The organism is Herpetosiphonaceae bacterium, assembly GCA_036374795.1.
GTDB lineage: Bacteria > Chloroflexota > Chloroflexia > Chloroflexales > Kallotenuaceae > LB3-1.
Genome location: DASUTC010000184.1, coordinates 1 through 52,821 on the forward strand (window position 1 = coordinate 1; position 52,821 = coordinate 52,821).

At 65.2% G+C, this 52,821-nt stretch carries 56 protein-coding genes and 1 pseudogene; 20 read left to right on the forward strand and 37 right to left on the reverse strand.

Annotation, left to right across the window (positions count from 1 at the left end):
• Positions 1 to 206: hypothetical protein (locus VFZ66_13440; protein ID HEX6290191.1), on the reverse strand; the 206-nt coding region annotated here is incomplete at its 3' end.
• Between the two features lie 408 nt (positions 207 to 614).
• On the opposite strand from VFZ66_13440, the gene VFZ66_13445 reads away from it, so the two are divergent.
• The 4 genes from VFZ66_13445 (at position 615) to VFZ66_13460 (ending at position 4,612) form a co-directional block, all read left to right on the forward strand.
• Positions 615 to 2,261 carry an MBL fold metallo-hydrolase gene (locus VFZ66_13445; protein HEX6290192.1) on the forward strand — a complete coding sequence of 549 codons (1,647 nt, stop codon included), beginning with the start codon at positions 615 to 617 and terminating at the stop codon, positions 2,259 to 2,261.
• 136 nt (positions 2,262 to 2,397) lie between these two features.
• A complete protein-coding gene (locus VFZ66_13450; GenBank protein HEX6290193.1) occupies positions 2,398 to 2,592 on the forward strand; it encodes a hypothetical protein in 195 nt (64 codons plus the stop codon).
• Positions 2,593 to 2,797: 205 nt separating this feature from the next.
• A complete protein-coding gene (locus tag VFZ66_13455) occupies positions 2,798 to 2,935 on the forward strand; it encodes a hypothetical protein (GenBank protein HEX6290194.1) in 138 nt (45 codons plus the stop codon).
• Positions 2,936 to 3,220: 285 nt separating this feature from the next.
• Positions 3,221 to 4,612: a hypothetical protein gene (locus VFZ66_13460; GenBank protein ID HEX6290195.1), complete on the forward strand. Its 1,392-nt coding sequence runs from the start codon at positions 3,221 to 3,223 to the stop codon at positions 4,610 to 4,612.
• An 87-nt stretch (positions 4,613 to 4,699) separates the two neighbouring features.
• Here VFZ66_13460 and VFZ66_13465 read toward each other — a convergent pair whose 3' ends face one another.
• Together VFZ66_13465 and VFZ66_13470 are read right to left on the reverse strand one after the other, a co-directional pair.
• The gene (locus VFZ66_13465; GenBank protein ID HEX6290196.1) at positions 4,700 to 5,221 is read right to left on the reverse strand and encodes a hypothetical protein; all 522 of its coding nucleotides are present in this window, start codon (positions 5,219 to 5,221) and stop codon (positions 4,700 to 4,702) included.
• Between the two features lie 57 nt (positions 5,222 to 5,278).
• On the reverse strand, positions 5,279 to 5,512 hold the full coding sequence (locus tag VFZ66_13470) for a hypothetical protein (GenBank protein ID HEX6290197.1): 234 nt from the start codon (positions 5,510 to 5,512) through the stop codon (positions 5,279 to 5,281).
• Here VFZ66_13470 and VFZ66_13475 point away from each other — a divergent pair.
• Complete coding sequence (locus VFZ66_13475; GenBank protein ID HEX6290198.1) at positions 5,500 to 5,790, forward strand: hypothetical protein; 291 nt, start codon at positions 5,500 to 5,502, stop codon at positions 5,788 to 5,790. The two genes, VFZ66_13470 and VFZ66_13475, sit on opposite strands and share 13 nt — an antisense overlap.
• Before the next feature lie 398 nt (positions 5,791 to 6,188).
• Here the strand turns inward: VFZ66_13475 and VFZ66_13480 are convergent, their stop codons facing one another.
• From VFZ66_13480 to VFZ66_13490, 3 genes are all read right to left on the reverse strand, one after another.
• Complete coding sequence (locus VFZ66_13480) at positions 6,189 to 6,647, reverse strand: type II toxin-antitoxin system VapC family toxin (GenBank protein HEX6290199.1); 459 nt, start codon at positions 6,645 to 6,647, stop codon at positions 6,189 to 6,191.
• Positions 6,628 to 6,846 carry a hypothetical protein gene (locus VFZ66_13485; GenBank protein ID HEX6290200.1) on the reverse strand — a complete coding sequence of 73 codons (219 nt, stop codon included), beginning with the start codon at positions 6,844 to 6,846 and terminating at the stop codon, positions 6,628 to 6,630. The genes VFZ66_13480 and VFZ66_13485 overlap by 20 nt, the downstream gene beginning before the upstream one ends.
• 726 nt (positions 6,847 to 7,572) lie before the next feature.
• Positions 7,573 to 8,001: a ParA family protein gene (locus tag VFZ66_13490; protein HEX6290201.1), complete on the reverse strand. Its 429-nt coding sequence runs from the start codon at positions 7,999 to 8,001 to the stop codon at positions 7,573 to 7,575.
• A 275-nt stretch (positions 8,002 to 8,276) separates the two neighbouring features.
• Here VFZ66_13490 and VFZ66_13495 point away from each other — a divergent pair, with 275 nt between their 5' ends.
• The gene (locus tag VFZ66_13495) at positions 8,277 to 9,038 is read left to right on the forward strand and encodes a DUF72 domain-containing protein (protein HEX6290202.1); all 762 of its coding nucleotides are present in this window, start codon (positions 8,277 to 8,279) and stop codon (positions 9,036 to 9,038) included.
• 602 nt (positions 9,039 to 9,640) lie between these two features.
• Positions 9,641 to 10,438, forward strand: a complete 798-nt coding sequence (locus VFZ66_13500) for an integrase core domain-containing protein (protein HEX6290203.1) — start codon at positions 9,641 to 9,643, stop codon at positions 10,436 to 10,438.
• A 105-nt stretch (positions 10,439 to 10,543) separates the two neighbouring features.
• Here the strand turns inward: VFZ66_13500 and VFZ66_13505 are convergent, their stop codons facing one another.
• A complete protein-coding gene (locus VFZ66_13505; GenBank protein ID HEX6290204.1) occupies positions 10,544 to 10,786 on the reverse strand; it encodes a hypothetical protein in 243 nt (80 codons plus the stop codon).
• A 203-nt stretch (positions 10,787 to 10,989) separates the two neighbouring features.
• Here VFZ66_13505 and VFZ66_13510 point away from each other — a divergent pair, with 203 nt between their 5' ends.
• The gene (locus VFZ66_13510) at positions 10,990 to 11,199 is read left to right on the forward strand and encodes a hypothetical protein (GenBank protein ID HEX6290205.1); all 210 of its coding nucleotides are present in this window, start codon (positions 10,990 to 10,992) and stop codon (positions 11,197 to 11,199) included.
• A 331-nt stretch (positions 11,200 to 11,530) separates the two neighbouring features.
• Entirely contained in the window at positions 11,531 to 14,344 is a 2,814-nt protein-coding gene (fxsT, locus tag VFZ66_13515; GenBank protein ID HEX6290206.1) for an FxSxx-COOH system tetratricopeptide repeat protein, read from the forward strand.
• A gap of 674 nt (positions 14,345 to 15,018) precedes the next feature.
• Here fxsT and VFZ66_13520 read toward each other — a convergent pair.
• Positions 15,019 to 15,781 (reverse strand): annotated as a pseudogene (locus tag VFZ66_13520) (IS5 family transposase).
• 40 nt (positions 15,782 to 15,821) lie between these two features.
• The gene (locus VFZ66_13525) at positions 15,822 to 16,205 is read right to left on the reverse strand and encodes a tetratricopeptide repeat protein (protein HEX6290207.1); all 384 of its coding nucleotides are present in this window, start codon (positions 16,203 to 16,205) and stop codon (positions 15,822 to 15,824) included.
• Positions 16,206 to 16,498: 293 nt separating this feature from the next.
• Between VFZ66_13525 and VFZ66_13530 the strand changes: the two genes are divergently transcribed.
• Entirely contained in the window at positions 16,499 to 16,723 is a 225-nt protein-coding gene (locus VFZ66_13530) for a DUF433 domain-containing protein (protein HEX6290208.1), read from the forward strand.
• Positions 16,720 to 17,061 (forward strand): DUF5615 family PIN-like protein, encoded by a 342-nt coding sequence (locus VFZ66_13535; GenBank protein HEX6290209.1) that lies wholly within the window; start codon positions 16,720 to 16,722, stop codon positions 17,059 to 17,061. The genes VFZ66_13530 and VFZ66_13535 overlap by 4 nt, the downstream gene beginning before the upstream one ends.
• A 764-nt stretch (positions 17,062 to 17,825) precedes the next feature.
• On the opposite strand, the gene VFZ66_13540 is transcribed toward VFZ66_13535, so the two are convergent.
• Together VFZ66_13540 and VFZ66_13545 are read right to left on the reverse strand one after the other, a co-directional pair.
• Positions 17,826 to 18,245: a hypothetical protein gene (locus VFZ66_13540; GenBank protein ID HEX6290210.1), complete on the reverse strand. Its 420-nt coding sequence runs from the start codon at positions 18,243 to 18,245 to the stop codon at positions 17,826 to 17,828.
• Between the two features lie 117 nt (positions 18,246 to 18,362).
• Positions 18,363 to 18,605 (reverse strand): hypothetical protein, encoded by a 243-nt coding sequence (locus tag VFZ66_13545; protein HEX6290211.1) that lies wholly within the window; start codon positions 18,603 to 18,605, stop codon positions 18,363 to 18,365.
• A 765-nt stretch (positions 18,606 to 19,370) separates the two neighbouring features.
• On the opposite strand from VFZ66_13545, the gene VFZ66_13550 reads away from it, so the two are divergent.
• The 3 genes from VFZ66_13550 to VFZ66_13560 all read left to right on the forward strand — a co-directional run bounded on the left by VFZ66_13550 (position 19,371) and on the right by VFZ66_13560 (position 20,668).
• Positions 19,371 to 19,955 carry a hypothetical protein gene (locus VFZ66_13550; protein ID HEX6290212.1) on the forward strand — a complete coding sequence of 195 codons (585 nt, stop codon included), beginning with the start codon at positions 19,371 to 19,373 and terminating at the stop codon, positions 19,953 to 19,955.
• Entirely contained in the window at positions 19,940 to 20,095 is a 156-nt protein-coding gene (locus VFZ66_13555; GenBank protein HEX6290213.1) for a hypothetical protein, read from the forward strand. The genes VFZ66_13550 and VFZ66_13555 overlap by 16 nt, the downstream gene beginning before the upstream one ends.
• A 159-nt stretch (positions 20,096 to 20,254) precedes the next feature.
• A complete protein-coding gene (locus tag VFZ66_13560; protein HEX6290214.1) occupies positions 20,255 to 20,668 on the forward strand; it encodes a hypothetical protein in 414 nt (137 codons plus the stop codon).
• A gap of 544 nt (positions 20,669 to 21,212) precedes the next feature.
• Here the strand turns inward: VFZ66_13560 and VFZ66_13565 are convergent.
• From VFZ66_13565 to VFZ66_13585, 5 genes are all read right to left on the reverse strand, one after another.
• The gene (locus tag VFZ66_13565) at positions 21,213 to 21,611 is read right to left on the reverse strand and encodes a hypothetical protein (GenBank protein ID HEX6290215.1); all 399 of its coding nucleotides are present in this window, start codon (positions 21,609 to 21,611) and stop codon (positions 21,213 to 21,215) included.
• Positions 21,608 to 21,793 carry a hypothetical protein gene (locus VFZ66_13570; GenBank protein ID HEX6290216.1) on the reverse strand — a complete coding sequence of 62 codons (186 nt, stop codon included), beginning with the start codon at positions 21,791 to 21,793 and terminating at the stop codon, positions 21,608 to 21,610. The genes VFZ66_13565 and VFZ66_13570 overlap by 4 nt, the downstream gene beginning before the upstream one ends.
• Before the next feature lie 206 nt (positions 21,794 to 21,999).
• The gene (locus VFZ66_13575; GenBank protein HEX6290217.1) at positions 22,000 to 23,196 is read right to left on the reverse strand and encodes a hypothetical protein; all 1,197 of its coding nucleotides are present in this window, start codon (positions 23,194 to 23,196) and stop codon (positions 22,000 to 22,002) included.
• Positions 23,197 to 23,725: 529 nt separating this feature from the next.
• A complete protein-coding gene (locus VFZ66_13580) occupies positions 23,726 to 24,337 on the reverse strand; it encodes a hypothetical protein (GenBank protein HEX6290218.1) in 612 nt (203 codons plus the stop codon).
• A 138-nt stretch (positions 24,338 to 24,475) separates the two neighbouring features.
• Entirely contained in the window at positions 24,476 to 25,198 is a 723-nt protein-coding gene (locus VFZ66_13585; protein ID HEX6290219.1) for a hypothetical protein, read from the reverse strand.
• A 715-nt stretch (positions 25,199 to 25,913) separates the two neighbouring features.
• Here VFZ66_13585 and VFZ66_13590 point away from each other — a divergent pair.
• Positions 25,914 to 26,876: a tyrosine-type recombinase/integrase gene (locus VFZ66_13590; protein ID HEX6290220.1), complete on the forward strand. Its 963-nt coding sequence runs from the start codon at positions 25,914 to 25,916 to the stop codon at positions 26,874 to 26,876.
• Between the two features lie 84 nt (positions 26,877 to 26,960).
• Here the strand turns inward: VFZ66_13590 and VFZ66_13595 are convergent, their stop codons facing one another.
• The 3 genes from VFZ66_13595 to VFZ66_13605 are packed head-to-tail and all read right to left on the reverse strand — an operon-like array spanning position 26,961 to position 28,428.
• Entirely contained in the window at positions 26,961 to 27,842 is an 882-nt protein-coding gene (locus tag VFZ66_13595) for a hypothetical protein (GenBank protein ID HEX6290221.1), read from the reverse strand.
• A gap of 33 nt (positions 27,843 to 27,875) precedes the next feature.
• Positions 27,876 to 28,115, reverse strand: a complete 240-nt coding sequence (locus VFZ66_13600; GenBank protein HEX6290222.1) for a DUF4926 domain-containing protein — start codon at positions 28,113 to 28,115, stop codon at positions 27,876 to 27,878.
• Positions 28,116 to 28,125: 10 nt separating this feature from the next.
• The gene (locus VFZ66_13605; protein ID HEX6290223.1) at positions 28,126 to 28,428 is read right to left on the reverse strand and encodes a hypothetical protein; all 303 of its coding nucleotides are present in this window, start codon (positions 28,426 to 28,428) and stop codon (positions 28,126 to 28,128) included.
• Between the two features lie 11 nt (positions 28,429 to 28,439).
• On the opposite strand from VFZ66_13605, the gene VFZ66_13610 reads away from it, so the two are divergent.
• The gene (locus VFZ66_13610) at positions 28,440 to 28,586 is read left to right on the forward strand and encodes a hypothetical protein (protein ID HEX6290224.1); all 147 of its coding nucleotides are present in this window, start codon (positions 28,440 to 28,442) and stop codon (positions 28,584 to 28,586) included.
• 388 nt (positions 28,587 to 28,974) lie between these two features.
• Positions 28,975 to 29,157, forward strand: coding sequence for a hypothetical protein (locus VFZ66_13615; GenBank protein HEX6290225.1), 183 nt, complete (start codon positions 28,975 to 28,977; stop codon positions 29,155 to 29,157).
• A 464-nt stretch (positions 29,158 to 29,621) separates the two neighbouring features.
• Here VFZ66_13615 and VFZ66_13620 read toward each other — a convergent pair whose 3' ends face one another.
• Together VFZ66_13620 and VFZ66_13625 are read right to left on the reverse strand one after the other, a co-directional pair.
• Positions 29,622 to 31,319, reverse strand: coding sequence for a family 16 glycosylhydrolase (locus VFZ66_13620; GenBank protein ID HEX6290226.1), 1,698 nt, complete (start codon positions 31,317 to 31,319; stop codon positions 29,622 to 29,624).
• A gap of 652 nt (positions 31,320 to 31,971) precedes the next feature.
• Entirely contained in the window at positions 31,972 to 32,208 is a 237-nt protein-coding gene (locus VFZ66_13625) for a hypothetical protein (protein ID HEX6290227.1), read from the reverse strand.
• 603 nt (positions 32,209 to 32,811) lie between these two features.
• On the opposite strand from VFZ66_13625, the gene VFZ66_13630 reads away from it, so the two are divergent.
• Together VFZ66_13630 and VFZ66_13635 are read left to right on the forward strand one after the other, a co-directional pair.
• On the forward strand, positions 32,812 to 34,419 hold the full coding sequence (locus tag VFZ66_13630) for a hypothetical protein (GenBank protein ID HEX6290228.1): 1,608 nt from the start codon (positions 32,812 to 32,814) through the stop codon (positions 34,417 to 34,419).
• Between the two features lie 1,236 nt (positions 34,420 to 35,655).
• Positions 35,656 to 36,543 (forward strand): NmrA/HSCARG family protein, encoded by an 888-nt coding sequence (locus VFZ66_13635; protein ID HEX6290229.1) that lies wholly within the window; start codon positions 35,656 to 35,658, stop codon positions 36,541 to 36,543.
• Between the two features lie 328 nt (positions 36,544 to 36,871).
• Here the strand turns inward: VFZ66_13635 and VFZ66_13640 are convergent, their stop codons facing one another.
• The 8 genes from VFZ66_13640 to VFZ66_13675 form a co-directional block, all read right to left on the reverse strand.
• Positions 36,872 to 37,024, reverse strand: coding sequence for a hypothetical protein (locus VFZ66_13640; GenBank protein ID HEX6290230.1), 153 nt, complete (start codon positions 37,022 to 37,024; stop codon positions 36,872 to 36,874).
• Positions 37,025 to 37,780: 756 nt separating this feature from the next.
• On the reverse strand, positions 37,781 to 39,211 hold the full coding sequence (locus VFZ66_13645) for an FtsK/SpoIIIE domain-containing protein (GenBank protein ID HEX6290231.1): 1,431 nt from the start codon (positions 39,209 to 39,211) through the stop codon (positions 37,781 to 37,783).
• A gap of 8 nt (positions 39,212 to 39,219) precedes the next feature.
• Positions 39,220 to 39,699 (reverse strand): hypothetical protein, encoded by a 480-nt coding sequence (locus tag VFZ66_13650; GenBank protein HEX6290232.1) that lies wholly within the window; start codon positions 39,697 to 39,699, stop codon positions 39,220 to 39,222.
• A gap of 33 nt (positions 39,700 to 39,732) precedes the next feature.
• A complete protein-coding gene (locus VFZ66_13655) occupies positions 39,733 to 40,026 on the reverse strand; it encodes a hypothetical protein (GenBank protein ID HEX6290233.1) in 294 nt (97 codons plus the stop codon).
• A 153-nt stretch (positions 40,027 to 40,179) separates the two neighbouring features.
• Entirely contained in the window at positions 40,180 to 41,235 is a 1,056-nt protein-coding gene (locus VFZ66_13660; protein ID HEX6290234.1) for a ParM/StbA family protein, read from the reverse strand.
• 170 nt (positions 41,236 to 41,405) lie between these two features.
• Positions 41,406 to 41,876 carry a MerR family transcriptional regulator gene (locus VFZ66_13665; protein HEX6290235.1) on the reverse strand — a complete coding sequence of 157 codons (471 nt, stop codon included), beginning with the start codon at positions 41,874 to 41,876 and terminating at the stop codon, positions 41,406 to 41,408.
• Positions 41,877 to 42,059: 183 nt separating this feature from the next.
• The gene (locus VFZ66_13670) at positions 42,060 to 42,203 is read right to left on the reverse strand and encodes a hypothetical protein (GenBank protein HEX6290236.1); all 144 of its coding nucleotides are present in this window, start codon (positions 42,201 to 42,203) and stop codon (positions 42,060 to 42,062) included.
• A 7-nt stretch (positions 42,204 to 42,210) separates the two neighbouring features.
• A complete protein-coding gene (locus VFZ66_13675; protein HEX6290237.1) occupies positions 42,211 to 42,420 on the reverse strand; it encodes a hypothetical protein in 210 nt (69 codons plus the stop codon).
• Positions 42,421 to 42,891: 471 nt separating this feature from the next.
• On the opposite strand from VFZ66_13675, the gene VFZ66_13680 reads away from it, so the two are divergent.
• The gene (locus VFZ66_13680; protein HEX6290238.1) at positions 42,892 to 43,023 is read left to right on the forward strand and encodes a hypothetical protein; all 132 of its coding nucleotides are present in this window, start codon (positions 42,892 to 42,894) and stop codon (positions 43,021 to 43,023) included.
• A gap of 242 nt (positions 43,024 to 43,265) precedes the next feature.
• On the opposite strand, the gene VFZ66_13685 is transcribed toward VFZ66_13680, so the two are convergent.
• From VFZ66_13685 to VFZ66_13720, 8 genes are all read right to left on the reverse strand, one after another.
• Positions 43,266 to 44,525, reverse strand: coding sequence for a replication-relaxation family protein (locus VFZ66_13685; GenBank protein ID HEX6290239.1), 1,260 nt, complete (start codon positions 44,523 to 44,525; stop codon positions 43,266 to 43,268).
• 749 nt (positions 44,526 to 45,274) lie between these two features.
• Complete coding sequence (locus VFZ66_13690; GenBank protein ID HEX6290240.1) at positions 45,275 to 45,991, reverse strand: hypothetical protein; 717 nt, start codon at positions 45,989 to 45,991, stop codon at positions 45,275 to 45,277.
• The gene (locus VFZ66_13695) at positions 45,991 to 48,093 is read right to left on the reverse strand and encodes a C25 family cysteine peptidase (protein ID HEX6290241.1); all 2,103 of its coding nucleotides are present in this window, start codon (positions 48,091 to 48,093) and stop codon (positions 45,991 to 45,993) included. Before VFZ66_13695 ends, VFZ66_13690 begins: the two co-directional genes overlap by 1 nt.
• Before the next feature lie 10 nt (positions 48,094 to 48,103).
• A complete protein-coding gene (locus VFZ66_13700; protein HEX6290242.1) occupies positions 48,104 to 48,556 on the reverse strand; it encodes a hypothetical protein in 453 nt (150 codons plus the stop codon).
• Complete coding sequence (locus VFZ66_13705; protein HEX6290243.1) at positions 48,556 to 49,053, reverse strand: hypothetical protein; 498 nt, start codon at positions 49,051 to 49,053, stop codon at positions 48,556 to 48,558. Before VFZ66_13705 ends, VFZ66_13700 begins: the two co-directional genes overlap by 1 nt.
• Positions 49,050 to 51,368: a DnaA N-terminal domain-containing protein gene (locus tag VFZ66_13710; GenBank protein ID HEX6290244.1), complete on the reverse strand. Its 2,319-nt coding sequence runs from the start codon at positions 51,366 to 51,368 to the stop codon at positions 49,050 to 49,052. Before VFZ66_13710 ends, VFZ66_13705 begins: the two co-directional genes overlap by 4 nt.
• A gap of 1 nt (position 51,369) precedes the next feature.
• Positions 51,370 to 52,380 (reverse strand): hypothetical protein, encoded by a 1,011-nt coding sequence (locus VFZ66_13715; protein ID HEX6290245.1) that lies wholly within the window; start codon positions 52,378 to 52,380, stop codon positions 51,370 to 51,372.
• The gene (locus VFZ66_13720) at positions 52,377 to 52,700 is read right to left on the reverse strand and encodes a hypothetical protein (protein HEX6290246.1); all 324 of its coding nucleotides are present in this window, start codon (positions 52,698 to 52,700) and stop codon (positions 52,377 to 52,379) included. Before VFZ66_13720 ends, VFZ66_13715 begins: the two co-directional genes overlap by 4 nt.
• Between the last annotated feature and the right edge of the window lie 121 nt (positions 52,701 to 52,821).

Here is a 52,821-nt window from a genome sequence, read left to right on the forward strand (position 1 = left end):
ATCACCGTCAGCACCACTTGGACCGCGCTGTTGAGGATTACCTTCATCGCATAATCGGGTTCGTTCTTGTAGGCCAATGCGATACCAACAAAATTGGGGGCTGCGTTACTTACAATGGGCACAACGACGACACTGGTAAACGTTGTGGAGAGTCGGAGTACCCCAATCGCCGGTTCTAGGGCTGCTACAAACCAATCAGCGACCAACACGGCTCCACCATTAGCGAGTACTAAAACTGTGCACGCTACCCAGGAGGGCCAGGTTGGACCGAGCATTGTAGATCCTTGGTCCGTTTCTTCAGTTATCGAAAATGGTATGCTCGGAATAAACACGATAAGTAAAACAACAGCTTCAACAATACGCACCACATGTGTGTATGGTGCGCCAGGGGTAGTCAATTGGTGCATGAGGGTTGGAAGAGTGAAGGCGCAGATCGTCAAAAGCGTTAACGCTGCGATGACACGAGGTACCGTAGCATGAAACTGTTGTCGTCCATTCCTGATGCCCCCAAAGAAAAACGCTAGGCCTAAGACAAGCAGACTATTTGCGAGCATTGATCCGATCAGCGATGCCTGGTCGAGACGGTCCAGGCGATCGTCGGCGCGGGGGGCCGCGTGCTCTTTCCGGCCTTCGGCGTGGGCCGCGCCCAGGAGATCGTGCTGATCCTCAAAGCCTTTCGCACCAGCGGCCACCTCCCGCCCGTGCCGATCTCTATCGACGGCATGTGCCGCGCCGTGTGCGATACCTACCAGGCCCAGGTCCACGATCTGCACCCCAAGCTGCAAAACCAGCTCCGCAACGCGCGCCGCCCACTCTTTGCCGATCCGTCGCTGCGGGTCTTCGCGGTGCGCCAGGGAGAGCGGGCCGCGCTGCTGGCCGGATATACGGCGGCGATCGTGGTATCATCGTCGGGGATGCTCAGCGGTAGTCCCGCGCCGCTCTACGCTTGCGCGTTCGCGGCGTATGAGCAGGACGCGATCTGTTTCACCGGCTATCAAGATGAGGAGTCGCCCGGCGCGGCGCTGCTGCGGACGAAGCAGGGCGATACCGTCACGCTCAACGGCGAGTCGGTGACGCTGGCATGCCAGGTGCAGCGCTACAACCTCTCAGCGCATGCGGATGCCGAGCAGATCGTGCATCTGATCACCAACGTCCGCCCGCGTCAGGTTGTGCTGGTGCATGGCGATCCGACGGCCCTCGACGCGCTTGCGGCTCGGCTGCGCGGGTCTGCGGTGGCGATCCCGGCCTGTGGTGAGGTGGTGACGGTGCGGACGGAACGGCGCCGCATGGAAACCAGCGCACCGACTCCCCCGGCGGTGGTGCCTCCTGCGCCGCTAGTCGTGGAGCCACCCACGCCTGCCGCGCTCTACGCGGCGGTGCAGGCGACGGGGGCAGCGCCTCGGCCCTGGATGGCGGTGGAGCTTGGGCAGCACTACTACGGCGCGGCCTATACCCCGGCACTGCGCTCGGTCGTCGAGCAAGCGCTGCTGGGCGCAGACGCCTACTTCCGCCCGCAGCGGCTCGGTGCGCAACGCACGTATATTCCCCGCTTGGCCGCTGAGGTAGCCCAGCGGACGGCGCTGGCCGCCACGCTGGCGACGCTTCAGCCGGGGGCGATCGTGCTGGTGCAGGCGGCGAACGGGCAGGGCGAGCCGCACCTGGCGCTCCTGACCGCGCCGGTCGAGACTACGGTCGAGTTGATCGCCGAGGGGTGGAAAGGGACGACGCACCCGCTCGGCGTCGTGCAGATCGTGCCGGGGATCGACCGCCCGGAGCTACTCACGCACGAACCCACTGAGGTCAAAGCCCGGCTGCGGCAGTGGCGCGAGCAGCTTGCAACCGAGCCGATCGATCCCGTTGCCCTCTGGGATGCCAGGCAGCACCAGCCGCAGACATTTGCGGAGTTGGCGGCGTCCTACGCAACGGCGGATGCGCGTCTCGCGCTCGGCCTGGCGTCGCTCAGCTACGGCCAAATGCTCTGGCAGCGCGCAGGAGTGGTATGGACCCCCCGCGATCGGGCGACGGTCTTAGAGAAGAACCCTGGATTCGCGCACCACCTGCGGCTGGTGCATGCGGCAGGTCAGCGGGTGCACGACGCAGCGGGGAACGTGGGGACGCTGACGGGACGCAGCCGGTGGGGCGCGGTCGAAGTCGCCTGGGGCACCGGGACGACCGACTGGCGGACCAGCCGACGGCTGACGCTCGCAGCAACGATGCATGATCAGGGTGGAGTTGCATCGGCGGATGGTGTCGGCTCTTGATCGTGCGTGGTTCACGAGTAGCAAGCGGGCGCGACGAGTTGGCAGGTCGGCACGGGCGCCATAGCGTCGGTGGGACGCGCGGCCTGCCTCCAGAGGCTGCTGACACGATGACTATGCGGATCAGATGGGAGGAGGTATGCCACGACAGCGGCTGACGCTAGCCCCGCTGGATGAACTGCGGCTCCGAGCGATGGGCACGGAAGGCCAGGAACCGCTGCGCAGTGCGGGCGATGGAGCGCTGGTCCGGCTGCCCGATGGCACGCTCGGCGTGGTCGCCACCTTTGGGCAAGTGACGCAGCAGCTGCAGGTGTTGACCAGACCGAGCCATTAAGAACTTGCCATATATCTGTCGATTGAATGGCAGGAACACCCCCTACGTCATGCTCCATGAACCCACGTTTTGGCATGTCATCGGGCGGATCTGCCCCACAACAGAGCTGATTCACGACGAAACATGGATACAAACGCATGAATCAGGAAAAATCACCGGTCATCTCATGGACAGCTATACGTAAACAATCATACGGCTCGGTGTGGTGTTGACGGACCAGGGGACCGTGCTCGTGGATGGCGATCAGGTGGTGCAGGTGCTGGCCTATCCGGTGCTGGCGGCCAAGCTCCTCATCCAGTTGGCCCGAACCGTCACCGCGCTGGACCAGACCGATCACACCTGACGCTGCAACGAGATGCAGCCGACCCAGCCCGTGCCGCACGACTCCAGGGTATCAGCACCGCGCCCCCACGGTTGAAAGCGGCGCATCGTCAGCGCACGCTCGCCCCTGAAGTGTGGTCAAACCCTTCCCTGCGGTAATCGGATCGTTCTGCTCCCGAACGGCCCAGGGTGTAGCCTGGTGCTCGGGATGGCCCCCGCGTCCCCATCGTGCCCCGCATGCGCCCTCCCCCGTTGCTCCCTGACCATCCCTCCGCACCGACCGCACGTCGATGCAAAGGAGGCTGATATGAGAACGTTCTTCCTGTCCCACGCCCGATCCCTGGTGATTTTGCTCCTGCTCCTGCTGCCGACCCTCGCCGCTGGGCAGACTCTACCACCTCCCATCACGATGACGGACCTCGGCACCTTGGGGGGCACCTATGGCGAGGCCACGGCGATTAACCATCAGGGGGATGTCGTCGGCATCAGCAACACCGCAACCGGTGGACCGTATGGGTTCGTGTGGCAGAACGGGCTGATGACCAACCTCGGCAGTTGGACCCTCCCCGCGGCGATCAACAACCAGGGCCAAGTCGTCGGGTGGCGTGACGGTAACGGCTTTCTGTGGCAGAACGGGGTGATGACTGACCTCGGCACCCTGGGAAGCGGCAGCCACGCCAACGCGATCAATAATCAGGGCCAGGTCGTCGGCTGGAACATCATGTCACCGGGCGTCTGGTGGAACCGCCGCGCCTTCGTGTGGCAGAACGGGGTCATGCAGGATCTGGGCAGCCTCACCTCTAGTGGTGGAATCACCTACGCCATGGCGATCAACGACAACGGCCAGGTGGTGGGAACGAGCGATGCACCAGGCGGGTACCACGGCTTCCTCTGGCAGAACGGGGTGATGACCGATCTCGGCGACCTGGGGGGCGGCGGCAGTTCCGCCGTGGCGATCAACAATCAGGGCCAGGTCGTCGGCAACAGCTACGCGGCACCCCTGGAAACCCATGCCTTCGTGTGGCAGAACGGGGTGATGACCGACCTCGGGACACTGGGGGGGGCTGGGAGTGACGCCTCCGCGATCAATGACCACGGTCAAGTCATCGGCACCAGTTACACGGCGAACGGTGACAGACACAGCTTCCTGTGGCAGAACGGGGTGATGACCGACCTGGGTACCTTGGGCGGCAATGAGAGCCATGCCACGGCGATCAACAGGCAGGGCCAAGTGGTGGGCTACAGCGACACGGCAAACGGCGAGCGACATGCCTTCCTCTGGCACAATGGGGTGATGACGGACCTCGGAACCTTGGGCGGCAATTGGAGTTACGCCGTGGCGATCAACGAGCAGCGGCAGATCGTAGGTGGTAGCCTAACCACCAGCGGCGAACGACATGCCGTGCTGTGGACGCTGACACCGCCCACGCCAGCCGCGCAGGTTCACGCGCTCAAGACCGACGTGCAGCAGTTCGTCGCATCCGGGGTGCTCAACCAGGGCCAGGGGAACGCGCTCACGGTCAAGCTCGATGCGGCGCTGCGGAGCCTGGAGCGCGGCCAGCCAAAGGTGGCGGCGAACCAACTGGATGCCTTTGTGCATCACGTGGAAGCATTCCAGCGAAGTGGGGTGCTCTCGGCGGCCCAGGCGCAACCGCTCGTGGCGCAGGCGAACGCCATCATTCGACAGCTCCACCGGTAGGCGCGCCCCCGGTACCAATCGTGCGTCGCCCAACCTGGTATGCTTGGGCGACACACCGTGCATAGCCAGGATTCTCGCAGATCGCCATCAGGCAGCGGCCTCGCGCTCAATCTCCGGCTGCGCCTCGGCGGGGAGCGGCAGCCGGATGGTAGAGCCGCTGGCCCGCGCCCACCAGCGGTCAATCTCCGGCAGGCCGTACCCGTCGTGCAAGATGATCTCGGTATCCCGCTCCGGCGTCCGCGCGTAGCAGATCCGTAGCTTGACGGTGGTGTACGGTGGGTCGGTCGTCGGCATCGTCACGAACCGCTCCGCGCTGCGACGGCCTTTGACCATCACCTTTTGCTCGCGCTGGTGCGGCTGGTCGTTCCAAACGAAGTGAACATACGCATCTTTGTGCGTGCGCAGCAGGGTGTGCAGGTCGTAGGGCCGGACCCGGACGCGCACGTTGCCGCCGTCGATAACGACGACGTGCAACCAACGGCTCGTCTGATAGTGCTTTTCAAAGGCGTTCTTGGTGTACCAGCGCCCGAACTCTAGCGGACTGCGGCGGATCGGCTTCGTTTGCACGGTCGTCGGCGTGCGCTCCTGTGGCTGGTCGCTCTGGTGCATGCTGCTCCTCCAGACGATGGATCGAGCGCAGGACGCGCGCCCGATCGCGCGGTTTCTTTAGACGGCGTGGGTGAGTTCGGGGGCCAGCGCAAGCGGCATGCGCTCGGCGGGCAGCAGCGCAAGCTGCTCGATGGCGGCGCTCGCTCGGTCGCGGCGCTGGCGGTCGAGCGTGCGGCGCTGGTCGATCGCGTCGTCCACGTCGGCCTGGAAGCGATCGACCTCGGCCTGGGCGTGCCGCCACAGCATGAGCGCTTCCGTGTAGGCGGCATCCTCCACAGGTGCCAGCAGCAAGGCCCGGCTCCGATCCTCCGCGTTGGCTCCGAGGTTTTCGCGCCACCTGCGGCCTCGATGATGCGCTGCTCGGCCTGGGCTTTGATCAACTCGTAGTGATCCTGGGCGGCGGCTTCCCGGCGTTCCTGGGCGTCGGGCGCTGCTGTCGTGGGAGCGTCGGGATTGCCCGCCAGGGCCGAGGCCGGGCAGCGACCGTACAGGCGACGGGGCACGCCGTGGGCACCGGGCGCAACGGCGCGCAGGGTCGCGCCAGCGATCGAGACCGTTGCGTCTGGTAGCGGGCGTGCGAGCCTGGGACGGCGGTCGCCTGCCACGCCGGTCCCTGGCGGGTGGGGTGGGATGACGTGCGTGTGAAGCAGATGCACCGCTCTGCCGACGGCTCGGCCCAGGCGCGAGCTATGAGCGCGGGGCAGCGCACGTCCTGCCTAGGATGTGCATCGGCTCATGCCGGTGGTTGGGGTGAACCGGCATGCTGACGCGCTGGCCGCGTCGTGATGCCGGGATCGTTGAGCGATGCGGGCAGTTCGTGGGGTGCTCAGTCAGCCGCTATGCGTCGGTATCCGAGCACCCAGAGTCTTGGTGTCTGGACTCGGCGCAGGTATCAGACGCACGACGCTTGACATGCCCCGGCCCGGTGCTGGTCGCGGCTCCACCGACCTGCCTACCTCGCCCATGCTTACATCGTGGGCGGCACCAGCGGCACGATCGTGATCAGGTGCGCGTAGGGCGCAAAATCCGCCGTGTTGTGCGTGAGCAGGTGGGCGACGCCGCCGGCCTGCATCGTCGCCACGATGTTGGCGTCATGCACGCGCCGCTGCGCGGTGGGCGTGGTTGCCAGCACCTGGATGAGCTGATCGACGACGCTCGCGGTTTCCTCCACCATCCGGCAGCGGGCGCGAATCAAGGCAATGTTGGCGAGGATGTCGGCCAGCACCGGGGCGGCCTGTACGACCCCGGGCCGCGTCGCGACGGCGATGTATTCGCGCAGCACCTGCGGGCTGGTCACGAGCGTGCTACCCGCCGTGTGGAACTGCTGGAGCGTCTGGGTCGCTAACGTGTGCCACAGAGACTGCGGATTGGTGGCGTAGAGCCAGATGTTGGTGTCGATAAACAGCTCACCGGGCGTCGTCGCCATACACCTCCTCGCGGCGGAAGGTGGCATCCGGCGGCCAGGTGGGGAGCGGAATCGGTCGAAGCGCAAGCGGGGTGGTGTCCAGCAGTGCCTCCTCGATCACGATCACCACGCGATGGGGACCGGGCGTAACCGTCGGTGGCACAGCGACCACTAAGGTGCCATCGGGCGTGACGGTGGCGGTTGTCTCAATCGTCTGCATCGCGATCCCCCTAGAGCGCGTGGCGCGCCCTGCTTGGCGGCAGGTCTGGATATCCTCTGATGAGGAGTATGGCAGAATGGTGGGATGGTGTCAAGCGCTGCCGAGGGTGGCCCCGCGCTGCCGACGGCTCGGCCCAGGCGGCAAGCTGATTCGGCACATCCCGAAATATATCTTAGGACGGCTCACCGATGAGGCCAAGACGGGTCTCCAAGAAGGGCGCAGCGTCGGCGACACGTCGGTCAAGGCGACCCAGGTAGTCGAACAACCAGCGATTGAGACGGCGGAGTTTGCCGTTGCGCTATCCACCACTACCCCATCCAAGCGACCCTCGTTCCACCTCCACCACAGGTGATGGGGTGCGACACGAGCAAACGTGATCTTGCTGAACCGCTCCTCTATTCAAAGCCAACCAATCGGATGCATGGGGCGCGCGTACGATTCGTGCAAGAACGTGTACTGGCGCTTGGGTATGCCCTGCCGAACGATGGGGCGGATGGCTGGTTTAGACCAGAGGCCGAGCGTGCGGTAAAAGCATTTCAGCAACAGAATGGCCTGGATGTTGATGGGGTGGTCGGTCCGTTTACCTGGGCCTGCATCAAAGATCCGAAGGCCGCCAGACATCCAACGAACTGAGGATCACGCCTCCACGGTGAACCCGGATATAGCTCTAGGATAGCGGATCTGCGCGTCGAGCTGCTGCCCAATGCGGCGCTGGAAGCGCCGCCGCTAGGCGGCCCTAACCTGTGGACACTTTTCATACGCATCGTGCATGAGCTTAAGGATGTTGGCAAGGAACAGTTCACGGCCAAGTGAAACGGCCTGCATCGTGTCTGCCGCAAGCTCCAGGCTCATGCCTGCCGGAATCAGGTCAAGCTTCGGTGCCATCCTGTTTGGAAGCGGTGGGAGTCCCGGGACGTGGGTGAGCACCTGCCCGATCCGTGGCTCCGCCTGGCGGATCATATCCTCGAACAGGTGCGAGATGTCGAAGCCTCGCTCGATGGGCAGCCCAAACCCCGCCGTGCAGTTCGCCTGGGGATCGAGGTCTACCACGAGGACGCGGCGACCAGCAAGGGCGAGCGCCGTTGATAGATTGATGGCGGTGGTGGTTTTCCCAACGCCACCCTTTTGGCACGCGATAGCAATTGTGTGAGCCACGTCTCGCCCTCCTTTGGTCGGCGTACTGGTGATCAGGGTCCACTCCGCCACGATGGTTGCTCAGTGCAGATTATAGTACAGGATCTGGCGCGCGGAAGACACCCCACCTGGCCGTGCTGCGCGCGAGATGCGCGTCCAGGGAATGGCGCTTCCGCTGCCCTCCGGTGGTTGGCAGGTATTCTGGCAGGTGGTTCCCCGCTGCGGCGGCACGCGTTCAAATGCTTCGACCTGGTCGTATGCTACACTGCACCCATTCCGGCAGGAGGGGATTGGTCGTGCTGGTGGCGACCTTGGGGGGCACACTGACCATGACCGCGTACATCGGGACATCGGGCTGGAGCTATGATCACTGGCACGGGGTGCTCTATCCGCCTGGGGTGCCGCAGCGCGAGCGGCTCGCCTACTATGTACAGCACTACCAAACGGTCGAGGTCAATAGCACCTTCTATCAGTGGCCGGCGGATCATGTCTTCGCGAGCTGGTATCGGCGGGTGCCGCACACCTTCTGCCTGTCGGTGAAAGCGCCGCGTGGGCTGACGCATGGCAGGCGGCTCTACGCGCCCGAAGCCTGGCTGCTCCGCATCAACCGTAGTCTCCGCTTCCTGGGACACAAGCGTGGCGTGTTGCTTGTGCAGACCCCACCCGATCTGGCGTATGATCACGCCCGCCTCGCTTATTTTCTCGAGCAACTGCCGCCTGGCCTCCAGGTAGCACTCGAATTCCGGCACGTGAGCTGGCATCATGAGGCGGTGTTCGACCTGCTTGAGCAATGGGGTGCAGCATATTGTGTGATGAGTGGTGCCGGGCTGCCCTGTATCCTGCGGGCGACGGCATTCTGTGTGTACGTTCGGCTGCATGGGCCGGACCGTGATCGCCTGTACACCGGCTCGTACACGGATGACGATCTGCGCTGGTGGGCGGAACGGCTGCGCGAATGGATGGGGCAAGGTCGTTCCGTGTTTGTGTACTTCAACAATGATGGCTATGGCCATGCCGTTCACAATGCACGCACGCTCCACAACCTGCTCAACGGTTGAGATCACGATCGGTGAGGACAAAGGTGCCTCCCGATGAGGGTAGGACGACCAGGCGCATCGGTATGGGCGCACGCTCCGCGATGGGTAGCTCCTGGAGCAGCCACCCGTTTTCCGGCTGCTGATCATCACGCCGGATCGCGATCTGTTGCTCACGGAGGGACTGCGCGAGGATTTGGCGCAGCTGGAGACGACGCAGCTGCTGTAGGAGATGCAGGATGCCGAGGGATCGGCAATTGGTGCTGGTGAAGTGAGTGATCACGTGCGTGTGAAGGTGTGCGGCCCTTGACTTCTGCTGCTCAGTGGAAGCGCGTCCAGTGAGGGAAGGGTGGGGCATGGGCAAAGATGGTGATGTTCGGGCCGCGTGAGCGATCGTGTAGAGCGCCTCATCTGGCTCAGTGCGCTGGGTAGAACAGGGGTTCCGTTCCGGGGGTAGGCGCAGTTTACGCCCATACGGGCGCATCCTGCCGCGCGTGCCGCACCCAAAGGAGCCACTCGATCACCCAGCGCCACTCACCGCCTGGCAACTCGATTTTAAGGATGCCTCGACCGTTCCTGCTGACCCGGATGGCCAACGCCAGCATGTCGTTGAAATCCTCAACCCCGTGGATAGTGGTACGTCGATCCTGCGCGCGGCCCAGGTGCGCAGCGACTTCGTCGCCGAGACGACGCTCGAAGCGGTCGCGCAGCTCGTGCACGACCATGGCCTCCCCCAGCAGGTCACCGTTGACCGCGATCCGCGCTTTGTCGGTAGCGCTGCCCAGCGCGATTTCCCCTCGGCCTTTCTGCGCTGCTGGCTCTGTCGCGGGGTCCAGGTGGAGGGCTGTCTGCCGCACCACCCCCAGCAGCATGGCTTTGTCGAACGCTATCACCGCACCCTGAAGCAGGAATGTTTACCGGTCGATCAGCCCCAGACGGAAGATCCGGTCCGCACGATCACCAGCCACTTCCAGCGCTTCTATACTGAAGCGCGCCCGCACCAGGGGCTAAGCTGCCAGAATCAGCCCCCACGCAGTGCCTTTCCCACACTGCCGACCTTGCCCGCCGTGCCAGCGGAGATCGACCCGGATCGGTGGCGCACGGCGCTGCATGGTCGCTCCTCCACCCGCCGCGTGAATGCCAACGGCACGGTGTCGGTGGCCGAGACACCCTATTATATCCGCCAGACGCTCCGGGGGCAGGATGTCCGGCTCGAAATCGATGCGGCCGCAGGGGAATTTGTGGTCTATCACCAGCAGCAGGCGATCAAACGGCTGCCGGTCAGAGGTCTCGTGGGCCAGCGTCTGGCCTTTAGCCCGTGGATGGAGCAGTTGGTGCAGGAGGCACGGCGGGATGAACGCCGTCGGTGGCAGGACCGCCGACGCAGACAGGCGGGGACGTCACCAGCAGACACGAGGTGCTGAAGCCGGGCGAGAGCCGATGTGAGAAACCCATACAGGTGTTGGTGCTCATAGGTGCGTGTCTCCCTCGATGGTCGTGGGCGTGGGGGGAGCGCCCAACGGCTGCGATTAGAAGGGCATGGCGTCGTCGTTGCCGGCGAGGAATGCGGCACGGTCCCAGGACTCGCCATAGACCAGGACAAAGTCGAGATCGTCGGTGGCCAGGCGCAGGGCGTTGCTGTAGGTCAAGCCTTCGGCGGCGCAGAGTTCGAGGGCGAGGGAGTGGACTTCGGCGATGGTGATCTCAGCGGCAAGGCTGGTCGGGGGATTGAATGCGGGCGCGTGGGGTGGTACAATCGTGGGAGTCAACATGACGGCGACCTCCGTTGTGTTGGATATGGCTCGTACAGTGGGATCAACACTGTGCGGGCCTTTGTTTTTTGGTACTGGTAGTATAGCAGAAATGAGAGGAGCTGTCAAGTGTTTCCGTGCGTTCTCGCTGAAATTCGTTGACGGTTACTTGTGGTTATATTGATGTAAATAGACATAATCGTACAATGGAAAACGAGTAGATCGTGACGGTAACTATTTACACTCTCCTGCTGTCTCCTCGTCGGTCGGGCGGCGTTTCCCGGCTGTCCTGGGCGGCGGGCGCTGCTCTGGTGGTTGGGCCGGGGCTTCCCGCCAGGGCCGGGGTCGGGCAGCGACCCTACCGGCGACGAGTCACGCCTGCGGGCATCGCCGTCAACGGCGCGCAGCGTCGCGTCAGCGATCACGACCGTTGACGGTGGTAGCAGGTGTGCAAGCCTGGATTGGCGGTCGCCTGCCACGCCGGTCCCTGGCGGGCGTGGTACGACTCGCACCATCTGGTCCCCCCCTGCTGTCAGTTGCGGAGATCTGCCCCTGACCGTACTGACATCCCCTGATGCGGTTTCGGATCCCAAAAGTGTTCAAGTTAAGATATAGTTGAGGGATACTTGCTCGGTCGGTGTCCATTCGACGACCGACCTCCTCAATTCGTGCGAGGAGGTCGGTCGTGATCTCAGCGATCCCCCACGCTGTCCCGCATGTCGGCACCGACTGCGTGTATCACTCGTGCATTCGGGAGAAGGTGCTATGGCAGACCATCGCGAGAACGAGTCCCTGGGATCGTGGATCCGCCGGCGGCGCAAAGCGCTGGATCTGACCCAAGCCGTCCTCGCCCAGCGGGTGGGCTGCGCCGAAGTCACGATCCGCAAACTGGAAGCGGAGGTGACGCGACCCTCGCGGCAAATTGCCGAGCGCCTAGCGACCTGTCTAGAGGTCCCCGCGGACGCGCATGCGCACTTCCTCCAGGTCGCTCGTGGCGAGCGCAGCGTCGATGATTTACCCCCGGCCCGCATGGACAGGACGATAACGCCATCCGCCAGCGCGGACGTGCCGGTTGAACACATTCCGCTCGATGTGGTGCCGCTGCCTGCGCCGCTGCCCTCCGGCTCACGGATGCCCTTGCGCCGCAATCCGCTGTTCGTGGGGCGGGACGGCGCTCTCCGCCAGTTGGCCCGCGCTCTAACCATGAGCGGGACCGCGGCGATTGGTCAGATCGAGATTGCTGCCGCCACTGGCTTAGGCGGCATTGGCAAGACGCAACTGGCCTGTGAGTTTGTCCATCGCTATGGACCGTTCTTTGCGGGCGGCGTGTTCTGGCTCAGCTTCGCCGATCCCGCTGCGGTCCCCGCCGAAGTAGCCGCCTGTGGGGGCGCAGAGGGGATGCAACTCAGCGCAGACTTTGGCACGCTGTCCCTCGATACGCAGGTCCAGCAGGTTCTCACAGCGTGGGCCAGTTCCACTCCGCGCCTCCTCGTCTTCGACAACTGCGAGGACGAGGTGCTGTTGGAGCAGTGGCGGCCCGCCCACGGTGGGTGCCGCGTGCTGCTCACCAGTCGCCGTCATCACTGGGACGCGGCGCTCGGCGTGCAGCCACTCCCCCTCGACGTGCTGCACCGTGCCGAGAGTGTCGCGCTGCTCTGTCAATTCCGCCCCGACCTGTCCGATGCCGACGCCGACCTCAGTGCGATTGCTGACGCGCTGGGCGATCTGCCGCTGGCGCTCCATCTGGCGGGCAGCTTCCTCGCCAAGTATCGCCATGCGCTCACGCCCGCGCAGTATCTCGCGCGCCTCCACGCCCCGACACTCCTCGACGATCGCTCGTTGCAGGCGGCGGGCCTCTCGCCGACGCAGCATGTGCAGCATGTCGCCCGCACCTTTGCGCAGAGCTATGCGCGGCTTGATCCCGCCGATCCCACCGATGCCATCGCCCGGATGCTGCTGGCGCGGGCCGCCTACGTTGCCCCAGGGGAGCCGATACCGCGCTGGTTCCTATTGCACACGCTGACCTCGACGGATGATCCCGATGCGCTACTCCACGTAGAGGACGCGCTGACGCGATTACTTGATCTCGGGTTGCTCGAAACCCACCATACGGATGCTCTCCGGCTCCATCGGCTGCTGGTCGCCTTTGTGCGTGCTGTTGACCACGATACAGCAGCGCGGCGCGCCGTGCAAGCGACCATGCTCCAGGTCGTCGCTGATCGGAACCAGGCAGGCAATCCCTGGTCCTTGATGGCGCTCCAGCAGCACCTCCGCTTCATCGCAGCTGAGCCGCAAGAGGAGGATGTCTTTGCCGCAGGATTATATAGTGCGCTTGGCAGGTATATCGGGCTACGCGGTGCCTATGCCGAAGCACGGCGCTATATCGAGCGTGCGGTCGTGATCCAAGAACAACTCCTGGGCAGGGAGCATCCAGACACGGCACAGAGCCTGAGGAACCTGGGCGAGATCCTCTGGCGGCAAGGAGCGTATGGCGAAGCACGGCGCTGTGCAGAGCAGGCCATAGCGATCCAAGAGCAGGTGTTAGGCAGGGAACATGTAGACACCGCACAGAGCCTGTACACGCTTGGGTGGATACACTGGTATGAAGGAGCGTATAGCGAAGCACGGCGCTGCGCAGAGCAGGCCGTAACGATTCAGGAGCGGGTCCTGGGCAACGAGCATCCAGCGATCGCACAGAGCCTGGCCTGCCTAGGCGTGGTCTTAGAAGCCCAGGGACAGTACGCGGAAGCACAGCACTACCTCAGGCGAGCCTTGGTGATTCAAGAGCGGGTCCTGGGCATGGAACATCCCAACACGGCACAAACGCTGATTAGCATGGGCGGCGTAGCGACTTCGCAAGGGGACTATGGACAGGCAGCGCACTGTTTGAAGCGAGCCTTGGAGATTCATCAGTGCGTGTTAGGCACCGACCATCCAGCCACAGCACTCACCCTGATCTGCTTGGGGAACTTGCAGTACGCACAAGCCCAGTATGCAGATGCCCACAGGTGTTACGAGCAGTCCTTGGCGATTCGCCAGCGGGTGTTGGGGGGCAATCATCCACTCATCGCCGAGAGCCTGACTAAGCTGGGCATGGTACTGGAGGCGAAGGGGCGATATGCGGAAGCTCAAGACTACTATGAGCAGGCATTGGTTTTGTTCCAGCAGGTATTGGGAGTAGACCATCCTTATACCGCCTCAAGTCTCAACAACCTGGGCAGTGTATTCGAGTCCCAAAAGCGATATGCGGAAGCCCAAGCCTACTATGAGCAAGGCTTGGCGATTATGGAGCGGGTGCTGGGACGGAACCATCCTTATACCGCCTCAAGTCTCAACAACCTGGGCAGCGTATTCGAGTCCCAAAAGCGATATGCGGAAGCCCAAGACTACTATGAGCAAGCATTAGCTATCCGGCAGTGCGTGCTGGGAATCGATCATTCGGACACCATGAGAAGTCTGCGCACCTTAGGGACACTATTGCACGCGCAGGGGAATGAGACGCAAGCGCGGTACTATCTTGAGCAGGCGTTGGCAGTCTTTGAGCAGCGACTCGGCTCGCAGCATCCAGACACGGAATAGACTCGTCAGCGCCTCGCCGCACTCGCTGCCGATCCTCCCTCCGCCGAGCGGGGATGGTAAGCCGCAAACCGCAGCGCGGACAACGTGGTGGGCGGTCGGCGTTGCTCCCGGCGTCCTGTAGGATGGGGCATGGTCTCCGTGGTCGGGGCGACAGTGATCTCGCCAGTCCTGGGGCTGGGACCAGGGTGGGCCTCGACCGGCGCAAGCGCCGGGTGCGTGTGAAGGAAAGGCACCGCTCTGCCGATGGCTCCGCCCATGCGCGACGGCTGGCAGCGCGGGGCATGGCACGTCCGGCAAGGAGGTGCTTCGGCTCCTGCGGGTGGTTGGGATGGGCAGGGGCGTGAGGCTGAGGTCACGCAGCGTGACGCCGGGATCGCTGAGAACTGGGTGCCGCTTCTGTTGGTGGAACGAAACTTAACCCTTGCTCCCTAGAGGAAGTAATATCATTTGGCCTTAGCTATGCAGCATTCTCACTTGTCCGCCTTGTGGAGGCGCTAACCACGCCAAGCGAGGAATGCTATATGTACATCGCCAAATGATATAAGGTCGAGCTTTGGTATTGAGAGTCAACTATTGATTCTCGTCTCTGGGTTACTGAGCAACATCATCATATTTTCGTTGATGTTGAAGCCGCCTTATGCGCAACAGATTGTTCACTAGGTTCTGTTGACATTTCAGCGCAACCAGATCAAGACGCTCGTGAACTGGATGAACCCGAGATAGCGGCGAGCGAGCTTGTCGAACCGCGAGAAGACTCGCCGAACATGTTTGAGCTTGCTGAAAAACCATTCGACCAGGTGGCGCTCCCGATACCACCAGCGATCATAGTCCCGTTGCTCTTTGGCGCGCTGGTGCGGGGGGATCACCACCTCGGCTCCGCTTGCCAGCACAATATCGATCACTGCCTGTCCAGCGTAGCCCCGATCCGCCATCACCCGATCAACCGTCAGGCCGTCCAGCAATCTGGCGGCGTATGGGCTATCGTGCCGTTGCCCTGCCGTCAGATGGATGCGCAACGGGTTGCCCAAGCCATCGACCACGACATGAATCTTGGTGCTGAACCCACCGCGACTTCGGCCCAGCGCCTGCTCATCTGCCGTACCGTTTTTGTTCAGCACCCGCAGCACAGGCATGGGCGCGGACAATCGTGCTGTCCACGATCCCATGCTCCATAGCGGGGTCGTCGGCGAAATGGGCCAACATCCGCGCCCACACGCCCTGATCGCACCAGCGCGCAAACCGCTTATAGACCGTATTCCAGTTGCCGTACGCGCCGGGGAGCAAGCGCCATTGCGCGCCACTCCGGTCAATCCAGAGGACCGCTTCGACAAAGCGTCGGCACTCCTGCTCGTCCCGGCCGAGATAGACGTTCGGGTCGCTGCGGAGAAACGCCCGCATTTTTGTCCATTGATCATCGCTCAAGTGGATGGTCGTCATACACTGAGCGTACCAAACCTTGTCCAAATGTCAACAGAACCTAGCTACTTTCTCCAAATAATTCCGTCTTAGCATCCTTATTTCCTAGGTCAGCAGCACGCTGGAAATCGGCTCGTGCCGCTTCAGCCTCTTTTCTTTGCTTGTAAATCATGCCACGGTTGTAGTAGGCGAAGGCATAGTTGGAGTTGAGTTCAATGGCACGAGTGAAGTCTGCGATAGCTAGCTCATATTCGCCTCTCATCCGGTAGGTTGCACCGCGACCAGCGTAGGCGAAGGCATACTCGGGGTCGAGTTCAATAACACGAGTGAAGTCTGCAATGGCTAGCTCATAGCCGCCTCTCATCCGGTAGATTTCTCCTCGCTCGGCAGAGGCAAAAACAAACTCGGGGTCGAGTTCAATAGCACGAGTATGGCATGGGCGCAAGCAGCAACCGGAGTCACCACAGGTTGTCCGCCCTCCGGCAACCTGTGGACCCGACTCATAGGTGCTCGGTGAAACATTATCGTCCTACACTCGGCACCCACACCCGTTCGAGCGCCTGCACCCGCGCCCACGTCAGCGGATCGCCCAGGAGCGCGAATGTGCGCAGCATGTCCTAGCAGCACTGCGACTACGACGTTGGTGTTATGCTTGCCCACGTCGGGCGAGAGGCATAGCATCACGGGACCATGTAGGGTACAATACCGCTGTACCATCGAGGAAGCAGTAGAGGGTGTATGGATCTTCTCTCACGCATCACAATCAATCCCGAGCAGTGCGGCGGGCGTCCCTGCATTCGCGGCATGCGCATCCGGGTTTCCGACGTACTGGCGCTCTTCGCCGCCGAGTTGTCGGCCAATCAAATCCTCGAAGAGATGCCGGACCTCGAACCTGAGGATCTCCAGGCATGTCTGCAATATGCAGCGCAGCAGATCGATCATCCAGTGCTGCGCGCGGCATGATCTTCTGGATTGACGCACAACTATCGCCACAGCTCGCGTCCTGGCTGGCGCAGCGTTTCGGCGTGACGGCATTCGCCGTCCGCGACCTTGGACTGCGCGACGCAACTGACCGCGCAATCTTCGATGCAGCCCGCGCCGCGGGTGCCGTGGTGATTTCCAAGGATCGTGATTTTCCTGAGCTGCTGGCACGCGTCGGTCCGCCGCCCCAAGTCATCTGGGTGACGTGCGGGAACACCTCAAACGCCCGCATGCGACAGATCTTCGAGATCCTCTTTCCGCAGGCGTTGACACTGCTGCAAGGCGGCGATGCCCTGGTGGAGATTGCCGACCTCTCATGAACCGTGAGCATACGCTCATCGACACTCGACGACTCTAGACGCCTGTGGATGAGGTGGCACTAGCCGTCCTGTGGGCCGCTCCACTTAAACACCTCTTCCGCTGACTGAACAGGATTGCTTAGCAATGGACCTTGGCATCTATCTCAACCTATTTAAGGTCAATTTCGAGGACACGCCAGTTGATCTGATGGTGGCACCGCGTGGTAACTTGCCCGCTCTCCGCGAGCTACGTACAACCCTTCAGTCACGATCGTTCCAGGCAGATGTCTATCAAGTAGGCAATCAGGTCTATGGTTATGGTGCGAATCAGAGCATGCTTGAGGAGTCACGTACTGCTCCCTGAAGGAAGCAGCTTGCACCTACACCCGCAGGTGTGGCGCGATTGGCTGCGTGACAGACAGCCCGCCAGGATCAGATCTACCGATCCTGGCCTGGTACTTGGCAGCGATAGTATAGGAAGCGTTCACATCCGCATGCAGGTCGTACCCGCACTGTCGACATCTAAACCACCCGCGGGCACGCCGGTTGGTGCGGGCCTGGTGCCCGCAGCCGGGTACCCGCTGGGTGCAGGTTTGCGAGGTAGGTCGCGGATCGACCGCGACCACCCTACAACCACGTGCTGCTGCTTTGTACGTGAGGAAGTGCCGAAGTTGCGCGTAGGACCAGCCGTGCATCCGCCGTCGTTGTTCGCGTCCGCGTTGCTTGGTGCGCTGGCGAATGTGGGTCAGGTTTTCGACCACGATCGTGCTGCCGTCCGGCGCCGACTACACGATCTGGTTACTCAGGACGTGATCGCAATCACGCCGGAAGCGGGCTTGTTTGTGGCGCATCCGGCGCAGGTATCGCTTGGCGCTTTTCGTGCCGCGTTGTTGCCGTTTGCGGCGCAGGTAGAAGTACCGCCCTTCAACCGCTTTCCAGCGGCGCGTGCCAAGAAACTGGCGATTGGACGTGACCGCGGGTTGTGCCAGCCCAAGATCCACGCCGATCACGGTATCGTTCGGCTGCACAGCGGGTGCAGGAATCGTCACCACGACGTGCAACCACCAGCCACCGTCACGCAGGATCAGATCGGCGCTCTCCGTTTCACAGCCGATGTACGGCCGCGCATAGTCTGGCACGGTCAACGGGATGCGTTGCCGTCCGGCAACCGTCGCCAGATTGACGATCTGTGCTTGCCAGTCCACGTGGTAGGTATGCACGTTGTAGCGCGGCGCACACCCCCACGAGCGCGGTTGCGAGACCGTCCGTGCGGGGTCTTTGGCAAGCTGCAAGGCGCTGGCAACGGCTTCGGTGGCTTCGCCCTAAGGGCACCCGCGCGCTTGAATGTGCAAGTCGCTGACCAGATCGGGATACTGCGCTTTGAGGGGGTAGTACAGCGCGTGGTGCAACGTCACGCCGTTTTTGATGCGTTCCTGCCAGCCATAGGCGGCAACCGCGTTGAACACGTCCGTAAACTGACGGCGCGTTTCCAGCAGGGCGTTCGCCTGTTCGGGTGTTGGCTGCAATGTGATGCGGATCGTGCGGTGCAGAGCATCGCTTACCATATATTCGGAGTTTTTGCAACATTGAAAAGAGAGAGGACGCTTCCTCTGTCGCCTTTAGGCGACAGTCCCCGCGTCCGTTTTTCTATGGGCTTAGAATTCAGCCATAAGAACCGAATCTGCCCCCGATGATCACCTTGCCATCCGCTTGCAGCGCGATGGCGGAGACGCGGTCACCGTCGTTCATGCTCGTCGTAAACGCCGTATCGAGGGTGCCGTCGGCATGGGTGGGGCCACGAATCACAGAACCAGCCGGTCAGGATGACCCCGTTGTTGGGTCGGGTCCGTCCCAGGGAGCGCGGAGGATCGGGTGATGATGTACAGCCGTGGGGGGCGGCGCCGCGAGGCCGAGCGCCAGCAAGCGTGTGATACCCCAGTGATGGGGGTGGATAGCGTGCGAGTCGCGTATAGCAGGAGGGACCGACCCACCTAGTCCTCTTATCTGCCGTCCGCTTGGATGGGTCGATGTGTCGGAAAGGACCAGACAGCACGGCCTGGCCGCTCGTGCTGCGGGGGAGGAGGTTCTCCCTACGGGCGTCATGCCGCCCTCGCACTACCACCAACCGCCTCCTGTTGGCAAGACATGCGCACCACGGGTGACACCGCTCGGCGTGAAGGAGCAGGCTTCAGGCATGTGAGAGGAACCAGGGCAACTGCGGGGGAGAACCCACCGATGCTTGGCCCATGACCCCGGTGGAGTGCGTAAGCTCCATGGTGCCTTGGCTGTGGGAGCGGTGCTCCTCCTCAGCGGAGCTAGAGCAGGCGGTCGTGGACGAAAAGACCAAACCGGCTGATGTCCTCGACCAGGCGTTGACGGATCTCCGGTTGTACCGCGCGCAGTGGAAGCGCATCCTCGCGACGACGCTCTCCTTCCTCGAAGTGCAGGCCGGTGACGAGCGGCTGTACACGATCGGCGTCACGCAGCGCGCGGTCGAAGAGCGCGTGGCCGAGATCGGCCAGGAACTCCGGGCCGTCACCGGCGACGTGGCGATCCGGGTGCTGGGCACGTGGCCGCAGCGAGGGAATGTGGAACGCTACTTCAAGCATCGCTACCGGGCGCACCAGCAGCGGCCGGGCAGCTTGACAGAATATTTCGCGTTCGACGACGCAGCACTGGTCCTGCGGGATCTGCGCCGGATGACGGCCAAGGATCTCCCGCCGCTGGAGCGGGCGATCCTCGCCGATGAACCCAGCGCCATCCAGCAGCCGCTGGCGCTGAAGCCGCGGCCCGTACGCTGGAGCAGCAAGCCTGCGAACAGTCGGCGGCGATCGTGGCCGGGATGGAGCAGGCGCGACAGCGGGGCGTGCATGTCGGGCGGCCAGCGGGTGGGGAGGCGGTGGAAGCGTTCTTAGCAAAGGCGACGAGTCAGCGGGGGCTGGCGGTGCTCAGGGAGCAGCCTGGGCGCTCGATCCGCCAGGTGGCGCAGGCGGCGAAGGTGGCGATCACTACCGTGCGGAAGGTGGTCGCGGTGGTGGAGTATTGGTTTGAGTGATACCGATAATAGTTGTTCTCCCCCATCGCCCCACCCCGTTCGTGCGTTTGGAGCACCACACGGTTCGCCACGCCTGCGTGGACCTCCACTTGACCGTCGCGTGACCTTGCGCTAGGATACCCATGCTCCCACCCCCCTCCGTTGCATCAGGAGGCCACTATGCGTCATGGACGTTCGCGCTGTTTGTTCGTGCTCGTGCTCGGTTTCGCCCTGGCGTTCGGTACGGGACCGTCGGCGCAGGCGGCACGCCCGGCCCCAGCTCCCGGTGGTCCCACCTTCCAACCGCTCGACGTCGGCTGTGAGATCATCGCGTCCGATCCCTATCGGTGGGGTAGTCTGGTGCGCGGGCGCGCCACCGTCACCTGTGCCCAAACGTCCGCGTGGATCGAAGTCACCGTCACGATCAGCGGCGCGTCGGGCGACGCGACCATTACCAATGTCTGTAGCAACACCACGACCTGCACCGCCATCGCCGACATTAGCTATAGCCCAGGGTCCTGGACGACCTACGGGGAGGGATCGGGGCTCAGCTCTTGGAGCGAGACGGACACGTCGAACACGGTGGAACTCTAGTGTCCGGTGAGCACGCCGTTCCGCAGTAGGACGACCGTTCCGCATCCGCCGACAGCACGGCATCGAAGAAGCTCCGATGCCGTGCTGTCGCTCGCTCCGTGGTCCACCGCCTGACGATTCACCACAAGCCTTGCCGGGAGTAGCGCACGGCCAGCGTCTCGTCAGGGAACCCCATGCACTCACCCTGCTCAATCACGGGACGCCTGGACGACCTCACCCATCACCTGCCAAAACTGGAAATGGAACAGCATAGCTGGCGCTCCTCCTCTATCACCCCTGCCGGAACTCGGCGAGACGGAGGGCGGGCCGGAGGGAACCATGCTGTTTCCTCCGGCGGCTTACAGCCTGGGTGCTGGCCTCACCGCGTGTCAAGGGCTGCGCAAGCGCGGGGAACGCCCGCGCCCTTGACGCGCTTGTTGATTCTATTCGCCACGATCTTCTGTGTTGTGGAGCTTGCACACAACAATCCACTACTTACTTTTGCGTATCACCGACCATCACCTCTCGGACGTTATGAGCTTTGCCCACAACATACCACGAGGCGCTAGGATGCTCGTTGCAGCGCCGCAGTGCAGCTCGGGCAGAGGCCAGGCGCACCTTGCAGGATCAGCGGCTCACCGCAGTGGGCGCAGATCCGCCCTAAGCTCGCAGCACGGCTCCGACAGCGGCCACAGTCGTCATATTGGAAGAAAGCTACCCGAAGTGCATCGTTGCCGAGCGCCCGCCCGCAGAGCGTCGTCGCTGCGCTATCCGGCAGTGTCAAATGCACCTTCTTGCCGCTGCCGATCCGCACCGGCTGCACCAGCTTGCGCCAGGCCGGGCGATCCGGCGCGGCTAGCGGCGCGGGCTGTGGGCTTGCCGGTTCTTGTGATGCCTTGATCGGCGTTGTCGGCGTTTCAGCCGCCGCCTGGTCAACGCGGCCTAAGTATTGGGTATGCGTCACGCCGTGCTCGTCGCGCCAGCGGAAATAGCGATAGGGCCGTAGGTCTTGCGTCCCCGACGAACCATGCGCTCCTCGAACCAGCCGCGCCCACTGCGCTTCCAGGCGGCTAGTTCGGTCGTCACCGCACCAAACTCCTGCCAGATCTGCTGGGCGGCGGTGGTGTCGGTATCTTCGAGCAGCACGGCGGCCAGCTTGAGCGCGGCCTGCGCTGCTTGCAGGCGGGCGCGCTGGACAGGATGCCGGAGGGCTGGTTCTCGGCAGGGGTCTGCTCGACGAGGGCCAGCCGTTCTAGGTCAGCGCGGGGCGCTGCGCTGACCTGGTCAAACGGCATTGCCATGACATTATGCTCGCGCATGCGACACCTGCTGTGGTCTACTGACCTACCTTGTTATTTTTTGTTCCCTTCTGCCTGCTGCCCGTACAATCGAACGTAGATTTTCCAGACATCTTCTGCGTAGCCCTGTTCGTGCGGATTATTCTTCTTCGCGACGGCCTTGACCAGAGCTTCGATGCTCGGCATGGGCTTCTTGGCGCGTTCCTGATTGACCCACTCCGTGATGACAGGCATGGAGAGTGCCGTGCCACCGTTGGACTCGACGACCTGCTCAATGCGGGCAGCTAGATTGTTTGGCATGTTCATGACCGCCTTACGTTGCCATGCCGCCCTATGCTCGCCCCAGGTACTTGGTCTTCTGATATACGCTTTGAGGCTACCTTCGCCCAATCCGAGTCGTTCGGCTGTTGGAATCGTGGCGCTTCCCTTGCCGTGTGCTCTTAGCCTAGTGATGGTCGCTTTGAGCGCGACCGCCCGAAACATCATCTTGACATCATCGTTGCTCAAACCGGTATCCGATAGAGCCTGAGCATGGTCCTTGATGAAGTCGTCCGGTTGTTTTGTTGATTTATCGACCAACCTGAGCAGCGTGTTGACCGCCCTGCATCGTTCGTTGGCTGCATCGAGTTCTGCCTTCGTCAATGGGGGGGTTGCCTTGTTCCACAGCTCCTTATATTTTCTGAGATGGTCAGCAGCGTGCTCCATAGTGACCTGGGTGGTTGCTGCCATGCTGGCAGGAACGCCAGCGACCGTGTCTAGATCTGACTCCCGTACCTTGGGCGTATGCCCACCAGCGTTGGTTTCCTTGATACCGATGCACCAAGCGATGCGCGTTACCAATTCATCGACGGCTGATTGTGGTTTTTTGGAGGATTGAGAGTTTGGAGCGTGTGTAGGTTGAGTACTCCTACGTGGGGCAGCTTGAGATCTTCCAGCGGTAGAAGCTTGAGGTTGTCTGGGGGTAGGAGCTTGGGGTCTTCCTACACGAAGTCGCTTTGCCATCCTGTCCCAGTACGCATCAGGCTTCTGCCGCTGCACATACTGGTTCCCATGAATCTGCTGCATCCGTTGGATCGCGGCATGTTGTTGCGGCTGGTGGAGACGCTGAAGCGGCGCGGACTCGATGATGAGCGGTACCTCCGCATGCCTCAGCTCACGCTCCAGCGCATGATCTGCTGGTCCGACCTCCTGGGCACCACTCCGCGTTGGTGTCTGCTGCTGGATCGATGGACTTTGCTGCTCCACACTCATGCTGACCCTCGTGTAGGCGAATCTCCGTCGAAGGGTGCTCCCCGATCCGACGTGCTCCGTACCGCGATACGCAGGGGGATGTTTACCATACGCTACAGCCGGGCGCGCGTCAATAGGGTGATCCTCCCTATCCAGTCCTCTATCATCACGACCAGGCAGATGAAGAGCGATTGAGCCTGCCATGCTGCTGTCACCCGCCGATACCCAGTCACACCAGCGCGTAGCACTGTCGGCCAGCGCCCGCAGCTCGTCGAGCGCGGCGGGCGTGGCGATCGTGCGACCTGTGGGAGCGGTGACGGTGGAGCTCTGCTCGGCCTCGACCGTGACGGCGTACCCTGCCTGCTCAAGCTGCCGGATGGGACGTTCTTCGAGGTCGGCGGGTTATGGAGTGTAGCATGGTCTGCCATAGCGCGCTGGTCGAACGTAACGCTGTTCATCGCCTTGGATGACAATACCATCCTTCGCCGACGCGACCATCATGACCTGGCCGTGCATGCGCGCTGCCCATGCCTGCCCCTCGCTGGGCGCATCAGTCATCATCGGGATCGACGACGGACAGCAGCGTGTACCGTCGTCCCAGGTGTGGTGCTGGCCCAATGGTTTGGAGTTGGCGGAGCGCCTGGGCATGCACTGCGAACACACTGAACCCGTGCTGCGTGACCCCCTGCGTGATCACGACTCCTGTATCGAGGCTGACGGCGACCGCGCGGATCTGCTCCGTGGTCGCATAGCCATAGATCAGCAGGTCCTGCCCGATGCGCGTCGTCGCATAGGATACCGGCTCGGAGCGCATCGGCTGCTCAATATTTGCACTGGTCACGCTCCATCCACCCCGCCGCAGGGTGGTCAGCGCATACCCAAACTCCACCTGGGGTGCCCGACCTCCCTGCTGCAGCGTGTAGTGATAGACGACTAGCATGCCCGCCGACGTGCGCTGCTGCCCCACGACCTGAAACCCAGCAATGGCCCCACGATTGTTCAGCATCGTGCGGACCGCCGTTTCCGGGGTAAGGGCCACGGCTCCGACCCGGAGCTGCATGGCATGCCCATCCTGCATGCTGAGCAGGACGAGGGACACTCCCAGACTGGCGAACAGCACCAGGCTACTCATGACGATCAGGATCGCTCGACGCACCATCACAGTGCCCCTCATCTCCCATCGTTCGGGTGCCGTGGCAGGATCGCACCCCTGGAATCAGCATGCAGGCGCAGGACGAGCTGAGGCGTGCCGCACCCTCAGCTCGTCCCCGAAGCGGCGTGGATTCGGTTACAACACCAGCTAGCCAAAGGGCCGGGCACTGGACCACCCAATATAGGAAACATGGGCATAGGTATTGCCGACCATAGCATTCAGCCCTGGATACCAGGCCGCGTAGTTATCCGTGAGGGGGAGGTTATAGCCGCGCGACTGGGTGATCACGTTATTCACCACACTATCTATGCGCTCCCACGTGACACCACTCGTCGCCGAGATCTTGGCGCGGTTCCGCATGTTGCGGATCTCACACGTCGCAAAGATATCGTAGGCGACTTCGTACGAGATGCGGATCGAATTGACGTTGTTCGGGTCGCTCAGATAGCTGCCGCCTTTCAGCCGACCATAATATAACGAGCAGGTCGCAGCCGGGCGCACAGCATACGCACGGGTCTGCTGCTGCTCCCTGCGCACGCTTGCGGCGAGGTGGGCGACGGCGTCGCGGTCGCGTGCCGGGTTCCTGGTGAGCACCCCATAGTGCTGGATTCGGGCCTGTTGTGCCTCGCCGTACGTCATTTCGCGGGTGAAAATCACCGATCCGGGTGGGCAGGGCCGCTGATTGTGCGGCACGGCGTCCCAGACCATACCCTGCGACTCCACGGTCTTATCCTCGGCCACGACGACCCGTGTTGTCAGGGTGGGTTCTGCGGTGGAGGCGGGGAGGCGGGGCTGCGCCGTAACAGGAACGACGCTCAACGAAAACGTTGTCCCAAGTAGGATCATCACACCGATCAATTGGCGTCGCATCGACGGTCTCCTCGTGCATAGATGATACCTCATACGGGACGGCACCGGGCGCGGGGAACGCCATCGTACGTGGACCATGGGGGGAAACCGACGAGATGCGTGGCGGTATGTTCTGCTACGTGTCTCCCTGTCCTCGTGCGGTCGGGACGGCACATCGCGACCTGCTGAGCAGCGGGAGGAAACGACACCGGGGGGAGCAGAAGTATACACCAAAGGATGACACGCTGGCAACTCCCAGTCGCAGGCATGAACGGGCAAGCGCCGCTGCAAAGCCACGCACACGAGCGCGATCTCCGCTGGTTAGCGCCGGATCGCAGCGTTTGGTTGTGAGACTCCCGGTTTTGGGTTCGCGGCGCAGGAGCGTGCGCGCACGATGTCGCAGGACCGGCATAGGCTGCGGAACGTCGCCCCTGCGCACGGGCTGGCCCGCTCATCGCGATCGCACCGCCTGGCTGAGTCACGAACGACTCGATGAGCGTGGTTCCGCTGTCGGCAGGCGGCTCAAAGCCGAGGGGGAGCACACCATTTCCAGCACGATCCGCAACCGGTCCCCATGGGACACAACGCTGGTATGTGTCTGGGTGGCACCTGCGCATCGACAAACATCGAGCTTAACACCCCCAGTCCTCGCTTGCAGCGATCATCAAAACGACCTAAAATAGCGTATGCAAATGATAATTTTCAAAAGCTATTTCTGCATTATGGACCCATGCCAATGACCGATCGCGTGCTGCCCGATCTCCCGCCCGCCGATCTCGCCGGGACCGGCATCGCCGGTCCCGATCCGCTGGCTCTCTATCTCGCGACCCTTGCGCCGTCGAGTCAGCGCACGGTGATCCGCAGCCTGAAGGCGATTGCCCGGCTTCTGGGCGTGCCCTACCAGGCGGTGCCCTGGCGCGCGCTGCGCTACCCGCATGTGGTCGCCATCCGCGCCCAGCTCCTGGACCGCGATCTTGCTCCGGCGACGATCAACGTCGCGCTAGCCGCTCTGCGCGGGATTGCCCGCGAGGCGTGGAAGCTCCAGCTCCTCAGCGCCGAAGAGCTGGCCCGCATCACCAGTGTGAAAGGCGCGCGGGGCACGCGCCTCCCCGCCGGGCGCTCGGTCAGCCGGGGCGAGCTGGCGGCGCTCCTCGCGGCGTGTGCGGCGGATCAAACCCCCGCTGGGATTCGGGACGGGGCGCTGATTGCGGTGCTGTATGCCGGGGGCTTACGCCGCGCCGAGCTGGCCGGGCTGACGATCGGGGATTGGACGGCGGAGACGGCCGAGCTACGCATCCGGCACGGCAAAGGAAAGAAGCAGCGCCGGATCTATCTCGTCGTCGGCGCTGCCCAGGCGCTGGCGGATTGGATCGGGGTGCGGGGTACGTGGCCGGGACCACTGTTTGTCGCGATTAATAAAGGGGGACGGCTGGGCAGGCAGCAGCTCACGGCGCAGGCGGTCTACAATGTGCTCCAGAAGCGTGCCCAGGCTGCCGGGATCACCGAGCTGTCACCGCACGATTTGCGGCGGACCTTCGTCGGGGATCTGCTGGACGCCGGGGCGGATATCGCCACGGTGCAGCAGCTGGCGGGGCATGCCAACGTGCAGACCACGGCGCGGTATGACCGGCGCGGGGAAGCTGCCAAACGCAAGGCGATCGATCTCCTCCATGTCCCGTACACCCAGCGCCACCGATAGCTCACGACCTAGAATGATCGGTGCCAACTCTACGCCCAGAAAACGTCCTACGGCATCCCTCAGAGGGTTCCTCCGCTCCGACGGCTACCTCGACTGCTGATAGTCCGGTGCGAGGCCAAGCTGCTTGAACGTCTCCTTAATCGTCAGATCGATCACCTCCGGCGCGATGCCGTCGGGCGCGTTAGCCTCGATGACGAGTCGCAGCGAGACGCGCGCCCCTTGATTCTTCAAAGGCACGATCACCCCCGTCGTAATTTTCGAGAGCTGCGCAAGATCAACATTGCTCACATCGATCGTCAAGAGGCGCGGCTTTTCGTGCCGGGTACGCGATGGACGCACCAGCTCCACACCCTGAAGCTGCTCCATCCGACTCGCGTTGAGCCCATCCATGCCGCCTGTCGGCTCGTCCCCATCGATCGCGATCTGGAACAGCCCCTGCTCCATGCCTCGCTTTAGCGCAGCGCTGAGCACCTGCCGCCCCTCGATCGGGCGCGGGGCATCGTGCTGCACAAGCGCGGCCCAGAGATCGTCGCGCCGTCGCCGCGCACTTCCTGAGGGCCAGATCGATGGTTCGACCAGCAACTCAACGGGAATCTCCCCCACCGGGTCCGTCCGTGGAACAAGATGCTCGCGCGCGTAGGCCGCCGTCACGATCCACGATGTGGGCGCAATCTCGATTGTGATCTGCGGATTATGCGTCCCAACGCGCCCATTGGCGCTCTCGACGGGCAGACCTTGCTCGTCGCCAACGGCATAGCCGAGCAAGCCCTCGCGGCAGCCGCGATCGATCGCGTCGATCACCACCTGCTTGTCGGCCAGCATCGGCAGATAGGGGAACTGCACAAAGGCTTCCCAGAGCTTCTGCGTTGACATCGCCTCGGCATGCTTCGGCCAGATCCCAAAATGATTGCTTGCCAGCAGCGATGGCGCAAGCGCATCCAGGTAGCGATCCTTGGCAGTAAGCACCGCTGTGCTGCGCAGCCGTTGGCGTACATGCGCTCAGGCGTGCGGTGCCGCAGCCACACTCCAGGCATGGGCAATCTCACGCGCGCCGATGGGCCGGACCTGATCGGCGCGGAGCGATACGACGGCCAGGGTCTGGCCGTTCAAGGCCACAAATTCGACTTCGTAGCCCGCACCGCCGCCGTGGACCAGCACGACGGTGCCGACATCACCGGCGACCAGATCATAGTCCGGCAGATCTTCGGTCAGCACAACGCTGGAACGTTCGTCCATCATCGTATCCTCCTCACGCGGGATACGCGGTGACAAGCCGCGGGATCGTCTCGCCTGTTTCAATAAACCATACCACACGCACCAGCGGTCCTCGGCCATCCGGGGCTACGAGCGGCCCAGCGACGACGTAGCGTGTGCCAAAGGGCGACGGTTCGACCTGCTGCACCTCATGATCGCGCGCATGTTGGCGCAACGCCGTTGCCAGGATCTCCCACTGCGCCGGCACGAAGCCGAAGCGCATAAAGAAGCGCGCCTTGCTCTGGCCGTCGCGGTGGCTGAGCGACAGCAGGTACGCGGTAATCTTTTGTTGCGGCACGAGCGTCCAGCGTGGAGATGGTGGGATGTACCGGGGTGGTGTGCGCAACGTTCACAACCACGAGCTGGGCCGGGATCTCGGTGCCGCCGATCTCGACGGCAGGCCAGGTGGCCTGGTCTGTGCCCACGACGGTGATGCGGACGCCGGTGGAGGACTGAATGAGCTGCGCTTGGACAGGCTCGGCGGTGATCGTGGGGTTGGGGCTGCTCAGGGTAAGCGTAGCACTGACCAGGACGATGCATGTGATGTGCTGCATGCGTGTGGTATCCTTCATTAACCAACCACAGCGACCGACCGGAGCACGGTCCCGCCGCCGACTCAGCGTCCGGCTGCAACCTTCTCCGCTGGATCGCGTATCTGTGCCGTGACGATTCCCCCAGCTCGACACGGCTCCCATGCACCGACCCTGGAGCCATCCCTGCGGCACGACCATCCGGGCATCCTGCCACCGTCTTGAAAGCGCAGGATGCGGGGAATCCGTCGGTGGTTTGAGAAGCTAAGATTATCGGTATCATTGATTCGCTCGGACGAAGGAGACGCATTGCGATGGATACGACGAGTATTGCCCACTTCTTGCGCGCCATTGCCTGGTTGTTGTTCGCCTTGTTCCTGTTAGGGCTGGCTACGCTCTCCATGGGGTCGCTCCTCGGTGTGATCATTCTGGTGGTTGCGTGTGGCGCGGCCCTCCAAGGCATGGTGGTGGTCTGGTCCACCACAAAGAACTCGTAGCACCACGATCATCGAGCGAGCATCCCTCTTTGGACTCCCTGCTGCGGGCCAGCGGAGCCTCGGACGCCGCGCGTGTCCCGTGCGTTCGGCGCGGAGCGGCCCGCGTACCACGCGGCAGCGGGGCGCGTGGCACGGCTGAGGCGCGTCCCGGTGCTGGCACCATCCTCGCACACCAGCACTACCCTTGAACAGCAGAAAACGCTTGCCACCTGATGCGCCGATGATGGGCCTCCCCCGCTGCCAGCAGGAGGGCGAACCGCCTGCACCCCAAGCGAACGCCAGTGAGCGCCGCCCTGGGCGCTGGGTGACGGCGGCAACGAGCCTGCCCCCGGCAGGCGCAGGAGCCCAAAGTCCGCGCCGTAGGGCGGCCCGTCTGCTCCAGCGCGCCATCCTGGTCACCTCCGTCTCCGCATGCCGGCTCTCGTCACCAAAAAAGGTGACGAGAGCCGGGCATGGTACAACGTTTATGGCGTACCCAGGTACAGATCATCGACATAGGCCGTGCCAGCGGCGTGATCTTGTACCTGAACGATCAAACTGGTGTTGGACCCGGTGTTGAACGCGAACGAGCAGGGCGTCCAGGTGCTGGTTGCGTCACAGGCCGTTGTGCCGATATAGCCCCATGTGCCGTTGTACACCACGATCTGCACCCGGCCCGACCCTTTGAGCCAGAAGCGGGCGACATAGTCCGTGTTGGTCGGAACGTCTGTGACCGCCTGGTACGGGCCGGTGCCGGAGCCATACGGCTGCGTCGTCGACATCACGAAGGCCCAGTTCCCCGTATGGGTCTTGCCCGCGCCGGGTTGACCGATCGACCAGCTGCTCCCGACCGCGTTCCAGTTGGCATTTCCACTTTCGAGGCCGGGGTTGGTGAGCTGATTCCTATCCCTCGGTGGGCCCAGGTAGAGATCATCGAGATAGGCCGTGCCAGCGCCGTGATCTTGCATTTGGATGATCAGGCCGGTGTTGGACCCGGTGTTGAACGCGAACGAGCAGGGCGTCCAGGTGCTGGTTGCGTTACAGTGCGCACCGCCGATATACTCCCACCCGTCGTTGTTCACAGTCATCCTGACATTGCCCGAGCCTTTGAGCCAGAAGCTGGCGACATAGTCCGTGTTGCGAGGGACCACGCCGATCTGCTGGTATGGGCCGGTGCCGGAGCCATACGGCTGCGTCGTCGACATCACGAAGGCGGCGCTGCCCCCGGAGGTGTTGCCCGCGCCGGGTTGACCAATCGACCAGCTGCCCCCAAGCGCGTTCCAGCCAGCCGTTCCGCTTTCGAGGTCAGGGTTGCTCAGATCATTGAGCGAGGGCGGCGTCGGGTTCGGTGGGGTGTAGTACCGCACATAGTCGATAAAGTATTGCATCGGGAACCGGCTGTTCGCATCAGGGGCGCCGGGCCAATGACCACCGATCGCGAGGTTAAGGAGGAGAAAGTGGGGCTGCCGCAGTTCGCTCTGCTCGGCGGTGCTGATATTCAGCGTGTAGTAGTGCAGCCCATCCATGAACCAGCGAATGTGGGTGGCATCCCGCTCAATCGCAAAGGTGTGATACCCATCGGCGAAGATCCCCGCGGGCAACGTGTACGATCCGCCTCTGCTGATATGCGCGGTGTTACAGCCTTCGAGATCGGTGCTCCAATGGGCCGCGGCATGGACTTGGTTATCGCGATTATCGCCGCCCACCAATTCCATGATATCGATTTCCCCATTGTTCGGCCAGCAGCCGTTGTGGGGTCCCATCGTCCAGAAGGCCGGCCAGGCACCCTTACTGTAGGGCAGCTTGGCCCGCATCTCGATGCGCCCGTCGCCGAAGAACCGTTTCCCGTTGGTATGCAGGCTCGCCGACGTGTACGCGTAGCCGGCGTAGGATTCTGGGTGCCCCTCGATCAGCAGCTGGCCTTGCTCGATGCGGGCGTTCTTCGGGCGCTCAGTGTAATATTGTAGTTCCCCATTCTCTGGACGTGGACGAGGAGGCTCGTAGCTCCAGGTGGATAAGTCGATGGTCGGGCCATTGAATTCGTCGCTCCACGCCAACGTCCAGCCAGTTTGGGCGAGGGGGGCACCGGAGGCGGTCTGCATCAAGCTCGCTGCGCCACCGCCCCCGAACACCACGGCCACCAGCAGACACACCTGACGGAGTGCTCGTGCCTGGGTACCCATATCTCCTCCTTCTTGAACCGAGTCGGATGCAGAGGACTGATATCCTGCACCACACAGCGGCTAGCAAGAACGTAACCATCGCAGAATTCTGGTCCAAAACACCGGTTTGAAGGAGCGCATCAGAGGAAACGCAGCTAGGGTGGAACATCCACGCATCTCCGGTTGGCGCGGTCACGGGATGACCGAAAGGTTGAATCCCATGGGTACATCCGCTGGGTCAGGCTGTCATCGCGACGTGTCATCTCACTCCTGATGGGAGGAGTCGTGACCCAACCTCATGCACGGCTGCGGGCCAGCGCAGCCTCAGCCGCCGAACCTGCTTCGTGCGGCTGGCGCGGAGCGGCCCGCGTACCACGCGGCAGCCTGGGCGCGTGGCACGGCTAAGGCGCTTCCCGGTGTCGGCACCATCCTCGCACACCAGCACTACCCCGGAACAGCAGAAAACGCTTGACACCTGATGCGCCGATGCCGGGCCTCCCCCGCTGCCAGCAGGAGGGCGAACCGCCCGAATGCCAAGCGAACGCCAGTGAGCGCCGCCCTGGGCGCTGGACGACGGCGGCAACGAGTGTGAGCATAGCGAACGCGCAGTAGCCCAAAGCCCGCGCAGCAGGTGTGGAGCAGGGGGAGATCTAGACTATGTCACGCGCCGATCCTACCATAGACGATCCGCTGTTGCGGGCAACGGCGACGAGTTGAACCGAGTCGGCCTACCGCCGATCTCCATCGTGGGCGAGGTGGTCACGCCTGCTCCCGCAAATGGAAGGCAGACGCTGGTTGCACCCTGGGCGATCTCCATCTTTTGTGCGCCCGACTGGGCGGTGAGCGTGGCGGTGGGGCTGCTCAGGACAATCTCAATGATGAATAGCAGGATGACATTGATACGATGCATAGCTGTGTTTGAGAAATCATGGGTATCGGTAATCAGGGTCCTCGTCATGCGCAGCCCAAGAGCGGAGTCAGGGGCGTTCACCGACGTAATTCCCGACAGCTAGGAGTGTATGCAGCAAGCACCCCTGCCCACGGGATCTTTGGCCTATTTATCCTCCACGGCCCATCCTCCCCCAGGACTTCCGTACTATATCGCATTTGTTTAAAAGTGTTACTCTATTCCGCAGGGAATCCTCTCCGTCCATCCACCTGCACCGATCTACACACACCGGCGTGCCGTTTCACCATGCCTACCGGCCTCAGCCCGCCTGAGAAGTTGGCCCACCACGCCGCGTGCTGTCGCACCATTCTTGACACCACTCGATCACGCGACCACCTATCGGCTCCATGATCTGACGCGTGCGCCGGTCGTACGTGGGGAGGAGGAGCCATCCAGAACAAACACCTGCGCTGTGCTCGCGCAATCAACGGATTGGCGTGCCGATCGCACATCCATTGTGAGTGTTCCCGTTTGGAACCTTCCGTGGTCGGCGTGGGCCGACGACGAAATCCATGCTCCATGGCCTGGTTCTCGGAGCGTATCACCTATCTTTGGAGGAGTACGATGTTCCATCCACTATCCCCATCCAGGCGTGCCGTTCTGAAGCAGCGGACACGCATCGTGCCGCTCATCCTGCTCATCCTCCTCGGACTGAGCTTCCTCGGTCCACGCCTGCCAGCACGTCCCGCCCAGGCGGCACCGTGGTCACTGACGGCTGCCCAACGCCGGGCCTACCTCCAGTACTATGCGCCCGTCATCCTCAAGCGCGGCGATGAAAATGACGGCAAAGCGGGCCGCGACTGGCTCACCAACTATGACTTCGACCAGGATCACAACTTTGCCACCAATCGCGTCAACTGGCGCAATATCAATCAGTATGTGGCCGCGGCCACGAGCGGCTCCGGCAGCTATAGCCACTGGCGCATTCGCCCCACGCTCTACAGCAGCCTGATCGAGTACATGGATGGGAGCAGCAAGTCGCTGGTCATGCTGTATCATGTCTATAACGCCGCCGATAAAGATGGCAGCCAGATCCACGACTGGGAGCGCGTAGAAATCGCGGTGCGCGGCGTCACCGGCACGCCGGGTAGCAGCGGCGAGGTGGTTAATCATGTGACCGTCACGCATCATCACGATCATATCATCCGCCGCTCCTACGATGCGGGTCTAAATTTTATGTCGAACACGACCGGCAAGCATGTGTTGATCTGGCAAGCCGATGAAAGCGACTCGACGGTGTGTGGCACCTATGGGCATGAACTGCGCTTTGTCAAGAATTCCTATAGCTCCATTGCCGGTCAGTCCTCCTTCGCAAATGCCGAAGTGAATGTCAGCGGCAAAGACGAAGCGAAGAATGTCCACTATGTGTTTGTGCCGGACGGATCATCCGCCGCCGTCAGTAGCTGGAGCGCCAAAGCGCTGAGCTATGCGACCGCTGGGAGTCTCGCCAGCCGCGTCGATAACGAGAACACCGTGGACTGGTATCAGGTGAAGCGCCTGACCTATGAGCTTCAGGATCTGGCCGATATTTTCCCGACCCACTGGCAGCACAGTGCCTGGTCCACCCATTGGCTGTCGAGTGAGTCGGAAGACGTCTTGTTGGAAAGCCCTATTATCAACGAGGCCGGGCAGGCCGAGGTGAGCACGGGGCTGCAACGCTTTTATACCAAATCGCGGGACAACGGGAAGTCCGACTTAACCGATGGACGCGAGGGCATTCCCGAGAAAGATTGGTTCTACGGGGACTACGCGGTTGAACTGGACGAGGACTGTCCGTCTGGATCGAAGGAATTCGACGGCTACTCGGGGCAAGGACTGGACAGCTACGGACGCAGCCGTGGCGCGGCCAGCGGCTACTACACCTCGCATAACGCCTATTGGTGGCAACACGATTTCTTTGCTCACTCAGGACCGCTGGTGGATGCTGAGAACCGGGAGTCCGGGACCTGGCTCGTCGGCGCATGGTACACGGCAGCCAACGGCGGCTTCGATGGGCGGTGGGTCCAACTCTTCGACGATCGACCGGGGTCTGAGGCTACTCTGCCACTCCAGCCGACGGCGACACCACGACCGACGGCCACGCCAGGACCGACGGCCACGCCAGGACCGACGGCGACACCACGACCGACGGCGACACGGGAACCCATCACCTGCCCTCCCGAGTGTCGCTAATCGTTGCTCCGCCACTCTTTGGCTCGGTGCAGACGCGGCTGGAAAGGAAACCGTTACGTGGCTTGCCTGCCGAGCGCATCGTGTGCGACTTACACGATGCGCTCGGTCAACGTTGTCTCACCAAAGGGGCTCTTCGCCAAAGTTCGTGACATTGAACATACGTCAGCGCCACGGGCATTTTTTGAACACCATCAGCCTCGATCAGCGCTCGTGGTGCATCGCTCGATCACACAGATTGGCGAAGAGCCCCCATGATATGAGGAGGTTTGATCATTAAGAACATCAACGAGTTCATCGCATCTCCTTTCGAGAGGACTACGCACACAGAAATAGGTCGTTGCGTACCGACTGCCAGTACTACCGATCGGGCTGGCACGAACACATGAATGAACTGCTGCGGGCCAGCGCAGCCTCAGCCGCCGAACCTGCTTCGTGCGGCTGGCGCGGAGCGGCCCGCGTACCACGCGGAAGCGGGGGCGCGTGGCACGGCTAAGGCGCTTCCCGGTGTCGGCACCATCCTCGCACACCAGCACTACCCCGGAACAGCAGAAACCGCTTGACACGCCGCACCTCCGCCGGGACTCCCCCGCTGGGCGGGTGCGGGCCGCTCTCGGACCGAACCCCAGGCGGCCCCGCCCCCACGGGCGGACAGGCCGCGCAGCCCGGGGCGGTGGGGCCAGCCGGGCACCGGGCCTGCTTCGCAGGGCTGGTAGGCGCGGGACCACCGTCGCAGGGGCACAGCGGGGATGGCACAGGATGCTCCATGCACCCGCAGATCCAAATGTCGGTCGCCTGACAATCACACCGCTCCCGCCATCCCCAGCCCCATGACCGCGGCGAGGGGTGAGCGCCACGCCCAGGCGTGGCAGCGGAGATCGCCCTTCCAGAACCACCTGTGCCACGCCCCTTTGGCGCTGGCACATCTCCGCCGTGCGTACCCCTTGTGGTACCATGGCGGTAGGATCGACGGTGTCAGCACTGCGTTGCGAAACCACCGGATCGGCATGATCGAGCTGGAGCGGCACCGCCATCCTGAGCGATTCGCGTCTCCATGCTGTGGCAGCACGGTCGGCACCTGGCCCGCCAGCAGCGATCCGTTCCGGTCTGCTCGCTGCCGCGCCGGTGCGGGTGATGATCAGCCGCGGGTCGTCACTCGCATCGACCGCCCCGGCGCTGCCCCTGGGATGCCGCGGCACATTGGTCGTGTCCGTTGAACGTGAACGAGGAGCGAACACCATGATCGCTGCTGGACGGAACATGATCGTCGTCACGGGAGCCACCGGTCTTCAAGGCGGTGCCGTGACCCGTCATTTACTCAAGGATGGGTGGCAGGTCCGCGCCGTGACCCGCAACCCGGCGAGCCCGCGGGCGCTGGCGCTGGCGCGGCGTGGCGTTGACGTGGTCCAGGGCGATCTGGGTGAGGCCGCGTCCCTCCGGCCGCTCTTTGCGGGCGCCTACGGGGTCTATAGTGTGCAAAACCCCTTCATCAGTGGACCGGAAGCCGAGGTGCGGCAGGGCAAGACGGTCGCTGAGGTGGCGAAAGCCAGCGGGGTGCAGCATCTCGTCTATGGGTCTGCCGGAATCGCGAGGACGAGCACCGGCATCCCCTCCTGGGAAACCAAACGGCAGATCGAGGAGCACCTGCACGCGCTCGCCCTGCCGCTGACGATCCTGCGTCCGATGGCCTTCATGGAGGTGATGACCGACCAGAAATTCTTCCCGGCCGTTGCGATCTGGCATGTTATGCCCAGGCTGATGGGAGCATCGCGCCCGGTCGGTTGGCTCTGCGTGGACGATCTTGGCGCGATTGCGGCACGCGCCTTTGCCGCCCCGGACCGGTTCGTTGGTCAGGATCTGGCGCTCGTGAGCGACGTGCAATCGCTCGCGCAGTGCCGCGCGCTCTATCGCGACGTGATGGGCACGGCGCCGCCGCACTTCCCGCTGCCGATCTGGCTGTTCCAGCGCTTCGGCTTCGTGGGGCGCGACCTGACCGCTATGTGGCGCTGGCTGCGCACGGCATCCTTTGACCTGGATACCGCACCGACCCTCGCCATCCATCCGGACGCGCTCACGGTGCGTGCGTGGCTGAGGAGGCAGAAGGCGGCGCGATCGGCAGCGCAGTGACATGGGCAGCGTCGCAGTTCCTACCTGTCCGCATCGACCTGCCGGACCTGACGCGCAGGCCGGGTGGTCGGCAGCCACCACGTGCGTGATTGCTGCGGGCCAGCGGAGCCTCGGACGCCGCGCGGGCCGCGTGCGTTCGGCGCGGAGCGGCCCGCGTACCGCCCGGTCGCAGAAGAGCAGCACGCGGGATGCGGAGAGCAGCATATAGTCCCGGTGGGCCAGCATGTTCACGCCGACCTCACGGATGACCGCCTGCGGGTACTCGTGGATCTCGACGCGCTCGAAGCCGCGCGCCGAGCGTCATGCCGTGGTGCGTGTTGCGCCAGAGCTACTCCTCGACGCGCTGGAGCTGGTCGAAGATCGTTCCCCGAATATTCTTCTCCAGGTGCAGCACCTCGAACGACACCGGCTCCATCCCCTGATCGTGGCCCAGGTCGACGACGGCGTTGGGGAACGTCGCCTGCGGATCGTGCCAAAGCACAGGATGCCCGCAAGCGTGGGGTACAATGCGTCCTCGACGCGCACAAGGCACGGCTTCTCGATCGGGTACTCCAGCGGATCGGCGGGTCCCTGGTAGCGGCCAAGCCGGGCTGCCTTGTCGCTATGCGCGGCCACGCTCTGGAGATCGAGCAGATCGGTGCCGGTCATGCGGATCGGCACCGCGTCCGTGCTGCGGAACCTGGGATGATCGAGAAATGGGGGGTCACTCATGTTGCCATTGCCTGCTCGCATGTGTGCCATCCGTATCTCGTAGTGTATTGCAACTCTGCCAGTCTGCGCTCCAGCGCCTGCTCCGCTTCCAGAGCGACGAGCGCAGGATCAGGGTGTTCCATCATCCTGCCGTCAGAGGAGCGTAGCGCAGATGTGGCGTTTCATCAAGGTATCCTGGTCCCGTTCGTGTGCCCCGCTCCTGCACCACACGCTGCTCAGCTTAGCCGTGACTCGTCGCGCGTAGGACGGACTCGGAACGACAGCGCTCATGATCCCAGGTCCTGGCTATCTGTCAAGGATTTATGGGCTGGCTGTTCGGCGTCGCCGTTGTGTGAGCTGTGAGCGAGCCGCTACCCCGCCTGTACCTCCGCCTCACGCACAGCCTCACACCCCTCACACGCGCACAGCGCATCATGAATCGAATCGGAGCTGCAGCGATAACGGTTTACCATCCAGATCTGAAAGCCTGGCAAGAGAACAGCACGTCCGATGGGGACGTGCCGTTGTTCGTGGGTCGGAACATGGCTCACGCGGCTTTCGCAAGGTGCTCCGTCGTTGGGTGTGGCACGATCGGCGGCGCCTCGTCCACCTTCGTGGCTGGGTCCGCAGCTGCCGCCGGTTCCGACAGCAGCGGCTCCACGTCGAGCCGGATCGCCTTGGCTTTCGCCGACCAGTCCCCGCCGCTCTTGCCGTCGAACAGGCGTCGGGCGATCTCCCGGTCGCTCAGGCGCTCCCCGGTGGCCTGGGCCTCGGCCAGCCACGCCGCGACCCGAATATGCGCCTCGGTCCAGCGCAGCGTCGCGGGAGCGGTCGTCGCCGGATCGGCGGTGTCGGCAGCGGGACCATCGCCGGTCGTGTCGTTGGGCCAGCGGCTCACGAGCGCGGCGATCCGGGCAGACCGGATCTGCTGGGTAATCTCCGGCGACCGCCCCAGGATCTCATGGCCGCCATCAATCCGGAGCACCGCGACGCCCTGCATGGCCTGCGGGATCGCCGCTGGCTCGTAGGTCGCCGGATCGTTCTTGATCTGGCGGCGGAGCGCGACGGACGAGAAGGCGCTCGATGTCAGGCGGAAGACTACCCGATTGCTGACGTTCGCCTGGATCTGACTGGTGAGCACCTCGGCGGTCGGATACTGCGTGGCGACGAAGAGCACGATACCGACCGCGCGGCCCATGCGGGCAACCGTCTCGATGGCATCGTGCTGATCGCTCGTGAAGTCCGCGATCTCGTCGGCGATCACCAGCAGCAGGGGCAGGCGCGGCGCGGCCTGCGCGTTGTACTCGTCGATATGGCGGGCATCGGCGGCGCGGAGCAGCGCCGTGCGCCGCTCCATCTCATCCAGGACGCGCTGGCAGCCCGCGCCGATCTGGGTGTTGGCGTAGAGGCGGGCGTGCGCAATCCGATCGCAGAAGCCGTAGTCGAGGCCGCCCTTGGCGTCCAGCACGACGAGCTGCGCGGTGGTCGGCCCCAGCTCGAGCGCGGCGAGCGCAAGATGCTGGAGCGCGTTGCCCTTGCCGCTGCCGGTGGTGCCGAACACCCCCCAGTGTCCGTCCTTGCCGATACGAATGCCGCGCCAGGTGTCGCTATCGAAGAGCAGCGGGATCATGCAGCGATCGGGGCGGGGCGGCGGGATCACGGCGGGCAAGCGCTGGATCGCTCGGACCGTAGCAGCACGCAGATCATTCGTTGCCGGGAGTGGCGGAGCGCCTGGTCGCGGGCTGGCCTGCGACATCACCGGCTGCGCTGCCACCAGCGGCTGGACCCCGGCAGATGGGCGGGACTCCGGTCGTGGGCGCGGCGCTGCCTGTCCGGCGCTGCCGCTCGTTGTCGCCAGCCGGGAGCGGCGGTACTGGCGCAGCTTCGTGAGCAGCATCGAGCTGCCGCCGACCAGAATCGCGATGACCACAATCCAGACGAGCATCACTTGCGCGGGATGGGGCGCTGACACGGGCATAGACACCTCTACTCGACGAGAATATGCTCAGGCATGATCGCTGCCACTAATACTACTGCAAGGCTGACCAGATATGCAACCCCCATCGCCAGCAGCGGCGGGACCACGCCCGCCAGGCTGCCGAAGATCGGGGCGTAGAGCACTGGCAGGAACGCGAAGAGAGTCGCGCCGCTGTCGACGAGCAGCGCGAGGAGATACTGCCAGCTCAGCCGACGCCGACGGTAGGCCCACTCGACCAGCGTGCAGACGAGCTGCACCGCCAGGCCGACGACGAGCGCCAGGGGCGCGATCGTCCAGCGCTGGAGATCCCAGCTGCGATGAAAGGTGGCCTCCCAGCCGCCGTTGAAGGCGACGACGGAGCCGACGAATGAGGTCAGCAGCAGGACCGCGCCGACCGTGCGCTCGATCCAGGGCTGGAACGCCTCAAAGGTTTCACCGCTGAAGACGGCGCTCGCTTTCCGCTGCTGTGGTACGGATGCATGCGACATGAGATGCCCTCCCTGTGCCTCTCACGATAGGTGCTACTCAAAATCCCACGCCTGCGCTGCCGCCGCGACCTGCTGCCTGATCGCCAGGACCTCCTGCGGATCGGGCAGGTCGGTGGGCATCGCGATGGTCGGTCCGAGATCGCCCGTGCCGAGCTTGCCGCTCGTCAGCAAGAAGCCCAGCAGCGCCCACTCGCCCAGCATGCGCGGGACAGGGCTGCCCTTCCCACGCTGTGTTACAGTGGCGAGCACGGCGCGCAGCTCAGCGAAGCGCGGATCGTCCTCGGGAATACTGGCGTAGAGTCGATCAGCTAGTGCGCGTTCTGCCATACATCCTCGCTCATGTCGCATATCTGCGTCATTCAGCCGCCATCGCCGAGAACGCCGGAGTCTGTCCGTCGCGCGAGATGGGCGATTCTGCCGATGCTGGTGCGCGAAACCCATCGATCACCCACCTGTACCGAATAGCGCATATCTGCGCCATTAGGCCGCCAGCTTACTGCGGGCGATGCGCTCGATGCCGTCGACCACGCGGTAGAGCGGGTGGGGCAGCAGCGTGACGCGCGTGATCGATCCTAACTGCTGGCTGATCGGCCCGGCGAGCAGCGCCCCGCCGCCGCCGAAGAGCAGCACCTCGCCCTGCTCGAGGTGGGCCTGCCAGCAGCGTGAGACATGCCGCACGATCTCGGCGGCGGTCGTCTCCACGCCCTCCTGGATCTCGTCCTTGACCGCGATCGGATCGCCCGCCAGGAACACGATCGGCTCGGCGCGCTGCATCGCGTGGAGCACCTGGGTCGCGTCAAGATTCCGCAGCCGGGGATGTCGGGCCTGCACGCGGCGGAGCGCGATCTCGGCGGCGGTCATCGCCCCCAGGGCCACGCCGCCCTCGGTGCCGGGGATCAGATCCAGCCCGCGCCGTCCGGTGTAGTCCGTGGTCCCGCCGCCGATGTCGAGCGCGAAGCGCTGGCGGAGCATGGTGCCGCTGGCCTGGACGCGTCCGTCCGAGGTATAGAGCAACGTGGCGATCGCGCCGATCGGCTGTGGAATGAGCAGCAGCTTGTCGATCGTGATCGTGTACTCGGTGTCGCCCCAGCGCAGCCGGTGCGTGCCGCGCAGCCGCTCCTTGAGCACGGTCTTGACCGTCTCGTTGCCGTCGTCCGCCACCGGCAGCCCTCCGGCGAACATCACCGTGGCCGTCGTCACGCCCGACGGCAGGCTGGCGACGATCGCGTAGAGGTGGAGCAGCAGGTAGGCGTCGGAGCGGACGCGCAGCGCGGCGCTGCCGACGAAGGACAGATCGTTCACGCCCACGCGCTGGGCGTCATGTCCGACAACATAGGACACCGGGGCGATCTGGGCTGGACCATCGCGATAGGTGAGCGGTCGGGGCGCGGACGTATCAGTGAAGCTGTAGCCGGTGTTTCCGGGCAGGCGCACGAGCGATGGAATGAGCGTCCAGCCCGCGCCGCTGCGAAACTTGGTGTTCACATTGCCGATGTCGGCGGTGATGAGCACCGGAGTGCCAGGGTGTGTTGCCATATCTGCCTCGTGATCAAGCGTGTTCGGCGGTGTGCAGGGCCTACCAGGCCAGCACTGCACGATGAAATCAGTGTAGCATGTCCGACGATGACCGTCAATGACAGAACATTACAGACATTGACAGACGTACGTCTGTGGTATGGGGTACTGAGGAAGCGTGCGCGGGGGGATTATGCCTCGCCGGTGAGCCGGGCTAGCTGGGCCTCAAGCCGCGCGATCGTCGCCTGTGCCTCGCGGTAGCCCTGCGCCTCCTGGCGCACGGCATCCAGCTCGGCCTGCAGCTCCTCGACTCGCTGCTGGAGTCGCTCGCGGTCTTCGAGGAGCTTCTGCTGGGCTTCGAGCCTGCCCTGGAGGCGTCCGATCTCAAGGAGCGCCGCGTCGAGCTTCTCCTGGCGATCCTGGAGGTACTGGAAGATCTCGGACGCGGGCATGATGTCCGTCGTCGGCTCGGGTGGTGCCGCATGCACCGAGCGCCCGCGCTCGGCGGACAGCCGATCGATGTCGTCGGCGTTATAAAACGTGTCGCGGCCCGATCGACGGCTGCGCAGCTTGCCCTGGACCACGTAGCGCCGGAGCTGGCGCTCGCCCAGGCCGGTTTTTTGGGTGGCTTCGCTGGTTTTGTACTCGCGCTCGAATGGCATGTCGTCTAGAGTACGTCAGGCATGGTCCGGCGTCAAGCAGGACGATCGTCCATCGGGTGGGGCACGCCCCGGATGCCCCACCAGCTCCATGCTCATGGTTTGGCGAAACGATGCACGTGGTACGGTGCGCCCGGGTGATCCGCGCCGGATCACCTCCGTGGCCCCCGCTCCGCCGGGCCGCGCTCAGACGTGTGGCGGTCCGCGCTGCCGGTACAGCCGCGCGATAGTCTGGCTCACGAGGTCGCGGGTATTGGCACGACTCCGCTGGCTCGCACGGTCACGGCTGCCCAGATGCATGTGTCTGACGGTGGTGTGCTGCTGCGCCATTACGCGGCTACTCCTTCCATGCGCCTGCGGGATCATCCTCCGTGTCGGCGGCACCACGGCCAGAATCGTCGCGTGGTGGGGTCGGCTTCGGATCATGGAATGCCTGATCGGCCTCATGGGTTGGCGGGGCATACTGCCCCGCTGCGAGCCACGGCCAGCGCCAGGCCAGCTCGGCATCCACGGTGGCCGGATTGACCAGCGGCGCGACCTGCTGCATCGTCGCGCGCTGCGTGGCGGCGACCAGCGCAAATGGCCCCGTGTAGTCGGGGTGACGACCACCTCCGGCACGCCCTCGCCCCGCATCTTACCGACCTGGCCTTCCGCGATCGCCACCTGGCACGCGCGCGATCCTCCTCGCCGTCCTGTCTGCGGCTGTCGACATGGTGTCCCTGCCGACATGCTCAACCCGACGACCCGCCCGCGCCGCCCTATGCTGCCGACCTGGTCTGCCCCCCACCCACTCCTGGCCGCGCGGACCCGGGACGCCGCCGCTGCCACCGGGGGCGCGCACGTCCGCTCCCTCGCACGCTTCGGCAGCGCGTGCTGCCCCCGGGAGTGGGATCGCGCGCGTCCCCAGGCATTGCTCCGCCTGGAACACCGTGCGCCGCGATGCATCGCTCGGCAGCAGCACTGCAGATGCAATGCAGCACAATGCAGGTGCAGGGCAGAGGCAAGGCAGGGCAGTGCCATGCAAGGCAGCCGCATGGCCGAGCAGGGCAGCCGCATAGCCGATCGCAGGGCTGGTGCATGGCTCAACCTTGCCAGGGCATGGCCGATCGCAGGGCTGGTGCAGCGCGAATCGTCGGGCGGCGTGGCCTGACCCCGGAGCCGGACGGGCCCATCCGAGCGGCGGATCGAAGACCTGTGTCGGGGGCACAGCCGCGTAGACTCGTCGGGCGTTTTTCCCGCTCTGGGCGCGGCTTTTGCCCCACGCAGTTCCAACCCGTGCGGCAGCCGTGCGCGTCCCCGTGCGGCAGCCGTGCGCGTGGTCCGTGCGCTGGCTCCTTGCGGTCCTCTTGCGCGGGTGCCGTGCGGTCCCGTCCGGCGCGTCCATGCAGATGCTCATGCCGGCGGTCCTGACGCCTCGTGCGGCAGCCCGGGCACCCAGCTCTCGCACAGCCGCGCCCAGTCCTCCAGGCTGTTGACCACGCCGGCCAGCAGGGCCAGCGGCTTCGGTGGCGTGTCCTTGAACGTCAGGTACTGCCCCCAGAGCGTGCCCCACTCCCCGTGTGCCGCCTTCTCAAAGCTGGAGATCACGCCCGCGCCGCCCGGCCAGGCGTCCTGCCACTCCCGCGCGATCTGGGCCGCGCGCTTGCCCGGCGGCACCAGAAAGACCGGCAGCACCGGCCCGCCCAGCGTCCGGGTGTAGTGCCCGGTCTCGGTCAGCTCGCGATAGGTCAGACCCTTCCCTAAGAGGATGCGCAGCGGCTCGGTGCCGCGATCAACTTCCAGCGCAAAGCGGCGCACGATATGCTGCTCGGTGGTCGGCTCGGCGTCATACCAGGGGATCGCCCAGCCGGGCGCGGTTTGCGGGCGCGGGGTCCGATGGAAGCGCAGCACGAGCAGCGCATCGAAGCGCTGGCGCTCGCGGCCATCCCCATGCCGCGCGCTGACATACTCCACCTGGCAGAGGATCGACTCCAGCAGGGGACACCGCCGCGCCGCGTCGATCACCGAGGCGCACCAGCTCGCGACCAGGAGATCATGCGTGATCTGCGCCTGTGACACCGCCGGCGCGCGCCGGTCCCGACATTGCAGGCCCGCAGAGATCTGCGGACTCGCCTCTACGTCCAGCCCTTCCAGCAGCGCTTTGCCTTCCGGCGTCAGGCCATAGATATACGGGCTTTTCGGCGGTGGCTGCCGCCTGCCGTGTCCAGCCGCGCTGGGATAGAGCTGGTTGAGGGTGACGGTGGTGCGCCAGACGCGGTGCTCCTGCACGAGCCGCTGCATGGTCCGGCGCATCGCTTCCGGCGACTGATCGGGGAAGATCAGCCGCGTGATCCAGGCGCTCGACACGAATTCGAGCCGCCCCAGCAGCCGCAGCACGGCGATAGCGCGATTATGCGCCAGCCGTCCGGGCGATACCTGACCGAGGATGGGCCAGGGGCCGCGCGCGTTGCGTGGCGAGACCTGGGTTCTGGCCGGAGGTCTGGACACGCCTAATGCCTCCAGATCGCGCGCGATTGAGCGCTGGTCGCACTGCCAGTCCTGGGCGATCCGGCACCGCTCGGCATAATCAATGGTCTTCCCCTGCTCCAAGAGCGATTGCACATAGGCGCGGCGGGCCACCGGCGTTTTCGGGGTAGGTGGTTGGGCAGCCATCTGTTAGACCTCCTCGGTGGTTGGACCAGCGGTGGGCAGCCGGCAGCGGGTGGCACGGTCAGCAGCATTTAAGATCATGAGCGTCTCCTTGATTGAGCTGGGATGGGGGATGGGGGTTCCACGCGTCGGGGCAGCACGCTCGTCAGAACCGTGGTCAGACAGTCGGGCTGATGCGTCCGCGTCGTGCGCCTGGTGCGCGCCGAGCACCGTGCTTGGTAGGGCGAGGAGCGGCCCGCAGCGCGCACCAATCGCCGGTCCCGCCACATCGAGACAGGGGTGCTCGCCACGCCGCGGAACGCGCCCACGCCCACGGCCCGGCGGCGCGGTGAACGCACCCAGGACGGGCGGCTGGTCACTGGGGCGCGTGCGGGCTGCCCAGGGTGGTTCAGGGTGTTCGACCAGATCCGTCGACGCGGCTGGCGATCCCCATCGGGTGGCACGTTTGGTAGCAGGGATGATCATCGCTTCCTCCAGGGTTCATGGTTGCTCGATGCGGATCGGTGGCCGAGCCGGTCGCTCCAGCGCGGCACGACGCGCAGGTGCGGACGGGTATCATGCTCCCCACGACCGTGGTGAGACGGTCGGGCTGATCCGCCCGTATCCGGCGCTCTCCGTTGGTGCCGAGCACGGTGCTGGGCAGGGCGAGGAGCGGCACGGGGCGCGCTCGGAGCGCCGGTCCCGACCACATCGAGCGGGGGGTCTCGACACGTACCAGATGGCGCCCGTGGCCGTCGCGGCGAGGATCACGCCTACTCCCCCTCCCGCCCCGGTGCCGCCAGCGCGTCCAGAATCGTCTGGAGCACGACCGCCGCGCGCCCGCGATACAGGCGACTGGGCAGGTGCAGCACCGCCCGCACCGCCGCCAGCTTGCGATAGAACGTCCGCTCCGACCGCGCATACCGCCGGGCCGCCGCGTCAATGGTCGGCGCATGGGCGAGCGCCACGAGGAGCGCCAGGAGGTGGGGATCGACGATCGGCGGTGGCGGCGCGGGCAGCCCGACATAGGCGGGCAGGACGTGCGCCGACCGGGTTCGGCCCACGGCCCCAGGATGCCGCAGCCAGAGCGCCAGCTCGGCGGGACTCAGGTCCTCCGACACCACCCCATAGATCGCCGGGCAGCTCGGCGCGAGCCGGTGAAGCCGTCGGTCGGTCGGCTGCGTCAGGAGGAGGGTCGGGATCTGCGCATACCGCGTTGCCAGCTCGGCGAGCACCCGCACCTGCATGCCCGGCACCAGGCCCACCGTATCGACGAGCAGCGGTCCCACGAGCGGCGGCAGCACCGGCACGCCGAGCGGCGGCGGCACGTCCTCGCGATCACCTTGGAGCAGCAGCATGTGGCCGTCGATCCCCGCCGCGTCCAGGCGTGGGATGAGGGAACGCCGCCGCGCTTGCGTCGCCACCACCGCGACGGTCACGCGCGGACGGCGCTCACCCACGCGCGGGCGCTCCTGCACGTGCATCGGCATCAGCGCCTCGCGATCGGCATCCAGGCCACGGAGGACGGCACCCACAGCAGCGTGACGAGCGGATCGCCCAGGATGCCGAAGCTAAAGGCCAGGTCGGCGTGTTCCCCGCGCGCCACCACCGCCCGCAGCCCGGCCAGATGCGCAGATCCCAGCGTGCGCTCGCCATGCGGGGCAAAGAGCTGTGGCAGCAACCCGTCGAGCAGCCGCGCGTGGCCGGTGTTCACCCCTTGCCCGGTTGCGGACAGGCTGGCGATCACCCCGCCGCCCCCATGCAGGAGCAGGCGCTCGTCGGTCGTCATCAACGTGGGATTGGCAAAGTCCCCGCTGAGGCAGGTCAGGCTGAGCAGGATCGGCAGCCGCGCGCCATTCGTCCGCGCGTCCGCGTCGTAGAGGTACCAGAGGTAGGGCGTGGGCGCGCTCGGCGTCGTCTCGGCCCATTGCCAGGCCGAGCCATGCCCGACATAGATCCACAGCGCCGCGCCTGGCTCTGTTCCCGTCGGCAAGGGCGGGCAGGCGCGGTCATAGGGCGACCCGCCATCCAGCGCGCGGAAGAGGCGGCAGCGCAGCTCCGCCACATCCCGATAGAAGCCGTCACCCGTCGGACGATCCGGGGCGTAGGAGAAGCGCTGCGCGTGCATGCCACGCGGGAGGAGCTTCACCGCCCGTTCCGCTGTCGCCACAAAGCTGCCTGCCGGATCGGCGCGACCATCCGCCTCGCGGTCGTTGTCCGTCAGCAGCAGCGCCTGCATCCGCCAGCGGCCGGCGGGCGGCGCGGTGAGATACTGCGCCGTCTTGCGCACGATCGTCTGCGCCTCTCCCAGCGAGCGGGCCGGCAGCCGTCCGATCGGCAGATCCGGCAGCGGATCGGCGAGCGGATCAGTCGTGTCCAGGCGGGTGTAGCAGGTGTCACAGGCGATCTCGCCGCGTACGGGGTCGGCGTCCACGAGGTAAGGCGGGATCAGGGTCGGGTCCGCGTCGCCCGGCTCCACGCGCATGCGGGCGGTTCCGGCGCCAATGAGCAGCACGGCCCGCGGCGCAGGCTGCCACTGCACGAAGGCGGTGCGGATCAGGCTGCGGATCGCCTCGGGATCGCGCGCGCCGTAGCTCCAGGCGTCATACGCCGTCTGGACATCGACCACGCCCACGACCTCGCCGCGCTGCTCGTGGACGGCGATCAGCGGATCGAGCGCCGGTCGGAGCGTATGGTGCGTGACGATGAGATAGGTCGCGCCCGTCTGACCCGGCGCTGGTCCCGCGCCTGGATCGAACCCCGGCCCGCGCTCGACGATTGGCGTGTGCGGTGTGACCGAAAAGGCCGGGCGCACATCCGGCAGCGCCACCCAGTCAAGCAGCACGGTATCGGGCTGGGCGCCTGTCATTGTGACATCAAGCTGAAGGACGCCCGGCAGGACCGTGAACGGGAGCCGCACCGTGCCCAGATGTGCCGCCGCCCCCTGCCACGTCAGCGGATCGAGCGCGCGACCATTGGCGCTAAGGGTGAGCGTGTGCGCCTGCGCCGTCGTGCCCACCACGGCGAGCTGCACGCGCGTCCCGGCTGGGGCGCTCACGGGCAACGCCAGCGCGATGCTGGTCCGATCGCGCTCCGTCCCGCGGACCAGCGCGCGGCCATACCAGCGGTCGCCGTTCAGCGACGGCCAGCGCGTCTGGTAGAGCACGTCCTCCTCCCAGCGCAGCGGATCGCCGGGCGCGCGCTGGGGCGTGCCGCGCAGCCCTGGCGTGTCCTCCAGTGACAGCCAGGACACCGACTCGCGGCTATACCGACTCGGGTTCAGGTGGCCGATGAACTGAAGCACATCACCCACATCCAGGCGGCCATCGCCGCCGTCGCGGAGGTCCAGGGGCACCTCCTGCCCGTGCTGCCACAGGTGGATGCGGTTGGGATCGAGAGTCGCCAGATCCCAGCCTGCCGCTTGAAGCGCCGCCGCGTCGATCTGCTGAAGCCCGGCCTCGGTCACGCGCACGCGGAGCGCGTGCGGATCGGCGACCAGGGGGTTGGCGATGAGCGGCGCGGCGGCAATGCTCGGAGCCGGGACACGGATGGCGCTCAGGAGCAGCAGGATCAGCATGAAGCAGCAACGCATCGTCTTCCCCCTAACCCTGCATCCGCTGCTCGAGCAGCCGCGCGCGATCCGCCAGCCGCAGCGCCAGCTCCTGCGCGTGCTCGCTCACGGCCTCCGCCGCCGCCGCCAGCGCCCGCAGCGCGCCGGGATCGGTGAGCACCGCCACGGGCAGCCTGCCATCGGGACAGCGCGGCACGAGCATCGCCCAGGCGCTCGTGAGAGCATCCAGCGTCGCCGTCAGCCCCTCGGCATTCCCATCCAGCGCGGCGACGGGCGCAAGCGCGGCGTCAAGCTGGGCCAGGGCCAGATCCGCCTGATCGGCGCGCAGCAGCTCGGCGATCAGGCCCAGGAACGGGGGCAGCACGTCGGCCTGCTGCGCAGCGGCGGCCAGCAGTGGGTGATGGTCGGGCATGGCCGCGCGCAGCGCGGCGCGCTCGGCGCTGGTCAGCAGCAGCGGCGGGGTGGTTGGTGTGGTGATGGGCATCAGAGATACCTCCAGAAGACATGACGGGATGGCGGAACGGTCAGCGGCGGAGCGGCGACCACGCGCAGGGCGGCGAGCGCGGCATGGGCCTCGGCGAGGGCAGCATGGGACGCTGGGAGCGGGTGCGCCCGATCCCAGCACGCGGCGGCGCGTGGGCCGGAATCGACCAACTCAGCCAGGCTGCACCACGCGCTGTACATGAGCGTGGCGCCCAGACGGCGGGCAGCCTGCCGCAGGAGCCGACGATCGCGGGCCAGGTGCATGCTCACCACGATCCGGCCCGTCAGCAGCGCCGCGAGCGGCGGCCACACCACCGCGCGCGGCGGCGCGTCCGGGCACGCGGGCCGGATGCGCGTGTGCAGCAGCACGTGACCGTGCCGGTCGAGGAGCGCCACCGCACGGATCGCGCGTCCCGTCGCCTCGGTCGCCAGGATGACCAGGCGGTCGTCCGCGAGCAGCGCGCGGGCCGTGGTCGGGCAGGAGACGGTGCGTGTCATCGCCAGCCGCCGTACGCCAGCCCCTGCTCCAGCACCACCTGCACGCGAATGGGCTGCCGCGTCTGCTGCTGCAAGGTCTGGGCGATCAGCGGCGCGTACGTGGCCGCCACCTTGTCGCGTGCGAAGATGTTCGGCGTGCCGACGATCGCCTCACCCGATGCCAGATCGAGCAGCGCCGTCTCGTGCAGCCAGGTCGCGTAGTCCTGCGCGGGCACGTGCTCCGACAGCCGCTGCTGCACCGTGCTCCAGAGCTGCTGCCACGCCTGCTGCTCGGCGGAGATCGGCGGGGGTGGGGGCGGCGGGGGCGGGGGCGGCGCTTGCGGGTGGGACGCGCGCCGCGCTCGGAGCTGGGGATGCGCGTGCGGCAACTGCCCGGAGCGGATGCCCCAGGTCAGCCAGGCGGCGCGGTTGTGCAGCGCGTCCGCGCGGGCGTCGGCCTCGGCGATCCAGGCGCGGAGGTAGTCCGCAGTCATGCCCGGCGTGAGCAGCGTCACGCTGACCCCGGCCTGCCTGAGCAGCGCGCGGCGGGGATCGTCGGCAGCGCGCGCGGGTACGGCACCCGCCCACGGCAGCGGCGGCTGCGCGCCCCGGGCCCGCCAGGCGAGCGCGCGGCGGAGGGCAGCGGGCGACACGCGCGGCGGGGGCTGCTGCTGCCAGCGTTCCACCACCTGCCAGCACCCCTCCGGCTGGGATGCAAACAGCGCATGGAGCGTCAGGTAGTCGGCGCGGCCAACATCGCGTAGCCCGGCCTCCCGCCCGATCTGGCGGTAGGCGTGCAGGAAGGCATGCCAGTCGCGGCCTGTAGGCGGCTGGGGGAGCAGCGTCGGCGCGAGCGCACGTGCCTGCTGCACGCCCGCCTGGAACGTGTCGTTCGTGATCGCGTCGCCGAAGGTGCGCGGACGATCCGGGAGCGCCATCACCGCTCGGAGCGCCGCGAGCACCACGCCGACGGGGATCTGCTGGCGCTTGAAGCGGCGCTCGGCGGCCTTCTTCTCGCCCGGCGTGTGGGGGTAGCGCGTGTCGCTGCCGGTCAGGATGCGGTGGACCTCGCGCCAGAAGGCCAGATCCTGCCGCGTGCTGGCGAGCTCCTCGGCGCGCAGGTGTCGCGCGACGCACGGCACGTTGCCGCTGTCGCTGGCGGTTTCGTTAACGGAGTCGTTTCCTGAATCCTTCGTTAACGATTCCTCCGTTAACGATCGATCCGGGAGCGACACGTCCCGATCCGGCAGCGACACCAGCGCGGGCGGCTCCTGGGGCCGATCGACGCAGCGTGTCGCTCGTGGATCGTGATCGGCAGCGACAGGCAATTGATCAGCCAGCGACAGGGGGTGCGGTGTCGCCCGCGGATCGGGATCGCCAGCGACAGGTCGCTGATCCGGCAGCGACAGCGTACGGGGTGTCGCTCGTGGATCGGGATCACGAGCGACACGCGGCTGATCCGGCAGCGACAGGGGGTGCGGTGTCGCTCGTGGTTCAGGATCACGAGCGTCCGACGGCGACACACTGGCGACACAACGGCGACAGAGTGGCGACAGATCGGCGACAGGCGCAGCACACGGGACCGCGCGCGCCTCGGTCGCGGGACTCGTCTCCGGCGCGGCGGCAGGCGGAAGTGGCGATCCACCGAGATCACCGCTCCCGGCACCGCCCGTGCCGCCATCTCCATCCTCCGGCTCCTCATTCGGGCGCTCCTCCTGATCCCGCTGCGCCCGCGCGCGCTGCGCCTGCGCGACCCAGGCCCGCACCCGGCGGCGATACACCCGGAGCGCCGCTGTCCCATGGAGCTGCGTAAAGAGCCGCGTCCAGCGCGCATCGTTCAGCAGGCGCGGCACGAGATCCGGCCACGCGCCGTCGGCGTAGAAGCGATACGCGGGCTCCGCGTTCTGCACGATCCCGCCTTGGCTCAGCACCCGCACCGCCGCCTGGGCAATGGCGTGCTCCGGGTGCGTCGGATCGAGCGCAGGCATCAGCGCCGTGAGCACCCGATCGAGCACGCCCCAGTCGAGCACGCGCGGAGGCGGGTCGGCGGCGGGCACGGCATGGGGCGGCACCCACGGCGGGCGCTGGAGCAGCCCCGCCGCCGTCAGCAGGTAGAGCGACCCGACGACCTGCCACGGCTCGGGGAGGCCCAGCCGCGCCTGGAGCACGGTAGCGGAGGGCATCGTCGGCGTCCGGCGCTGTGCCTGCTGGTGCGCCGCCAGATCGGTGAGATAGGCGTAGAGAAAGACCCCGGTCATGCCGACGAGCGGCGTCCAGTCCAGCGTCACGAGCGGGGGGGTGTGGTCGGGCGTCAGGGGTGGTTGGTTGGTCGTCATCTTATGCCTCCTCGCGCGCCTGCGCCAGCCGCAGCTCGGCGGCGATCCGCGGCGGTAGCTCGTTGATCAGGTGGTACACCCGGCTGTCCTCATAGAGATGGCGCGCGACGAACGAGGCCACGATCGCCCGGCGCTCCCAGCCCTGGAGGAACAAGGTCAGCACCTCGGCGTGGAGTGGCGCGCGTACCCGCCAGGACGCGGCGATCTGGTGCAGCCGTCGATGCGCCGCGCGGGCACCGCCCAGCGCGCGGACGAGCCGCCGCGCCGCCGCCTGCTGCTCTGGCTGCGCCCGCGTCGCCCGACGCAGCGGGTAGTGTGTGAGCCAGCCGAGCAGCAGCGCCACATCCGCCGTGCTCCAGAGCGGGACCTGCGCCGCCTCGACGGCGTGAACGACGCGCAGCGCGGCCCGCTGATACGCCTGCGTCGCCCGGTCAGTGGGCGGGAGCGCGGCCGGATAGGTCGCGAGCCGCGCGAGGCGCGCCCGCATGGCCTGCGTCAGCGGGCGATGCAGCACGAGGTGGCAGCCGGCCAGGTACGCCTCGGCGTCCAGGTCGGGAGCCGACGTGCTCGTCAGGCCGACGAGCCACGCGGGATGCAACACACCGCGCGTCATCTGCTCAGCGAGCACGGCGGCGAGCTGCGGCGCGGCCAGCTCAGGAAAGCCCGGCGCGTGGGCGTGGAGATCGAGCAGGATGAGCGTCAGGCGCGGCGGCGCGGCGGCGGCCAGGCGGCGGACGGCCCGATCATAGCCGTCGAGCAGCGTCGGCACCGGGCTGACGGCAACGCCTGCCGCGCGCAACGCGGCGTGCAGCCCGGTCGATCCGATCGCGAGCATGTGTGGGGGGATCGCGGGCAGCTGGTGTGCTGCCACGGTCGCTTGCACCGGGGGGTGGGCGGCGCTGGGGAGTGGGGCGGCCTGCTTGAGTTGGTCGTCGCCATGCTGAGGGGCGCGGGGCATCACGACGGCCTGGGCCGAGCCGACAGGCGGCAGTGGGCGCTGCGCGCTGCTCATGCGGCACCTCCGTCATCCGCCGATGGCGTGGCGCGGGCTGCCCGCCAGGCGGCGAGGCGCTCCCGACCGGCGGGTGTGATCTCCAGCTTCGCGGGCCAGCCCGGCTGGGTGATGGTGATGCGGAGCAGGCCCGCCTGCTCCAGGCCATGCAGGGCGTTGTGGGCGACCGAGGGCGCGGACAGGCCCAGCGCGCGGGCGATGATCCGCTGCGAGGGTGACGCGGCGTGCTGCTGCTGGAAGGTGTCAATCTGATCGAGGACGGCGAGCCGGTCATACCGCCGCTGGACGCGGCGGGGCGCAGGCTCCGGTTCGGTTAACATACTGCTGCCTTTCGGGTAGGCAGCCGGGGACGGCGGATTGTCGGATGCCACAGGGCATGCTACAATCCACCGCGTAGAGCGACCGCTCTACGTCCGGCTGCGCGGCTCTCGTGTCAGTTGG

What these genes read in the sequence shown, in the direction of transcription:
- VFZ66_13480 (HEX6290199.1), bottom strand. Translation starts at nt 6,647, where the DNA reads ATGGCGACGACGCCCGGTGAGCTGTTTATCGACACCAACATCTGGCTC.
- VFZ66_13720 (HEX6290246.1), bottom strand. Translation starts at nt 52,700, where the DNA reads ATGTTAACCGAACCGGAGCCTGCGCCCCGCCGCGTCCAGCGGCGGTAT.
- VFZ66_13630 (HEX6290228.1), top strand. Translation starts at nt 32,812, where the DNA reads ATGTTCCATCCACTATCCCCATCCAGGCGTGCCGTTCTGAAGCAGCGG.
- VFZ66_13645 (HEX6290231.1), bottom strand. Translation starts at nt 39,211, where the DNA reads ATGCCCGTGTCAGCGCCCCATCCCGCGCAAGTGATGCTCGTCTGGATT.
- VFZ66_13485 (HEX6290200.1), bottom strand. Translation starts at nt 6,846, where the DNA reads ATGCAGACGATTGAGACAACCGCCACCGTCACGCCCGATGGCACCTTA.
- VFZ66_13620 (HEX6290226.1), bottom strand. Translation starts at nt 31,319, where the DNA reads ATGGGTACCCAGGCACGAGCACTCCGTCAGGTGTGTCTGCTGGTGGCC.
- VFZ66_13665 (HEX6290235.1), bottom strand. Translation starts at nt 41,876, where the DNA reads ATGCCATTCGAGCGCGAGTACAAAACCAGCGAAGCCACCCAAAAAACC.
- VFZ66_13590 (HEX6290220.1), top strand. Translation starts at nt 25,914, where the DNA reads ATGACCGATCGCGTGCTGCCCGATCTCCCGCCCGCCGATCTCGCCGGG.
- fxsT (HEX6290206.1), top strand. Translation starts at nt 11,531, where the DNA reads ATGGCAGACCATCGCGAGAACGAGTCCCTGGGATCGTGGATCCGCCGG.
- VFZ66_13460 (HEX6290195.1), top strand. Translation starts at nt 3,221, where the DNA reads ATGAGAACGTTCTTCCTGTCCCACGCCCGATCCCTGGTGATTTTGCTC.
- VFZ66_13710 (HEX6290244.1), bottom strand. Translation starts at nt 51,368, where the DNA reads ATGACGACCAACCAACCACCCCTGACGCCCGACCACACCCCCCCGCTC.
- VFZ66_13505 (HEX6290204.1), bottom strand. Translation starts at nt 10,786, where the DNA reads ATGTTGACTCCCACGATTGTACCACCCCACGCGCCCGCATTCAATCCC.
- VFZ66_13450 (HEX6290193.1), top strand. Translation starts at nt 2,398, where the DNA reads ATGCCACGACAGCGGCTGACGCTAGCCCCGCTGGATGAACTGCGGCTC.
- VFZ66_13685 (HEX6290239.1), bottom strand. Translation starts at nt 44,525, where the DNA reads ATGGCTGCCCAACCACCTACCCCGAAAACGCCGGTGGCCCGCCGCGCC.
- VFZ66_13530 (HEX6290208.1), top strand. Translation starts at nt 16,499, where the DNA reads ATGGATCTTCTCTCACGCATCACAATCAATCCCGAGCAGTGCGGCGGG.
- VFZ66_13705 (HEX6290243.1), bottom strand. Translation starts at nt 49,053, where the DNA reads ATGACACGCACCGTCTCCTGCCCGACCACGGCCCGCGCGCTGCTCGCG.
- VFZ66_13635 (HEX6290229.1), top strand. Translation starts at nt 35,656, where the DNA reads ATGATCGCTGCTGGACGGAACATGATCGTCGTCACGGGAGCCACCGGT.
- VFZ66_13625 (HEX6290227.1), bottom strand. Translation starts at nt 32,208, where the DNA reads ATGCATCGTATCAATGTCATCCTGCTATTCATCATTGAGATTGTCCTG.
- VFZ66_13575 (HEX6290217.1), bottom strand. Translation starts at nt 23,196, where the DNA reads ATGAGTGTGGAGCAGCAAAGTCCATCGATCCAGCAGCAGACACCAACG.
- VFZ66_13585 (HEX6290219.1), bottom strand. Translation starts at nt 25,198, where the DNA reads ATGCGACGCCAATTGATCGGTGTGATGATCCTACTTGGGACAACGTTT.
- VFZ66_13675 (HEX6290237.1), bottom strand. Translation starts at nt 42,420, where the DNA reads ATGCAGCAGGTCGCGCCGCTGGTCAATCCGGCCACCGTGGATGCCGAG.
- VFZ66_13670 (HEX6290236.1), bottom strand. Translation starts at nt 42,203, where the DNA reads ATGGCGCAGCAGCACACCACCGTCAGACACATGCATCTGGGCAGCCGT.
- VFZ66_13465 (HEX6290196.1), bottom strand. Translation starts at nt 5,221, where the DNA reads ATGCACCAGAGCGACCAGCCACAGGAGCGCACGCCGACGACCGTGCAA.
- VFZ66_13600 (HEX6290222.1), bottom strand. Translation starts at nt 28,115, where the DNA reads ATGATGGACGAACGTTCCAGCGTTGTGCTGACCGAAGATCTGCCGGAC.
- VFZ66_13680 (HEX6290238.1), top strand. Translation starts at nt 42,892, where the DNA reads ATGCAAGGCAGCCGCATGGCCGAGCAGGGCAGCCGCATAGCCGATCGC.
- VFZ66_13650 (HEX6290232.1), bottom strand. Translation starts at nt 39,699, where the DNA reads ATGTCGCATGCATCCGTACCACAGCAGCGGAAAGCGAGCGCCGTCTTC.
- VFZ66_13535 (HEX6290209.1), top strand. Translation starts at nt 16,720, where the DNA reads ATGATCTTCTGGATTGACGCACAACTATCGCCACAGCTCGCGTCCTGG.
- VFZ66_13700 (HEX6290242.1), bottom strand. Translation starts at nt 48,556, where the DNA reads ATGCCCATCACCACACCAACCACCCCGCCGCTGCTGCTGACCAGCGCC.
- VFZ66_13690 (HEX6290240.1), bottom strand. Translation starts at nt 45,991, where the DNA reads ATGCCGATGCACGTGCAGGAGCGCCCGCGCGTGGGTGAGCGCCGTCCG.
- VFZ66_13655 (HEX6290233.1), bottom strand. Translation starts at nt 40,026, where the DNA reads ATGGCAGAACGCGCACTAGCTGATCGACTCTACGCCAGTATTCCCGAG.
- VFZ66_13695 (HEX6290241.1), bottom strand. Translation starts at nt 48,093, where the DNA reads ATGCGTTGCTGCTTCATGCTGATCCTGCTGCTCCTGAGCGCCATCCGT.
- VFZ66_13545 (HEX6290211.1), bottom strand. Translation starts at nt 18,605, where the DNA reads ATGGTAAGCGATGCTCTGCACCGCACGATCCGCATCACATTGCAGCCA.
- VFZ66_13715 (HEX6290245.1), bottom strand. Translation starts at nt 52,380, where the DNA reads ATGAGCAGCGCGCAGCGCCCACTGCCGCCTGTCGGCTCGGCCCAGGCC.
- VFZ66_13615 (HEX6290225.1), top strand. Translation starts at nt 28,975, where the DNA reads ATGGATACGACGAGTATTGCCCACTTCTTGCGCGCCATTGCCTGGTTG.
- VFZ66_13560 (HEX6290214.1), top strand. Translation starts at nt 20,255, where the DNA reads ATGCGTCATGGACGTTCGCGCTGTTTGTTCGTGCTCGTGCTCGGTTTC.
- VFZ66_13660 (HEX6290234.1), bottom strand. Translation starts at nt 41,235, where the DNA reads ATGGCAACACACCCTGGCACTCCGGTGCTCATCACCGCCGACATCGGC.